This window comes from Desulfovibrio faecalis, assembly GCF_053570625.1.
Genome location: NZ_JBRBQR010000001.1, coordinates 2,210,287 through 2,267,957, shown reverse-complemented (window position 1 = coordinate 2,267,957; position 57,671 = coordinate 2,210,287). Strand labels below are relative to the sequence as shown.

Annotated in this window: 40 protein-coding genes and 2 tRNA genes (2 of these 42 only partly in view); 14 read left to right on the top strand and 28 right to left on the bottom strand. The window is 56.8% G+C overall.

Annotated elements, in window-relative coordinates:
* On the bottom strand, positions 1-117 hold the start of the coding sequence (locus tag ACUZ79_RS10035) for a methyl-accepting chemotaxis protein (RefSeq protein ID WP_240824273.1). Its footprint begins 1,428 nt before the window's first position; the window shows 117 of its 1,545 coding nt (coding positions 1-117); it begins with the start codon at positions 115-117; the stop codon falls past the left edge of the window.
* Between the two features lie 1,031 nt (positions 118-1,148).
* Here ACUZ79_RS10035 and ACUZ79_RS10030 point away from each other — a divergent pair.
* On the top strand, positions 1,149-2,750 hold the full coding sequence (locus ACUZ79_RS10030) for a sensor domain-containing diguanylate cyclase (RefSeq protein ID WP_449251498.1): 1,602 nt from the start codon (positions 1,149-1,151) through the stop codon (positions 2,748-2,750).
* A gap of 85 nt (positions 2,751-2,835) precedes the next feature.
* Here the strand turns inward: ACUZ79_RS10030 and ACUZ79_RS10025 are convergent, their stop codons facing one another.
* From ACUZ79_RS10025 to ACUZ79_RS10010, 4 genes are all read right to left on the bottom strand, one after another.
* Complete coding sequence (locus tag ACUZ79_RS10025) at positions 2,836-4,482, bottom strand: methyl-accepting chemotaxis protein (protein ID WP_449251497.1); 1,647 nt, start codon at positions 4,480-4,482, stop codon at positions 2,836-2,838.
* A 119-nt stretch (positions 4,483-4,601) separates the two neighbouring features.
* Positions 4,602-5,837, bottom strand: a complete 1,236-nt coding sequence (locus tag ACUZ79_RS10020) for an ISL3 family transposase (RefSeq protein WP_096152604.1) — start codon at positions 5,835-5,837, stop codon at positions 4,602-4,604.
* 58 nt (positions 5,838-5,895) lie between these two features.
* A complete protein-coding gene (locus ACUZ79_RS10015; protein ID WP_449251496.1) occupies positions 5,896-6,591 on the bottom strand; it encodes a hypothetical protein in 696 nt (231 codons plus the stop codon).
* Between the two features lie 597 nt (positions 6,592-7,188).
* Positions 7,189-7,551 (bottom strand): DUF488 domain-containing protein, encoded by a 363-nt coding sequence (locus tag ACUZ79_RS10010; protein WP_449251495.1) that lies wholly within the window; start codon positions 7,549-7,551, stop codon positions 7,189-7,191.
* 280 nt (positions 7,552-7,831) lie between these two features.
* Here ACUZ79_RS10010 and ACUZ79_RS10005 point away from each other — a divergent pair.
* The 3 genes from ACUZ79_RS10005 (at position 7,832) to ACUZ79_RS09995 (ending at position 10,589) form a co-directional block, all read left to right on the top strand.
* Positions 7,832-7,908: transfer RNA gene (locus ACUZ79_RS10005), tRNA-Pro, on the top strand.
* Between the two features lie 240 nt (positions 7,909-8,148).
* Entirely contained in the window at positions 8,149-8,829 is a 681-nt protein-coding gene (locus ACUZ79_RS10000; protein ID WP_449251494.1) for an outer membrane protein, read from the top strand.
* 422 nt (positions 8,830-9,251) lie between these two features.
* Positions 9,252-10,589 (top strand): hypothetical protein, encoded by a 1,338-nt coding sequence (locus tag ACUZ79_RS09995; protein ID WP_449251493.1) that lies wholly within the window; start codon positions 9,252-9,254, stop codon positions 10,587-10,589.
* Between the two features lie 64 nt (positions 10,590-10,653).
* Here the strand turns inward: ACUZ79_RS09995 and ACUZ79_RS09990 are convergent.
* The 19 genes from ACUZ79_RS09990 to ACUZ79_RS09900 all read right to left on the bottom strand — a co-directional run bounded on the left by ACUZ79_RS09990 (position 10,654) and on the right by ACUZ79_RS09900 (position 35,777).
* Positions 10,654-10,730, bottom strand: a tRNA-Pro gene (locus tag ACUZ79_RS09990).
* Between the two features lie 54 nt (positions 10,731-10,784).
* Positions 10,785-12,812 carry an alpha-amylase family glycosyl hydrolase gene (locus tag ACUZ79_RS09985; RefSeq protein ID WP_449251492.1) on the bottom strand — a complete coding sequence of 676 codons (2,028 nt, stop codon included), beginning with the start codon at positions 12,810-12,812 and terminating at the stop codon, positions 10,785-10,787.
* Positions 12,813-12,928: 116 nt separating this feature from the next.
* The gene (locus tag ACUZ79_RS09980; RefSeq protein ID WP_192111745.1) at positions 12,929-13,834 is read right to left on the bottom strand and encodes an NAD(P)-dependent oxidoreductase; all 906 of its coding nucleotides are present in this window, start codon (positions 13,832-13,834) and stop codon (positions 12,929-12,931) included.
* Positions 13,835-13,851: 17 nt separating this feature from the next.
* Entirely contained in the window at positions 13,852-15,567 is a 1,716-nt protein-coding gene (locus tag ACUZ79_RS09975) for an SUMF1/EgtB/PvdO family nonheme iron enzyme (protein ID WP_449251491.1), read from the bottom strand.
* A 17-nt stretch (positions 15,568-15,584) separates the two neighbouring features.
* Positions 15,585-15,749 carry a hypothetical protein gene (locus tag ACUZ79_RS09970; protein WP_449251490.1) on the bottom strand — a complete coding sequence of 55 codons (165 nt, stop codon included), beginning with the start codon at positions 15,747-15,749 and terminating at the stop codon, positions 15,585-15,587.
* Entirely contained in the window at positions 15,739-16,998 is a 1,260-nt protein-coding gene (locus tag ACUZ79_RS09965; RefSeq protein WP_449251489.1) for an ABC transporter permease, read from the bottom strand. The genes ACUZ79_RS09970 and ACUZ79_RS09965 overlap by 11 nt, the downstream gene beginning before the upstream one ends.
* Positions 16,999-17,000: 2 nt before the next feature.
* On the bottom strand, positions 17,001-17,816 hold the full coding sequence (locus ACUZ79_RS09960) for an ABC transporter ATP-binding protein (protein ID WP_449251488.1): 816 nt from the start codon (positions 17,814-17,816) through the stop codon (positions 17,001-17,003).
* Positions 17,817-17,999: 183 nt separating this feature from the next.
* Positions 18,000-19,979, bottom strand: coding sequence for a vWA domain-containing protein (locus ACUZ79_RS09955; RefSeq protein WP_449251487.1), 1,980 nt, complete (start codon positions 19,977-19,979; stop codon positions 18,000-18,002).
* A gap of 54 nt (positions 19,980-20,033) precedes the next feature.
* Positions 20,034-21,131: a sel1 repeat family protein gene (locus ACUZ79_RS09950; protein ID WP_449251486.1), complete on the bottom strand. Its 1,098-nt coding sequence runs from the start codon at positions 21,129-21,131 to the stop codon at positions 20,034-20,036.
* Between the two features lie 6 nt (positions 21,132-21,137).
* Complete coding sequence (locus ACUZ79_RS09945; protein ID WP_449251485.1) at positions 21,138-23,747, bottom strand: virulence factor SrfC family protein; 2,610 nt, start codon at positions 23,745-23,747, stop codon at positions 21,138-21,140.
* 27 nt (positions 23,748-23,774) lie between these two features.
* Entirely contained in the window at positions 23,775-26,921 is a 3,147-nt protein-coding gene (locus ACUZ79_RS09940) for a virulence factor SrfB (RefSeq protein WP_449251484.1), read from the bottom strand.
* Between the two features lie 2 nt (positions 26,922-26,923).
* Positions 26,924-28,285, bottom strand: a complete 1,362-nt coding sequence (locus ACUZ79_RS09935; protein ID WP_449251483.1) for an SrfA family protein — start codon at positions 28,283-28,285, stop codon at positions 26,924-26,926.
* The gene (locus tag ACUZ79_RS09930) at positions 28,282-29,418 is read right to left on the bottom strand and encodes a S1C family serine protease (protein WP_449251482.1); all 1,137 of its coding nucleotides are present in this window, start codon (positions 29,416-29,418) and stop codon (positions 28,282-28,284) included. Before ACUZ79_RS09930 ends, ACUZ79_RS09935 begins: the two co-directional genes overlap by 4 nt.
* A gap of 79 nt (positions 29,419-29,497) precedes the next feature.
* Positions 29,498-30,394, bottom strand: coding sequence for a hypothetical protein (locus ACUZ79_RS09925; protein WP_240824298.1), 897 nt, complete (start codon positions 30,392-30,394; stop codon positions 29,498-29,500).
* A 292-nt stretch (positions 30,395-30,686) separates the two neighbouring features.
* Positions 30,687-31,262 carry a TetR/AcrR family transcriptional regulator gene (locus ACUZ79_RS09920; RefSeq protein WP_233483897.1) on the bottom strand — a complete coding sequence of 192 codons (576 nt, stop codon included), beginning with the start codon at positions 31,260-31,262 and terminating at the stop codon, positions 30,687-30,689.
* Positions 31,263-31,530: 268 nt separating this feature from the next.
* Positions 31,531-33,963 (bottom strand): Lon protease family protein, encoded by a 2,433-nt coding sequence (locus tag ACUZ79_RS09915; protein WP_449251481.1) that lies wholly within the window; start codon positions 33,961-33,963, stop codon positions 31,531-31,533.
* 9 nt (positions 33,964-33,972) lie between these two features.
* On the bottom strand, positions 33,973-34,902 hold the full coding sequence (gene hemC, locus ACUZ79_RS09910; RefSeq protein WP_449251480.1) for a hydroxymethylbilane synthase: 930 nt from the start codon (positions 34,900-34,902) through the stop codon (positions 33,973-33,975).
* A gap of 9 nt (positions 34,903-34,911) precedes the next feature.
* Positions 34,912-35,145: an FmdB family zinc ribbon protein gene (locus ACUZ79_RS09905; RefSeq protein WP_227118335.1), complete on the bottom strand. Its 234-nt coding sequence runs from the start codon at positions 35,143-35,145 to the stop codon at positions 34,912-34,914.
* 2 nt (positions 35,146-35,147) lie between these two features.
* Complete coding sequence (locus ACUZ79_RS09900) at positions 35,148-35,777, bottom strand: SIS domain-containing protein (RefSeq protein ID WP_240824302.1); 630 nt, start codon at positions 35,775-35,777, stop codon at positions 35,148-35,150.
* A gap of 117 nt (positions 35,778-35,894) precedes the next feature.
* On the opposite strand from ACUZ79_RS09900, the gene ACUZ79_RS09895 reads away from it, so the two are divergent.
* The 3 genes from ACUZ79_RS09895 to gatB all read left to right on the top strand — a co-directional run bounded on the left by ACUZ79_RS09895 (position 35,895) and on the right by gatB (position 40,067).
* Positions 35,895-36,770 (top strand): NAD(+)/NADH kinase, encoded by an 876-nt coding sequence (locus ACUZ79_RS09895; protein ID WP_449251479.1) that lies wholly within the window; start codon positions 35,895-35,897, stop codon positions 36,768-36,770.
* Positions 36,767-38,509, top strand: a complete 1,743-nt coding sequence (locus ACUZ79_RS09890; RefSeq protein WP_449251478.1) for an ARMT1-like domain-containing protein — start codon at positions 36,767-36,769, stop codon at positions 38,507-38,509. Before ACUZ79_RS09895 ends, ACUZ79_RS09890 begins: the two co-directional genes overlap by 4 nt.
* Positions 38,510-38,633: 124 nt before the next feature.
* A complete protein-coding gene (gatB, locus tag ACUZ79_RS09885; RefSeq protein ID WP_240824305.1) occupies positions 38,634-40,067 on the top strand; it encodes an Asp-tRNA(Asn)/Glu-tRNA(Gln) amidotransferase subunit GatB in 1,434 nt (477 codons plus the stop codon).
* Between the two features lie 161 nt (positions 40,068-40,228).
* On the opposite strand, the gene ACUZ79_RS09880 is transcribed toward gatB, so the two are convergent.
* Entirely contained in the window at positions 40,229-41,182 is a 954-nt protein-coding gene (locus ACUZ79_RS09880; protein WP_449251477.1) for a hypothetical protein, read from the bottom strand.
* Positions 41,183-41,366: 184 nt separating this feature from the next.
* Here ACUZ79_RS09880 and ACUZ79_RS09875 point away from each other — a divergent pair, with 184 nt between their 5' ends.
* From ACUZ79_RS09875 to ybeY, 3 genes are read left to right on the top strand one after another with little or no spacing between them, the layout of a single operon-like run.
* Positions 41,367-42,365 carry a PhoH family protein gene (locus ACUZ79_RS09875; RefSeq protein WP_240824307.1) on the top strand — a complete coding sequence of 333 codons (999 nt, stop codon included), beginning with the start codon at positions 41,367-41,369 and terminating at the stop codon, positions 42,363-42,365.
* Positions 42,331-44,766 carry an HD family phosphohydrolase gene (locus ACUZ79_RS09870; protein WP_449251476.1) on the top strand — a complete coding sequence of 812 codons (2,436 nt, stop codon included), beginning with the start codon at positions 42,331-42,333 and terminating at the stop codon, positions 44,764-44,766. Before ACUZ79_RS09875 ends, ACUZ79_RS09870 begins: the two co-directional genes overlap by 35 nt.
* 5 nt (positions 44,767-44,771) lie before the next feature.
* On the top strand, positions 44,772-45,233 hold the full coding sequence (gene ybeY / locus ACUZ79_RS09865) for an rRNA maturation RNase YbeY (protein WP_240824309.1): 462 nt from the start codon (positions 44,772-44,774) through the stop codon (positions 45,231-45,233).
* Positions 45,234-45,268: 35 nt separating this feature from the next.
* On the opposite strand, the gene ACUZ79_RS09860 is transcribed toward ybeY, so the two are convergent.
* A complete protein-coding gene (locus tag ACUZ79_RS09860) occupies positions 45,269-46,357 on the bottom strand; it encodes a polynucleotide adenylyltransferase (protein WP_449251475.1) in 1,089 nt (362 codons plus the stop codon).
* A gap of 25 nt (positions 46,358-46,382) precedes the next feature.
* Between ACUZ79_RS09860 and ACUZ79_RS09855 the strand changes: the two genes are divergently transcribed.
* From ACUZ79_RS09855 to ACUZ79_RS09840, 4 genes are all read left to right on the top strand, one after another.
* Positions 46,383-47,201: a biotin--[acetyl-CoA-carboxylase] ligase gene (locus ACUZ79_RS09855; RefSeq protein WP_240824311.1), complete on the top strand. Its 819-nt coding sequence runs from the start codon at positions 46,383-46,385 to the stop codon at positions 47,199-47,201.
* A gap of 132 nt (positions 47,202-47,333) precedes the next feature.
* Positions 47,334-51,035, top strand: a complete 3,702-nt coding sequence (locus ACUZ79_RS09850; RefSeq protein ID WP_449251474.1) for a pyruvate carboxylase — start codon at positions 47,334-47,336, stop codon at positions 51,033-51,035.
* A gap of 97 nt (positions 51,036-51,132) precedes the next feature.
* On the top strand, positions 51,133-54,708 hold the full coding sequence (locus ACUZ79_RS09845) for a PEP/pyruvate-binding domain-containing protein (RefSeq protein WP_240824313.1): 3,576 nt from the start codon (positions 51,133-51,135) through the stop codon (positions 54,706-54,708).
* Positions 54,709-54,818: 110 nt separating this feature from the next.
* A complete protein-coding gene (locus ACUZ79_RS09840) occupies positions 54,819-55,193 on the top strand; it encodes a pyrimidine dimer DNA glycosylase/endonuclease V (protein WP_449251473.1) in 375 nt (124 codons plus the stop codon).
* 113 nt (positions 55,194-55,306) lie between these two features.
* Here the strand turns inward: ACUZ79_RS09840 and ACUZ79_RS09835 are convergent, their stop codons facing one another.
* Positions 55,307-56,461, bottom strand: coding sequence for an NAD(P)H-dependent flavin oxidoreductase (locus tag ACUZ79_RS09835; RefSeq protein ID WP_449251472.1), 1,155 nt, complete (start codon positions 56,459-56,461; stop codon positions 55,307-55,309).
* A gap of 142 nt (positions 56,462-56,603) precedes the next feature.
* On the bottom strand, positions 56,604-57,671 hold the end of the coding sequence (locus ACUZ79_RS09830) for a PD-(D/E)XK nuclease family protein (RefSeq protein WP_449251471.1). 1,920 nt of this gene lie beyond the right edge of the window; 1,068 of the gene's 2,988 nt are visible here — the last part of the coding sequence; its start codon lies off the right edge, out of view; its stop codon occupies positions 56,604-56,606.

Sequence of the window (57,671 nt, the reverse complement as noted above, 5' to 3'; positions counted from 1 at the left end):
CAAGGCTCTGGAGTTTGCAGGCAGCTTGAGGGAGGAGAGTGTGGCAAAGTGCTTTTTAACGGCAGCAATGGCTGTGTCTATTTGCTTGAGGTCTTTGTCAATATCGCTGCCAAGCATGATATTTCTGGTTAATCTGCTAAAATAATTTATATTTTTAGTTATTTCCAGGGCCATGATCCTGCCTGCGATGGCGGTATCGCGGGTGCTGGCGAATTTAATTTCAATATTGTTAATTGCCTGCAACGAAAAGCAAAATAGCCCGGCCATGGCAATGGCCCCGACTGAAATAGTGAGGATAAATTTTCCACGTAACGTATGCAGTATCTGACTGATCAAAATGACTCCTCCGGAGCAGTAGTGACATAGCAGGGCTGATCACAGCGCAATCTGTTGACAAGACACGGTTGCAACAAATGATTGATGTTTATCATTCAGTTACAGGTGATGGTATCAATAGTAGTGTTGCTGCAATTTTATTTTCGGAATTTATGTTACAATGTTTATATTTCATAAATATAAATATTTTTTTCACATGCAAAGACTCGTGCGAAAAACAAATGTTAAAAAATATAACATTCGATAATTTTTGCTTTAAAAATATTGTTATGCTTACTATGGTAATGTGAAGGTATTGTTCGGACAGGAGTGTGTGATATTATTAAAAGTGAACTATCTTGTTTTTGAACTGATTGTTGAAATATTGATTGAGTGTATAGGATATGGTGCTTTAAAAACTGCAAATAAAATCATAATTCATTTTTTATAATATTTTATTGCGCAGATATCACGTAGCAATTTTTTTAATTTTTCTTTGTTTTCAAATGTACAACTCTGTATAAATATGAAAAAAATTTATCATATAAGTAAATATCCTTAATATTATCCAGCTTGATAGGCATATATTCTATTTCAGGATAATTTCTATAGTTTTATTTCACATAAAGACTGTTGCTTTTAGCTGTATTTGTATTATTAAAAATTCGTTTTTATTTGTTTGTTGGTGACAGTATTTGCAGAATATATGATTTATTGCAGATGGTTGTGCATAAAGTTAAAAAGTGTTGGAACAGATATTGCTAATGATCCCAGGCAGGCAAAAAAAGTAAAATCTGGCAGTTAACGAGATGGCCATGAACGCACATAGGCTTATGAGTATTTTTCGGTTTGACACGATCAGGGGACGCATTCGCGCCTATACCATTGCCATTGTCTGCATTCCAATTATCATTGCGGCTCTTTTTTTTATTTTTTTTCAGCAAGAACGCCTTATCGAGCATGAAAAAAATCAACTTTCTGAAATTCTCAGTCAAAATAAAAATACAATTGAAGCGTATGTGGACGTGTGCTTTCAGGATGTTTTATTTTTGACAAAAATTATTAAAGCGCACAGATCAGATATGGAGACTGCTGCAAAAGAATTTAGCGATTACGATGAAAGCCACACAGGCATTGCGGCAGCCGTATTTGTCAATGCACAGGGGATTTCAGAAATTGACTCCATGGGCAAACCCGGTTTGTACGGCGGTGACAGGTATTACTTTAAACAAGCAATGATGGGCCGCCGTGCAATTACAACAGGAATCAAGGGGCGTGTTTCCGGCAAGGCCGTGTGCATGTTTTCAATGCCAGTGACTAATCAGGCTGGAGAATTTGACGGGGTCGTATTTTTGTCCATTCTCGTTGGCGAGCTGGACGCTTGGCTGCACGGATCTTTTGTTCCAGATAAACAAGGGCTGATACTGTGCGATGCCCAGGGAAACATACTTGCACCCCACACTGTGGTTGCAAGCAACGCAGACGATGCTGCAAAACAGGTTCCCTTGCAGCTCATGCAGCTTGGCGAAACTGTTCAGATTTTTGTGAATGATCAGGGCGTGCGCATGCTCGGCGCTTCCGTTACTGTAGGGAGCGGTGGCTGGCGGCTGGTGTATTTTCGATCAGTAGAGGAAATTATTGCAGGATACAAATGGCTTACGATTTTTGTTGGTCTTGGATCGCTCTGCGCCATATTGTTCATGATGCCATTGATGCTGCGTTTTAGCCGCAGCATTGAAGCTCCTCTTGAGGAGCTAACAGCCTATGCGCTTGAGCTTCGTAAAAATAATTACGAGGCAACAGGGCAATTGTGTGACCAGAAAAATATGCCCAGCGAGCTCAGAATCCTGTTTGACGCATTTACTGTAATGAGTTTCAGGGTCGCCAGGCAGATTAAAAAGGCCGAGGCCGTGAGCCTGAAAGATGCGCTCACAGGCCTGCACAACCGCCGTTTTTTGCAGGAAATGGGCACAGAATTTCTTAAAAAAACGCATTCAGCAGGCCAGCAGTGCGCTTGCCTGATGCTTGATATCGACCACTTTAAAAGTATCAATGACACCTTTGGGCACAATGTGGGCGATCTGGTTTTGCAGCACACAGCGCGGATAATCAATGCCGGCGTACGCAGTGCAGACCTCCTTGTGCGCTATGGAGGCGAGGAGTTTGTGGTTCTTGTTGCCTGTACGGATGCCCGGCAAGGTGAAGAACTTGCCCATCGCATACGGCATGCAGTGGCAGCGAACCCCTTGTCGCACGAAGGCAACAAGCACACGTTAACAATAAGTATTGGTGTGGCGGTATGCGCAGATATGGCAGACACGGTGGAATCGCCAAAATCCGCCGAGGCGGCGCTGGCAGTCATGCTGATCCGGGCGGATAAAGCCCTGTACGCTGCCAAGGAAGCTGGGCGTGATGCCGTGGTGGTTTCAGGCTAAGACGGCAACCATAAGATATGCGTTGGGAACGCTGCGCGAATCAGGCCAGCCCTTTTGTTAATCAGCATCCTGCGTTTTATACAGATCAAGCGCCGGATGGCAGGCAGGTTTTGCCGCTGATTTTTTGAATAAGCTTGTTGAGCGCGCCCGCCTGTAATGCGAGCTGTTCCACAGCTGTTACAGACCGTTCCATTCCGCTGGTTGTTTGATCTGCCACACCGCTGACTTCATTCAATACCTGATGGACTTCTTCACTGGTTGCCGACTGTTCTTCAACTGCGGTCGCAATGGAGCGCACCTGATCAGTGGTTAATCCAGCCAGTTCCAAAATTTCATACAATGCTATGCCGGATTGATCCGCTAGTTGCGTTGCTTCTTGCACGGCTAGAGCGGCATCTCCCATGCCTTCAGCGGTCTTGCCAGCGCCAGATTGAATGGCGGTTATGGCAGAGCTTACTTCCGCAGTTGCTCGCATCGTTTTTTCTGCAAGCTTTCTGACCTCATCGGCAACCACAGCAAATCCACGTCCGGCTTCACCAGCACGGGCTGCCTCGATAGCGGCGTTCAAAGCCAGAAGGTTGGTCTGATCGGCAATATCTGTGATGACATCCATGATCTGCCCGATGTCGGCGACCTGATCGCCCAGGCCGCTGATATCTTTCTTTAAAATGTCTGTTTGTCCTTTCACGCGGCTAATTGCAGCAACCGACTGCTGCACCGTGGCGGCACCTTTCTTGGCCTGCTGCATGGTTTTGTCTGCCTGCTGGCTTGCGTCGGAGGCATTTTGGGCAATCTCCACAGCTGTGGCGTTCATCTGGCTGATGGCCACAGCGGCCTCAGCCGTACGGACGTGCAAGGTGTTCATGCCCTTGCTCGTTTGCTCTACAACCGTTGAAAGTTCTGCTGCTGCCGTTGAAACCTCCCCGGCAATGGATCCGGCCTGTTCAGCTGTCTCGCAAATAATCCTGTTTGAGGTAAGCAGTTTTTCCTCCTGCTCCCGGAGTTCCGTGAGGACCGTGAACTGGACAAAACAACCAATAAAAGTTGCTGCCGGATCATATATGGGGGTGGCATCAAGTTTTATAAAAAATGCTTTGCCTTTTGTATCGTGACCTTCAAGTGTGCGGCCAGGGTTTGCCTGTTTTTCTTTGAGCGCTGTAAGTATGTCGCCTGATATTTCTGGATTGTGGAGGAAAAAATTTGTTACATGAGTTCCAAAGTGCGTGTCGGCCCTTTGTTCCATAGCCAGAAAATCACACAAGAGCTGATTCAGATATGTGATGCGGCCTTCCTGATTAACCACCAGGCAGGGAGTAGCAACGCCGCCGAGTATCCCCTGCACAAATCCAAGTTTTTCCTTGAGAGCCGTAACCATTGCTTCGAGGTCTTGTTTCAGTTGATTAAGTTCGGCTGTACTGCCGTCAGCCTTAAGAATTGCATGGAGATTGCCCGCCGCTACCGCGTTGCTATACAGCACCATGCCCCTGATGGTGCGCGTAATGCCGCGACCCACCAGATATGCCAGCAGCGAGGCCAGTACCAGCGCAACGCCCGTTGCCAACAGCATGGTTGCGCGTTTTGCTTTATAATCACCGATGCGCACAGCAAGTAACACATCCAACTCAGCGGCGCACACCTCCCAGTAGCGAAATGCTGCATTAAATGCCTTTTCGCCTGCGGCCATAAATTCATTCTGAGGTATTGCTGCCCCAGCCGAAATGCTGTTGAGCATGGTAATAAAAGGTTCTGTGGCCGCCTTGTAGCTTTCAAGCGCCGTTTTAAGCTTGGGCGCAAGCGAAGGACTGACCCCATAAAAATTGGTTCTTCCGGGTTTTCCGTGGGTAACCCCTGTCAGGAACTGGCCGGGTAGAGGTTTAGACCGCCACAGAAGAAGTAGATGGCTGTCTTGAAATGCTCCCGGTTCCTATAACCGCAAGCCTTCCTCTTGATGGCCATGATCTTGCTGTTGAGGCCCTCGGCCACGCCGTTGGTGATCCTGTGGCGGCAGAAGGTCAGGATGTTCTCAAGATGTCTCTGAATCAGTCCGCCCACTTTGCGCATTGGGGCAAGATCTGACCTGTTCACCCAGACCAGCCATCGCTTCACAAAACGTCTGGCCCATCCCGTGCTCAGGTACTTCCAGACGTCGTTCAGGCTTTCCTTCATGGCCCAGGCCTTGGCCACCTTGAGGTTCGCTGTCTTCAAGGCCTCCAGGGCTGGCCGGTGTTTGTCCGGCAGATTCTCCTCCCGGTATAGCCAGAGGAATTTCGTGCCCTTGAGTCGATGGTCATCCTGACTTGTGAGTTCGCGGTGCTCTTGCTTGCGTACCCGGTCCACAGCCTCGCCTACGTGTTTCATGACGTGGAACCGATCGTGAACGATTTTCCCCGCCGCGTCCGGCACATGTTTGAGCGTAGCTTTAAAATAGGGCTCCCACATGTCCATGGCCACGGCCTTGATCCGCTCCAACTGCGCCTTGGTGAACTGAAGGTAGTACCCCTCAAGGCTTTCGGCCTTACGCTCGTCGGCCACATACTCCACCGTGCTGCCGATCAGATCACAAACCACGGTCACATAGTCGTGCCCCTTGCGGAATGCCTTCTCGTCAACGCCAAGATACCGCGAGGGATTCGATTGCTTGCGCTCCCGGCCCCGGCGCACCGCCCTTTCCATGACACCCCATGCTTCGTCCCAGGTGATGCGCAGGATGCGCCGCGCTCCTGTTACGGTGGCGCACTCGGTCAGCACGTCGATGATCAATCGCTCCATCAATATGGTGAAACGTGCCTTGGACTCGGCCCAAGGCACGTTGACCTGAAGGACGCCATGCTCGGGGCAGTCCACTCGGGGAATCCGAGCATGCAGGAACGTCTTGAACTGGCACGTGTCCAGATGGCGCCAGACACGAGGCTCGGCATGGTCGCGGCAAGCCAGCTCTCGACCACAAGTAGGGCAAAACCAGCGAACACCAGGACCATGCTCCACGCGGATGTCTACCCGACCTTCCGCCGTGTCCAGTTCAACAGCCTCAACAAACCAGGGCTCGGTCAGCCCGAGAATCCGAAAATATAGGTCCGTATCCTTCATTGGTGCCCTCCGGGAAGGACATTAGCAGATCAGCTACCCACGGAAAACCCGGAAGAGCCTAAAAATTGGGGTCTTCGTTCAGGGCCGTCTGAGTGTCAGCCAGAATGCGGGAATAGTCGGACTCCTGAAGCATTGCAGCCATCGTGTGGAACTGGCGCCGTTCGTTTTCTCCAAGTTGGGATCCGAGCAGGGTCGCGTTGCCAAAATCAAGGATTGACGCGATTCTGCGCTGGGTCTGAGGCAGCGTGAGCAGGGTCATATCCATTGTGTAGTAGCTGTCCAGGTCCGGATCAAGAATCAGATTTGAGGTGTCGCCGCAGTGAGTAATCATGCCCGAAACATCTTCCATCAACTGGGCAAGCCCCTCTTTGAACGCGGCGGCATCATTCTTCCTGCTTTTCAGCTGCGCCCACCGATCTGCAACGTCGCCTGGAAAAAGGTGGGAGCGACCACGAATTTTCAGGCCATCAGCGGTGAATTGCAGGTCAGATCCATGCAGCCTGTTTGCCGCCTCAAGTTCGGCAAATGCCTGATCAACCTTGCGCTGGCCATCTGGCTGTGTTGTTTTTGGCAGATACTCCAGCAGATTTTCCAGTGGTCGTTGAAAAGAGTTACCCTGGGTTTCCAGACTGCTGAAAGAGATTTGCGAATTGATGTTGGATACAGAGATGTAAAGCAAAACGCCCAGAGGCAATACAAAGGCTATTCCAATAGACGTCAACTTCCCGGAAAGTTTGATGTTTCTTAAGGCCATGATAACGGTGCTCCAGAGTAAAGTAACCACACCATTCTGCCTGTGGATAAGCACTGGCAGAACAGTTGGGCATCAAGTTCAAAAAACGCGGAACAGGCAGAATCGTACATTGAGCACGTACGTATCTTGTTGCGCAGCATTTTTTGAAATGTTCTTTAATCTGCCCTGAAAGGGGGGAGGAGCAGAGAACGACTTATTGGCACAAACGCTCTGGCGCACTGTAACACGTATAATTGTGCACACCGCCGCATCAGGTCCAATAAAGTTCACCCAACTCCGGGGGGAGGAGCTCTGGAGTGGCAAATCGTATATAAACTTGCTGAATTCTTTTATCCCAAGTTGTATATGTTCTGCAAGTACTAGTGCCCTGGCGTGCGTGGCGGAATCGGATTCAGAAAATGAGGGCAGTACTAATGGTACTGAACGCAAATGATTTCTATAAAACTAGTGTGTCTTTAGTAGATAGCTAGTGTACTCTCTATTTTTATAGAAATTACCCTGAAATGATGGCGTTCAGATGGTGGAGATGCGCCAACAAAAGTGTCCTTGTTGGCGGTAAACAGAGCGCCATACTCTTGGGAGCAAAGCCCAAAAGGGTTAATTCTCTCTTGCCTTCTCCTCAAAATAATCTTTTAGCGCCACAGCATTATTTATTTCTGTAGCTTTGGCGGCGTAGAGCAGTATCACGGTCGGATTCTGGCGGAGAATGGTCAGCATCTGCGCAACAGCAGATGAGGCAGCATCAAGCTCGGCGAAATAGCGCTTCTTGAATTCTGGCCATTTGGCTTCATCGTGGGCAAACCACTTCCGCAGGTTGTCTGATGGGGCGATATCTTTAAGCCACACATCCCACAGGGCGGCGCTTTTGGAAATCCCCCGGGGCCATAGCCTGTCCACAAGACCCCGTATTCCTGCTGGCTCGGCATCGTGTGCGTATACGCGGCGCAAAATAATATTCATGGCATCAACTCTGTCTGGGTGTGGCGACATTGCTAAGATTGCGCAGCGCAGGGGGCAATGCAAGTCAAAAAGTTTGTGATTTACTCGGTAGAATCCTTCGCCTGCAATCAGCTGGATGAAAAGAGCTTTGAGCCGTGTGGCCCACGGTGCGACATGGTTGTGAGATTATACCGGTGTGATGTGAATTTGCGGCGCTCTGCGCCGCGCTCAAAGGAAAATTCCTGGAATGATTATATAAGTTGACAGACCCGGCGGTTCAGCGTAGATACACCTTTCGCGTCGGGATGTAGCGCAGCCTGGGAGCGCACTTGAATGGGGTTCAAGGGGTCGAAGGTTCAAATCCTTTCATCCCGACCAGAGATTTAAAGGGAATTCATGGAAACATGAATTCCCTTTTCTCGTTTCTAACGGCTGTTTTTCCGCTTTCTATCGGCAAAAAACCAGATTCCCCTGCCTGTAAGTATAAAAAATCCGTCTTTTTTACTTCATCAGGCATAATTTGTGCCAAAAACAGTTACCTGACTGTTGTCGTCAAGAAAAAAAAGGAATATGCAGAAAACAAACCTGTTTTTTTTGGCAAAACCAAGGAGGGTCATCATGTTTAAGCGTCTCATGCTTGCATTGGTTCTGTCCCTGGCACTCGCGGCTCCTGCGGCTGCGGAAAACACCGGCGTTTATGGCGGCTTAAAATTTATTGATTCCATTCAAAGCACTGGCCCGTTCTCTTTGAGCGGGGATGTGAAGGGGCTTGGCGTTGGTCAGTATTCGCAAAACACCGTTGGGGGCGGTATTTTTGTGGGGTACGACTTTTATCCGCAGTTTCAGGTGCCCATGCGCACAGAACTGGAATATGCCATACGAAGCAATATGACCAAGACCTGGGATCAGCGGATTAATGGCGGCACGGCTTCGTTTAAGGGCGAGTGGGGCGTGCAGACGCTGTTTGCCAACGCATATTGGGACTTCCACAACTCCACGGCCTTTACCCCCTACCTTGGCGGCGGCCTCGGCATGGGATTCATCAAGACCAAGTACACTGCGGATGTTGACGGCGATGGGGATTCCGGCAGCCTGACGCAGTATGATACCGTTTTTGCATGGAATCTCGGCGCGGGCTGTTCCTATGCCTTTACGGAAAACATCTCGGCAGATCTGGCCTACCGCTTTGTGGGGCTGGGCTATACCGACATCAGCAAGCGCGTTGACGACAACAAGGTTTCCATCGGCAATACTCCGTATGCTAATGAATTCAGCCTTGGCCTGCGCTTTACGTTCTAGGCATAGGGAATAGCAAACTGTCAGCTAGATTAGTGGGCCGGGGATTTCTCCGGCCCTTTTTTGGGACGAAAATTCTCTACCAATGAGGCTGTTCAGTGGTAGCCCTGATAAGATAATCCGCTGCGACTATGTTACCGTAGTCAAGTATGGGTAAGTATATTCACATCTTATCAAAATATAAGTATTTATTACATTGCAAATATATGAATCACTGGAAATTTTTCAAACAATGGAAATGTAATTATACTTAACAAGTATTTAGTGCTTCTACACCGTTCCTAGTGGCAGAGGGCTTTAGCATTTATGAATTCGTATTATCCTTGTTTTTTAGGCAAAAATTTGATATATTATAAGTAGTGAATCTCGATGCACTGCTAATTCTGATTTTTTTCTTCTATCGGAGTGTATAAGAGGGCATTGTTATGGATAAAAAATTACCATCTATCATTCAAGCAGAGCAGGCTTTATCAGAAGAATTCGCACTAAAACAATTTTTGCAACTAGGAGAGAAGACACCAGAACTTGCTGATATAATAGGTGTTCTTGAAAATAGGGAGCTCAAATTTAAAGAAATATTTGAAATTCCAAAGATCTTTGATAAATTTGACTCTTTTTTTAATCCATTAGGTTGGCATGCACATGACTCTGTAGACTTAGAAATTATTAAGAAAGCTATTTTATTAGCACAACAAGATGATTTTTCAAGTGCAGAGAGAATGCTTGAAGAATACTATGTTGAAAACTTGAATATGTTTTGCACGCTGCTTCATGGACTCCCTACATATTTTGAACGAGAGCATATAATTGAAAAAGCAAAGGAACGTTTCTTTGCTGAAGATTATATATCTTGCGTTCCTCTTATTCTCATGATGGCTGATGGATTTAGTAGTGATATGCTAAATAAAGGTGTTTTTACTGAAGGAGCTCAACTAGATGCTTTTGATTGCTTAGCATCAAATGATGATGCATTTAAAGAATTCATTAGTTATATAGCAAAAACACGCCGCAAGCTTTCTACAGATCAACTTTCAATGCCATACCGTAATGGGATCATGCATGGGCTTGATGTCGGCTACAACAACAAATTAACAGCTGTTAAGGCTTGGGCACTTCTCTTTACTCTTCGAGAAGTATTGATTCGAAAAAAAAATGAACGATCAGATAAATCAAAATTTGAAGCACAGCAGCAAAAGAAAACTGATGAATTCTATGCATATATAAAGAACCCAAGAGAATATATTACTAACAATATCAAAATGGTAGATTCTTTTTATAATTGGTCACCGCAAAGGACTAAGGAGGAATGGGCATCTATTCTACAAAGCGGAGATGTGTCTAATTGTACCCCTGAAACACCTGACGGTTGTCTGACTTCCTTTCTACGCGCATGGCAAGCAGGTAAATACGGAATAATGGCACAATTGATTCATCTACCGATAAATACTTCAGTAAGGAAAGTTGCAGGCGATTTACGAAATGCTTTATCCAACAGACAGCTTGCAAATTTTACAATTAAATTTATTAAAGAAACGCGTGGAGGGATAATTTTCGAATCTAAACTTTACATAGAAGAGGAAGGGAAAGGGAACTGGGAAAGAGAGATTGGGTTTGTAGCGTGCAATTACTTGGAGAATCAAAAAAATTTCTTATCCAATAAGCAAGGGGTTTGGAGACTTGACGATATAACTATTTCAATCCTTTGTTATCTTCGCAGACCGGATGAGTTAACTACTATTGTCGCTGATAAGGTCAAATCCTAATAACGCATTACATATTTTAACGAAAAAAGGGAATCCATGTTTCCATGAATTCCCTTTAAATCTCTGGTCGGGATGAAAGGATTTGAACCTTCGACCCCTTGAACCCCATTCAAGTGCGCTCCCAGGCTGCGCTACATCCCGACGCGAAAAGAGTAACTACGCGGAACAGCCCGGCCTGTCAACATTTTTGCAACATTATTTTGCATTTTTTAAGACTAATCCCACAAGCGGTGGAAGATACAGGGTGATATCCCCCTCATACCGACCCGGCAGGGGAGCAGTAAAATGCTCTGTTGGCGGGCTTTTTACCGCCAGATTGCCATGCCCGGCAAAGCGGATTTCGTCAGACGAAAGCAGCTCCCCATACTTGCCGGGGCTTACTGCAAAGCGCAGGCCCTTTTGCGCCTCAAGCTCATGAAAGTTGAAGGCAAAGAGCAGTTGCCCGCGCTCAAAGGCCAGCAGGCGCTTTTCTTCATGTATAAAGCGGAACATGGGCGGCTGTGCAAAGTCCTCAAGGTGGCTTTGCACAAGGGCGAGCATCTGCCTGTCCCATGAGGCCAGGGAGTGATATTTCAGTCCCGGGTCGTCCGCCAGCCGCCATTGACGGTGCGCTTTTTTTTCCGCATCCAGCCATTCGGGATGCCCGAATTCACAACCCATAAAGTTCAGGTAGCCCGCATCTGCCGTTGCCAGCGTTATAAGCCGCATGAGCCGATAAAAGGCCAGCCCGCGCGATATGTTCCAGCTCTCGGCCTTGTTGCCCATATGACCGTACATGGCATCGCCCAGCAACCGCCAGATCATGGCATCGCTGCCGTTGATATGCTGGTCGTGGCATTCCACATAGCTGATGGTGCGGTCGTAGGGCCGATGGTTGGTCATTTCATACCACAGGCTGCCCATGTCGCGCGGCTCTTCAATGCACTTTGCCCAGTAATCAGGAATACCCATGGCGAAGCGGTAATCAAAACCAAGGCCGCCTTGCTCCGGCGGGCAGGTCAGCCCCGGCATGCCGGAAAATTCTTCGGCAATGGTCATAGCTGATGTAGTAAGCTCATGCGTGAGGGCATTGGCAAGGTTGAGATACAGTTCCCCGTTCACATCTGCGCGGGGCAGGCCGTTTTTGCCGTAAAAGCAGCGCCCCACATGAGAAAAATCGTCATCTTCGCCAAAATCCGCATAAAGCATGTTGCCCACGGCATCAAAGCGGAAGCCGTCCACGCGGAATTCTTCCAGCCAGTAGCGGCAGTTGGAGAGCAGAAAACGCCGCGTTGCCTCCTGGCTGAAATCAAAGGATGGCGTTCCCCACTGGTTTTGCTGCTCGGTAAAAAAATATCTGCTGCCATCGTACTGCGCCAGCCCTTGCTCCGTATTGGCGCTGGCGTGGCCGTGGGGCACATCAAGTATAACCGCCAGCCCCAGGCCGTGCGCGGTGTCCACAAGCTCCTTGAAGCCGTCCGGTGTGCCATAACGCGAGGACGGCGCAAAATAGCTGCTCACCTGATAGCCGAATGATTTGTACAGCGGGTGCTCCAGTATGCCCATGAGCTGCACCGCCGTATAGCCATCGGCCTTGATGCGGGGCAGAATGTCGCGGCAAAAATCCGCATAGCTGCCCACGCTGTCGCCCATGTGCGCCTGCGCGGATTGCGCCATGCCCACATGGGCCTCGTAAATACGGGGAAAGGCTTGCCGGGCAGGGCGGCGATGTTTGAAGCGGTAAGGTTCATCCGGCAGCCACAGGCGGGCGCACCATTGCTCCGGCACTGTCGCGTTCTGTTCCACCCAGTTGGCAAAGGCTGGTATGCGCTTGAGGGCCTTGCCGGGGTGCTGCGCGTCCTGCGCTTGCGCGGGAACCAGCCGCAACTCCACGTAGGTGCCGTGTTGCAGGGCATCGCCGGGCAGTTCCAGTTCAAAAATGCCGTCTGCACAGCGCTCAAAACGGTATTTGGCGTGGCGCTGAAAGTTCAGTTTGTCAGTGGTGAGCCACAGGCTTTCGGCATTGGGCATGTATTCGCGCCAGCGCCATATGCTGCCTGCGGGTGTTGTGAGGCGGTGAGCGCCAAAGGTGAGGTGCTCACCAGCGTAGGCGCGCAACGAGCCGTGATGGGTGCGTATGCGCTCAATTTCTGCCATATAGGCATGGGTGCGGCGTTGAATGAAGGGGCGGTACTGCTCCAGGGCTGGGTCATCCAACGGACTGCCGGGAGAAGCGGAAGGCATGGCGGATCTCCTGTTTATGGTTGCCCGAAAGCGGCGGGCGCAGGCTCGTCATGCATTGCCCGTCCGACCCGAGAGCCGGACGGGCACAAGGGCCATTGCTGGCCCGGAAGCGTCAGTTATTTGCAGCAGGCGCGCCAATCCTTGGCCGAAAGTTCGGCAAGGCATTCCACCAGAGCCTGAGTGCCCTTGCTGCCCTGGCCCTTGGCCTGCATGATGCGGTAAAGCTGGTCAGCCAGGGTGATGCCGGGCAGCACAAGCTTCATGCGGCGGCATTCGTCAAGGCAGAGGCCCAGATCCTTGATGAAGTGGTCGATGAAGAAGCCGGGGGCAAAGTCGCCCTTGAGCATGCGGCGGCCAAGGGTGTTCATGGCAAAGCTGCCGCCGGAACCCGCAACCACAAGCTCCATCCACTTGGCAACATCAAGGCCTGCTTCCTGCGCAAAGAGGAAGGATTCGCAGGTGCTGATCATCACGCCAGCAATGGCGGCCTGATTGGCAAGCTTGCCCTTCTGACCAAAGCCCGCGCCGCCGCAGTGCAGAATGTTGGTGCCCATCTTGTTGAAGCAGGGCAGTACACGCTCGTAAGCCGCGTTGTCGCCGCCCACAAAGATGGAGAGCTTGGCATCGCGCGCGCCCACGTCGCCGCCGGTAACAGGGGCGTCCAGCGATTCGCAGCCCTGCTTTTTGGCAGCAGCGGCAATGCGTTCAGCCAGCACGGGGCTGGAGGTGCTCATGTCGCACACAATGCCGCCAGCGGCCAGGCCGCGCAGCACGCCGTTTTCGCCCAGCGTCACTTCTTCCACATCGTGGGGATAGCCCACAATGGTAAAGACCACGTCAGAGGCTTCGGCCACGGCGCGGGGGGTGTCGGCCCACTTGGCGCCCTTGGCGAGCAGAGGTTCGGTCTTGGCCTTGGTGCGGTTATATACGGTCAGCGGCCAGCCGGCTGCCTGAAGGTGCCCAGCCATCGAAAGGCCCATCACACCCGTGCCAATCCAGCCAATACGCATTTTGTCAGCCATTGATTCTCTCCTTTTGTCTACTGAAAACGGCGTTCAAGGATTGCTTTCTGCATGGCCTCGCGCGAAACGGTTTTGTTTTTGCGCACCGCGTCCACGTGGAGCCGATACAGTTCAAGGTTTCGATGCATGTTCTCATTGAAGGGGTCATTGCCGCTGAAATCCTTTGCAAGGGATGCATCTGCGGCAGCAAGAACTTCGGGAGCAAGCAACGCGCTTTCTTCTACCTTGCTGCGGTAGAAGGTGAGGGACTTTTCAATGCTCGTATCAAGCATCACAAGACCCCTGTTCGCAGTATCCAATATCTGCTTGAGCTTTTCAAGGGCCGCACCCTTGGCGGAAGCCTTTTCACGCTCCATACTTTCGATTTGCGTTTTCAAACTGTTACGTCTGCTGGAGTAATTTCTTAGGGTTTCGATCATATATACGCCGGTACGCAGCAGCGATTGCGCTTCAAGCTGCTTCTGGCGTTCCAGCATGATATTGTTTTCCTTGATGGTATTGCGCAGATCCTGAAGATTCTTGCGGGAGGCCTCATCCGGCGCGGCAGCCAGCAGGCGGTCGAGTTCATCAAGGGGATTACGGGCGGTTTGACCGTCCTGCGCCAGCGGGGCCAGTTTCTCGCCAGCCTTGTTCCATTCGGCGGTCAGTTCCTGCGGACGCCCGCCGCCGGGAGTATTGATACCCGATATTACGGGGCGAAAGCCCAGATCGCGGGCGTGTGCGGGGCCGTCTGTGAGAAAGAAGGGCATTTCTTCCCTGCGGCCCGGCAGAATCTCCGCATCGCCAGAGAGGAAGGAGCCGCCCTTGCGCACAAAGCCGCCAGCAGAGCCGTGCAAACGGCCAGCCATTGAAAAGCGAAAGGCATCCAGCACCATTTCCGCAGCATTGCCAGCGGTGTCATAAATACCAAGCGGATTGGGCTTGCGCGAGCCAATGTTTGCCATGCCCTCGGCCCGTGCACCCTGTTCCGGTCTGTAAACGGCGTAGTCGGCCTTGCTCTCCCCAGTGGGCAGGGCAAAAAAATCCTCCTGCAACAGCAGCTGGCTGCCAGCAGTCTGCCCGCCGCGCGCGGCGTATTCCCATTCCGTTTCTGTGGGCAGGCGCACAAAGCCCACGTTGCGCTGGTCGCCAGCAAATCGCGGCAACGAATCGGGCGCGTTCTGCAAAAGCCATGTGGTGTAACGGCGGGTAAAGTCCACGGCATCATACCAGCTCATATCCGTAGCGGGACGGGCCGCGTCTGCGCCAGGATTTGCCGTATCCGGGCAGGCATTGTCCATCACGGCATGCCATTGCAGGTTGCTCACTTCGTATTTTGCCACAAGATAAAAGTAGTTCTGCCCCTGCGGAGCTTGTTTGCGCCAGGCGGTGGGCAGGTCTTCAAGCGTAAAAGCGCCGGAAAGCGCAGTGTTGTATCGCCGGTCATAAAAAGCCCTGTCCTGATGTGCGCTGTCGTCCACACCGGGGCGCATGGGCATATCCCACAGCAGGCCCTTGGCGGGCACTGCCACCAGCTTGAAAACCATGCTCAGACCGCAGGGCATGGGCAGGATGATGTCGTTATCCGCCGGTTTAGGATTATAGGCGTCAGCCGTGCTCACATCGGCCTTGCGGGCCAGAGCCGCCAGAGCGGATTGCGAGGCGCAGGGGGCAAAAAGCAGGGCGCAGCACAGAGCGGCGGCAAAGCTCCATTGCAAGGGCGCGAGATTGCGGATGCGCAGATCAGATTTCACGGATAACCTCCGAGGGTTCAACGCGGGCAGCTCTCAAGGCTGGGGCAAGGGCGGCCAGCAGGGCAAGCCCGGAAACTAGCGGATTGCGAGGCGCAGGGGGCAAAAAGCAGGGCGCAGCACAGAGCGGCGGCAAAGCTCCATTGCAAGGGCGCGAGATTGCGGATGCGCAGATCAGATTTCACGGATAACCTCCGAGGGTTCAACGCGGGCAGCTCTCAAGGCTGGGGCAAGGGCGGCCAGCAGGGCAAGCCCGGAAACTGCGGCAAAGGCCAGCGCAAAATGCTCCGGCAGCAGGAGACATACCTGCTCCATGCCGGTAACGCTGGCGCTGAAAAGCTTGTTGATGGCAAAGGCCGCCACCCCGTACACCCCGGAGGCCAGAGCCGTACCCGCAAGGGCTGTAAGCAGGGACTGCGCCAGAGGAAAGACCATCAGCTTGCCAGTGGTAAAGCCATGAAGCCGCAGCAGGCCGAGGATGCGCTCCTTACGTTTGATGCCAGCCAGTACGCTGCTGGCGGTGGAGGCCAGAAAGCCAATGGCCGTTGCCGCGCAGATGAGGGCAAATATCAGATTGAGGGCGCGGGCAAGCGCCGTAACCTGCTCGATTTCTTCCGCATGGGTGTACACATCAAGCTTTTGGGCGGCAAAGGCTTCCCGCAGTTGCATCACATGGTCCAGGCTGCGGGCGTACAGGCGGAATCCGGGGTAAACGCGCTCGCCCTGCGGGCGGGGTTCGCCTGTCCAGCCGTTCTGCGCGCCCAGTTCGGGCACAGCGCGGCCATCACGGTAGTCTTCCGTAGCTTCCATGAGAGGCAGCGGCACGTAGGCCACATCCTTCTGCTGAGCCGCCAGAGGCAGCACTGCCGCCACGCGCAGGGCCACGCGGGCAGTCTGCACCTTGCCCTGCAAGCGCCGTTCAACCTTTCCATTAAGGGTGTCGCCCTGTTTGAGGTGCAGCTTTTCCGCCGCTGAGGAAGACAGGGTTACGCCAACGGCTTCTGTATCTGGCATTTGCGGCATGGTCGGCACCGCAGCGCCAAAGCGCAGCAACAGGGGGTCGCCCTCTGCGGTCGGCTCCAGCGAGGCCACCAACACAGAGCGAGCATCGCCATTGCCCGCGCTCAGATCCATGGTGGCGGCAATGGAGCGAGTGCGTGGCAGCACAAAGGCCACATCTGGATGGGCTGCCAGTTTGGCAAGATATTCAGGCGTGTATCTGCCGCTTATGACAGGCGAAATCTCAAGATTGCGGGGATCGTTACGCAAGCGCTCGGTGAGGGTTTGCACCACTCCGAATTTTACGCCGTAGAGCACCAGCAGGGGAGTAAGCACTGCTGCCAGCCCAAGCACGGCGCAGGCCGAGAGCAAAAATTCGTGCCAGTAGTCCTTGCAGGCCAGCCGCAGCATGGTTGTCCAGGTATTCGCCGCCATGGTCAGGCCGCCCTCCCTGTCCAGTTAAGGATGGACGCGCTACCGCCCTTGTCCTGCTCCACCCGTACCGGCGCGAGCACAAATCCGGCCTGACGCGCCTGCTCAAGGTTGTGCGTGACCATGACCACAGTGATGCTTAACTGGCGCGCCAACTCAGCAAAAAGCCGCAGCACGTTGGCCGCATGGCCGGGATCAAGTGCGGCAGTGGGTTCGTCCGCCAGCACGACAGATGGCCCGTGCGCCAGCGCCGAGGCTATGGCGACCCGCTGGCGTTCACCTACGGAGAGCGTTGCCGGGTAATGCCCCAGCAAGTGCCCGATGCCAAGCCGATCAACAATGGTAGTGATGGCCTCCTGACGCTTGGCAAGGGTGCCAAGGCTCTTGCAGCGAAGCACAATATTTTCCCGCGCGCTTAAAAATGGCAGCAGGCCGCCTGTTTGCAGCACATAGCCAAGATGGTGCAGGCGCAGCAGGGCCAGAGCGTCGGTGCCGCCACTACGCCACGCAGCCAGAATATCCGTGGAGGCCCCGGCCTGCGGGCTGAACGCAAAACTGGCGGCGGCACTGGCGGGATGGGGCAGGTTGCCTTGCTTCGCCTCGGTCGGCTTATGTGGCAGGGCAAAACCCTCGGGTGTCATATCCGGGCTGAGGGCGCAGGCCAGCATATCCAGCGCGGTGCTTTTGCCGCAACCGCTGGGGCCAACAAGAGCCAGCAGACTGCCACGCGGGACGTCAAGCTGCTCTATGCGCAGGCGAAAGCCTTCGTCTCCGGGCCGGGTTTTGCCAATATTGCGCAGGCTGAAAACCATGTCGGACATTAAAACTCCAAGCATTGCGGCGGGCCGCAGACTTTTGCTGTTGCCCGTCTGCGGCCCCATTGCGTGCCCGTTTGGGCCAAGACCATGAAAAATTCTGTTTCCTGCCTGGGGAAGGGAGCCTCTTATCAAGGGCGTTCAACCTGAATAAAAAGGCTATCTGGCGCAGGCAGGGGACACAAAGCCCTAGGGCAGCATGCTCAGCGGCACACGGTAAACCCAGTCGCCGGGGTTGGCCTGACCGAAGCTTTCCCAGTTGGCGCGGTCGCGGTCATATTCCTCATAGCGGGCAAGCCGGGATTTGAGGCGGTTGATAAAGGCCGTCTGCTCGCCCACGCTCATGCGGTACCAGTCTTCCTCGCGCAGCAGCATGACGTCGCTCTTGTAGGGCAGACCGTCCAGAAATTCGGAAAGCACGCCAAGTTCGGCCAGATTCTTGCCCTGCGTGGGCATGTTGGGATCGCGGGCCATACGGGTGGAGGCAGAAAGCACACCCTGGAAAAAGTCGCGCGCGTCAGTCTTTTTGGTGCGCTCGGCATTGTCGATGATGGCCTTGAGCTGGGCGCTCAGGTCGTTGAGCTGGTTCTTGGTCAGCAGCACGGCAACGTCAACGCAAGGGGTCTGCCTGCTCTTGGCAAGCTGGTTCAGATCCATGTCTGCAATCCAGGAATTTACCACGGAAGGCGCGGCATTTTCACGCGCCTTGCCGAGGTATTCAAGCTGCATGGCATAGCCGAGGGTCGCGGCCAGATTGGCGGCCTGATCCTCCGCTGAAGCCGTCTGCGGCTTCTCGTCCTTGGGCTTGGTCATGATCTTGCCTTCGGCGGTGTTCTTGACCATATCGAGCATGCCGGTGGCGAGGGTCTTGGTGATGGCGGCAAACTGCTCCGCACCCTTGGCGGGCGTAGGCGCGGACACAACCAGATAGTTGGAGCGGTTGCCCGAAAGCTTGCTCAGTGCGCGGTAGCTCTGCTCCGCATAGGCGTGGTTGGCGTTGCCGCCGGGGCTTTTGAGATGCAGGGCGGTAATCCAGATGCCCTTTTGGCGGGCAAAGTCGTTGACTTCGCTCGGGCCCATGGCAATAGAGGCGAACTTGTCGCCGCTTTTGAGCGGGCCAGCATCAGTGATCAGCAGGATAAGGCGCGAGGAATAGTCGCCCCAGTTCAGGCCTTCCACGGCCTTGTACACGCCAGCCAGCGAATCCTCGTTGAAGTCATGGCTGGAAACCTTGGCTTCCTGCACTTTTGAAAGCTTGTCTTCAAGGCTTTTGCGGTCTTTTGCCGTGGCAAAATCGCTCACAACCTCGGTGGTGTATTCCAGACCGGGCGTAGCCTTGGTGCTGCTGCGAAAGGCCACAACGGCAAAGCCCACGTTGTCGGTCATGTGATCTTTTTCAATCTTGTCGTATATCTGCCGAACCACATTCAGGCTCTGGTCGATATAGGGCTTCATGGAAATGGTGGTGTCGATGACAAGGGCAATACCGGTCTTGGGCGGGCCGTTCTTGCCGTCTTTGTTCTTGCCGTTGCCGGGGTCAATGGAGGCCACCCGCAGAAACTTGACGCCGTCAAAGGGGTCTTTCATGTCCAGTATGGGCATGAGATAAAAGCGCTTTTCAGACACCGCGCCCTGCGCGTCCGCAGGTTCGCTGGCAAGGATGGGCATGGTTTCCGGCGCGGGCTGGTTGCTCTGCCGCAGGCTTGCTGCCTGCGCTTCAAGGGCATCGAGCCTTTTTTCCATGTCTGGAGCGGAACACAGCTCGTTCAGGCCTGTTTCCGTCTTGAAAAACAGCACAGGATCGCGCCCGGTGCGCGGCGTAAACAGCAGGGTGAGCGACTGGTTCCAGTCCGTAGCCTTGGCGGCTTCCATCCAGCCCTCGGGCTGCGCGGTGGAAGCACCAACCTGAATGTACGCGTCCTTGCGGTCATAGACGTACATAACCGTAAAGGGCACCACACTTTTGCGCACCACGGCGCCATCGGCCTTTGGCTCGGCCAGCAGGGCCGCGCCGGGATGGCTGACCACCCGCTGGAACAGCGTTTTTTTGCCCTGCTGCAACAGGGGCGCGGCAGAAGCGGTGGAAACAGTGCCAGCAAGGCAGACGCCAAGGCCCAGCACCAGCAGGGCTACAAGGCAGCAACGGCGAAACAGGGGCATGCAATGCATAGTGAACTCCTCGCGGAATACAGCAATTCCAGGTCAAATTGCTCGGGGCCGCGTTTATTGCCAGTTTTGCAGCAGGGAGCGCGCCTCGGCATCACCCTTGGCCTCAAGGGCGCGGGCGTGTTCTTTCAGCGTGTCCAGTGCCGCCTTGGCCTGAGGCTGGCCCTTTTGCAGGGCCTGATCGTACCAGCGCTTGGCCTGCGTGAGGTCGGCGGGGATGCTGCCGCGCGGCAGGGTGCTGGCCGGGTCGTAAAACTGACCCACGAGGAACATGGCTTCGGCGTCGCCTTTCTGCGCCGCGTCTTCCAGCAGCAAAAATGCGGCGTCGCTTTCCTCGGGCTTGGCATCGGCCTTGCGCAAGGGCTTTGCCATGGCAAGGCTTACGTCGGGCAATGCCTGCCCGCGCAACTGTTCGCGCGCCGAGGCCAGGGGAGAAAGCGGCTGCTTGGCGGCATCCGTACCTTGCGGTCCGGCGTCTGCGGGCTTGGGCTGGGCCTGATCAGCGCTTTGGGGCTTGTTCGCATTCTGCGTCTGCTCAGGAGGCGTAGGCAGGGGGGCTTTTTCCGGCTCGCGCAGCAGGAACCACCACGCGGCAACGCCTGCGGCAATGGCTGCAAGCACCAGCAGGACCAAAAGGCCGGCCTTGCTGCCGGATTTGCCTTCTTCCTTGCTTGCCATTTCAAGTGGGGCTTCCTGCTGCTGGGGCGCTTGCGGCTCCTCAAAAGCCAGAGGCGGCTCCGGCGATTCCAGCACTGGTTCCGGCTCCGGTTCGGGAGCGGGCGGCGCGACAGGCGGGGGAGTTTGCGGAGCGCCAGCGCCCATGCCATGCCCGCCCGCAATGTTGGAATATACGAGCGATTTTACGGCAAGGGCGCAGCTGCCCACGCCGCGCAGGCTGATACGGTAGGCATCGAGGTTGTCCACCTCGTCCACCACCGCAGGGCCAACGGCCAGCCGCAGGCTGCCTCCGTCATTATCCCAGGCATCGGGGGTGAGCAGGGTTTCGCTCTCCTGCCAGCCACGGGGGCCAAGGCATTTGCCGTCAGATGCCCGCAGCAGTGTAAAGCCGGGTTCGCTCACATCGCCTGCGTCAAATATCTCGATGATTCCGTTGCCGGGGCCGCGCCCGGTATCGGCTGAAATGCTGGCGCGCATGGTTTATTATCCTTTGAAGGCCTGCAAAAGTTCGCGCAGGCGGTTGTTCTGTTCAGGGTTGACGCTCTGCTGACCGTCAAAATCCACATTGGCCATAACGCTGTAGGCCATGGCGCGCAGCCAGTCGGTATACCACAGGCGGTCATAGGGCGATTCTTCCTCGCCGATGCGGGGTTCGCCCCTGATTTCCTGCGGCGGATTAAAGAGAGGTACGCTTTTGCCGCCAAAAACAACGGTGCGCCGCGTCTGATCCTTGAAGCGTGGGTCAAAGCCCCACCAGTCCACAAAGGCGTTGATGGCATCCGCAGCAAGGCTCACCTGCTTCCACATGAGTCGTTCGCGGGCCATGTTGCTGAATGCCGAAGAACGGCGCAGCTCAGCCTCCAGATTTTCGCGCAGCTTGCAGCGCGCTGCGGCCTGCACAAGCTCATGGCAGAACTGGTCAAGTTCCTTGGCGGGCAGGCCAAGCTGGCCCCTGACTTCCACATCGTTGCAGAGGTCGCGCAGCCGACCTGTCCAGTGATCCATGACCATTCCGGCAAAAACCTGGGCGCTGTCCTTTGCTTCCGCATCGGCGGCGTCTGCCGCTGGCGCGGACACGGGAGCGTCGTCGCCAAAGATGTCGCCAAGAATGTCGTTGGCGGAAACACGCGCTCCCACAACCTGGGCAGGCGCTGCTGTCTGGCCTTCATCCGGGCTTTGGCGGGCGTTGAGGCATATTTCGTAGAGGTCAAAATCGCGCACCTGAAGGCGGCGCAAAAATTCGCCGAAGAGCTGCTTTTCCGCAACCTTGGCCATCTGCGAAACCAGCAGGCGCGAGAGCTGCTCCTTTTGCCTGCGCAGTTCTTCCCTGTCGTCCGTGCGGTAGAAGGGCGCAAGCCCGGTGCGCAGACGCTCGCATTTTTCGGCAAGGCTGCCGCTGATCTGCTGCCGCTTGAGTTCGGGATTGCACAGGGGCCGCAGGCTCTGGCGCAGCAGGCCAACGCCGCCGTCGTTGAGCGTCATGGCAGCCTGCCAGGCCCGTTCCGGGTCAGCCACATGCTTTTGCACCAGTGGCGATTGCATAAAGGACTGACGCACTTCTTCCACAAAGGCCTGTTGTTCCTGCCGGATGCCGGTTTCACGCCTGTCGGCGTAATCGAAAATGGCTTCGCACAAGAAGTTGGGATTGCGCAGCAAAAAGACATTATTGAAGGGGTGCGTGCCGTCCCAGTTTTGCGGCCAGTCGTGCACCTGGCCGAAAAAGTTCACCAGCGAGGATTCCAGCCGGGTTGTCCAGCGGGTTTCCACAGAGGGCGATCCGGCCTTTTTTTCAAACTCCATGTCCATCTTGGTGAGCACAAAAAAGAGCGCTGGCGCTTTGCTGGCGCGCATTTCCGGCGTTTCGCCGTGGGTGGAGCATATCCATTCATACACGGCCTGCGGCAGATCCTGCACTTCCTGGGTGCTGGGTCCGATGCAGAGCAGCATGCTGGTGAGCTCTTTTTCTTCGCGGTAGCGCTCAAAAAGATAGGCCACCTTGCCGCGCAAAAAGAGTTCCTTGAGCATGTCCTTACGGCTGTCCAGCGCAGCGCGCAGATCGCTGAACTTGTAGCGCGCGCGGTATCCGGGAAAGTCCAGCAGGTCGGTGTGGTCAAAGAAATCGTCCGGCTTTTCACGCATGTAGATGGTGATTTCGGCCGTGAGGGCCGTCACCAGGGCGCGCGGCAGGTCAGCCTTGCGGCCCTCAGCGCCCACAAGGGTCAGCATGTCTGTGGGCGGTTCGTTGAGGCCCTGCAACCGCGCCACGTCAATAATGCTGTTGCTGCGGGGTATGAGCGCGTCAATGGCGCAGCATGCCTCGGCAGCGTTGCCGAGCTGGCGCAAGGCCGCGCCAAGCTGAATATACACTGCCTGAAATTCCGGCACGCTGTCCCAGATCAGGCCCACAAGGCGGGCGCGGTCTTCCAGCTCCAGACGGGGGGCCAGTTCCATGGCCCGCACCCAGTAACCGTTCTGGAGCATCTGCACTCTGGGGCGCGAAATGAAGTTTTTATTCACATAATCGCGCAGCTCTTCCACATCGTCCAAACTCATGCCGCCGGGCACGGGCGCAGACTGGGCGCGGCCTTGCAGGCTCTCCAGCTCCTTGGCGAGAGCCTCGGCATTGGGTGCGTCCTTGTGGTCGCAGTCCGCATAGTACGTATTGGCGAGCACACGGGCCACGTCAGTTTCCGAAAGCAGACGCAGGCGGATGGGGTAGGCCTCGGTAACGCCCTCGGGCGGCGTGGTGGTAAAACGCGTAACCAGCCCCGTGGATTCCTTGCCGCCCTCTGGGTTGATATCCTTGATGAAGTTGAAGGTCTGACCGCAAAAATCGGCCAGAAGCACCTTGTCCGCATCGCTGGCAAGGGCCGAGATAAGGTAGGACTTGCCCGATTGGCTGGGGCCAAACACACCAACGCACATCTTGCGGCGGGCCGCCTGCTCGCACTTGCCGAAAAAGCGGGCCGCATGGCGCAGATCCTTTTGCAGGGCCGCACGCTCGTTGCCCACAAGCTCGGCATTGGCCTGAAGCCATGCCCCTGCGGAACGGGAAGTTTCCGCCAGTTCGCGGCAGTGCCGCGCTAAATCCATATCCTGCTGCTGCATAACCATCCTCAATTATCCGGCGTCGGTGACAATGCCCGTATCCAGCCAGTAGCCTTCGTCCAGTTTCAGGGTTTGCAGGCGGATTTCAAGATCGCGGCGGTCAACGCTACGCTCCTGGCAATCCACGATGGAATCAATGCGGAACTCGCCCTCGCTGCGGCGATCCTTGTCCGTCTCGCTGCGGATATCTTCCTCATCCAGGGCATCGGCAACGCTCAGGCTGACCTCAACCCGGTAGGGCAGTCGGCCCGAAGCACGGGAGCGGGCTTCCTCCGTGGCAAAGGTCAGCAGATGGTAGCGGGTGGTGGGCCAGCGTTCGGCATCCAGCTGTCTGTAGCCGATGGAAAGCGGCCCGCTGAAGGCCACGGCCCGGGTTTTGTCCGTACCGTCCTTGCTGTCCACATCCACGGTAAACCAGACCTTGGGGCGCTTGAGCTGGCTGTTTATGTCCATCTCGCCGATATAGCGCGCGGTGGACGTAAGCTTGAGCGCGCCGGAATCAAAGGAAAAGCCTTCCAGATGCCCATCGGCCAGCGCACAGAGGATGGCCCCCACCACAACCGTGGTTTTGGGGTCGGTGATGCGGCCCTGCGCATCGGCAAAGGGATACCACGAGCCTGCGTGATAGCGCCGCATGGGAATGATCCTGTCTGGCGGCACGGGCAGCTTGGCAAGCACTGTGGCGATAACGCCGTTCCACGAACTGGGCCGCCCGGTGAGCAGCAGCACATCGCAATCGTACATGTGCACCACTTCGCACAGGGCGGAAAGCGTCGAACCAAGCGTGCTGCGGATGGTTTCTTCCACAGCGGCCTGATTGACGCTGATGGGCACATCAAGAACGTTAAAGTTCTGGATGAAGGATGCGGAGCGCCGCACCATTGCCTTAACATCCCGCAGTGTTGCAGGCTGAGGCCGTGGCGCAAGTGCTGCCGGGCTGAAGCGGGGCGAATCCGCTGCGGGCTTTGCCGCAGATGGTGCGGCGTCCGCCGCCGTATCTGCAGCATCAGCCGTTTCTTCACTGCCCACAGGGTCAGGCTCAAAAAAGTCGCCCAGCGTACAGTTAAAGATACTACCGCGCAGATCGGGATTTTCGCAGGTTGCCAGCAGCCCGAGGGCAACGGGCACGGCAATCTGCCGCACCAGCCGCACACGGGTATTGCGGTCTTCCTGTGACATGCCGATGGAATCGCGCCCAAAAAGCTGCCCCAGAAGCGACCTCGGCTCTGCAAGCCCTTCGCGCGCCAGCGCCTGACCAATGGCCGGGATCACATGGTTGGCCACCACCTCGCGCAGCACTTCATCGCCCGCGATATTAAAGCCGTCCCTGAATTCCGTATGCGGCTTGATGCGCGCGGTGTCGCCCTCGCCGCTGGCAAGCTCAAAGGTGGTGATGGAAAGGTCGGTTGTGCCGCCGCCAATATCAATGGAAGCCATACGGATGCACGGATGGTTGCCGCAGGCCTCGCGCGGTTTGCCCATGAGGCGGAACAGATGGTGCGCGTCGCCGTGCTGTTTGACGGCAAGCTCGTTGTAGAGCAGCACAAGCTGCGAGCAACTGGCTTCGTCCCAGTCGCAGCGCACCTGCGGGCTTTGGCGGTAATCGCCCGTGAGGCTACGGGTTTGCAGGCGGGGCGCATACCACTGGCTCCAGCCAAGGGCGTCCCACACCACGCGCACGGCCCACGTGACCCAGCGGCGAAAAATGCGCTTCTCCGCAACGGGCATGGCCGTAGGCACCGTAAAGATGAGCCTTCTGAGCCTGCGGGGCAGGTTGGGCAGTTCACGGCGTGCGCGCGTGGCTGGCGAATTGATGGTCACAAGGGCTTGGGTCAGAATTTCGCCCAGCATGAAGAGCATGAGCGACGAGCGCGTAAACAGCGATTCAAAAATCGGCTCAGGCTGCTGTTTTTGCAGGGCAGGGCTCTTTTTGAACATGGGGTCGTCAAAGCACGAAAGCGGCGTGCCCTGCGGGTTCAACTGGCGCGGAAACAGCCCACGGCTGACCATGGGTTCAGACTTGCCGCCAGTGTTGTAGCGCCAGCTCTGCTGCCAGGGGCGCTCGTCCCAGAGGTAACGCTTGGGGCTGGACATGCCTGTCGTGCCCTCGGCGCACACGGCCTGCGTGGCAAGGCGGGCGGCTTCCGGCCCGATGCGCACGGCAGAAGGCCAGGCAAAGGCCGGAGTCTGGCGGCCCGAGCGGCGCGAAAGCGCATCGTTGCCAAAGGCCGCATCCACAAATTCCACACGCGTTTCAAAGGGGTCGGAATAGATGTGTTCCGGCTGGCTCAGGTCGCGCAGTTCAAGCAGGTAGCTGTCGTTGAGGTTGGTGATGCGCTGGGGCAGGGTTTCCACCAAGATGCCCGTGGTGCGTGAATTGCCGATATCCAGCACCAGATCAACATCCACAGGTGTGTCGCGGTCGGGATTGATGACCTGAGCCGCCAGATCGTTGAGCGCAAGGCGCACAACGTCAAGCCATGTGAGGTAGGAGGCCAGATGCTCCAGCACGTAGGGGTAACCATCGTGCCATGCGCCACGCCCCCGGTGTTGCGACTGCTTCCACGCATCGTAGAGGCCGTGGAGCCATTCATCCACCCAGGCCGCGTTGAGAAACCACGAATTGTCGCGCACAAGGTGAGCCAGCATAAAATGCCCGTGGGCCGTCACATCCTGCGGAGAAAGCGCATGGTACTGCTCGCCCTGAGCGGGGCGGTCTTCCACATTTGTGTCAAACATGAGCACCACGCGGAGCTGGCCGGGGTGCCTTTCTGACCGCATGACCCGCGCCCGCGCCCAGTTGGAGGGGCCACATTCAAAGCGCTTGCCGCCGTCCGGCCAGGGCTGGTCGAGCGTGCGCAAAAAGGGAATGGGCAGCCAGTGCCCTTCCCAGGCATCCAGCGCGCGCCGGGCTTCGATGCTGTAGTCTTCATCGCAGGGCAGCCCGCTCAACTGGTCGATAAAGCCGTTTTCCGTTTCTGTCAGGCAGCGCAAATAGTGGGTGTAGCGCGTCTGCTCGTCGGATTCTTTCTTTTTTTCTTCGCGAAAATACCGCCGCAGTCGTTTGACGGCATCTTCGGGCATGGAGAAATCAAGAAACTGCGGGCAGCCGCCGGGAATAATGCTGACCGGCGAAAGGTAACGGGGTATGACATCCATCATTATTTCCTTTTGAAACGGGCGTCCCACTTGAGATTGGCCCCGCCAAGCTCTTTGCCCTTGCACTGGGTGGTGTTTTCCTGTCCGGTACATTCAACCTTTTGCGGAACATAGGTGCCGCCACGCGGGCAACGGGCCTGACTGGAATCAAACTGCAACTGGTTGCCCTGAAAGCGCGCCGAAGCCGAACCGCTGCACACCTGACCGTTTCGCTCGCGCACAAGACGGCGGCCCTTGCCGCTCTTGTCAAAGCAGTATTCTGCAATGATCGGCTCGTTGGAGGGGTGCGAATACAGGCCGGTTTCGCTTGTCCAGCAGCCCTCAAGGAAGCTCAGGTCGTTCTTTTTGGCCGCGTCTTCGGGAATGGCAAGGTTGTCATTCTTTTTGGGCGCGGGCTTGGGCGGCTCCTGCGATTTGGGTTCTTCCTTGGGCAGGGGCTTGGGTTCCTGTTTGGGTTCAGGCTTTGGCTTGGGCTTGGGAGCTTCCGCCACCTTGGGCGGCTCCACGGGCGTTTCGCCAAGGAAGGGCTCCACCACTTCCGGGTCGGCCTTGGGTTCTTCCTTCTTTTCCTCAACCTTGGGGGGCGTTGGCGTTACCGGAGGCGCAACAGGCTTGCACAGGGCCGCACGCTCCTGCAACTGACGCCACAGGAGGGCAAGCTGATCTTCGTTGGCGGCGGCCTTTTGCTTTTCGGCCTCCAGAGCGCTGCGGTCAACAGGCATGCAGCCCGAAGGCAGGGGAGAAGGCAAAAGCCCCAGCGCCGCGCCCAAAAGCCAGAGCAGGAGCAGCAAGAGCAGGAGAGGCAGCAGCCACGACAGGCACCCGCTGCGGGGAGGCACTGCCACGGGGACAGCAGCCACAGGCGCAGGCGGCGGGGGAGGCGGTAGCGCACCGCCAAGCCGGGTGAGGTCCTGTGGTTGCGCGCCAACACTGCCGGGGGCAAAACCCCAGTTAATGAGAACGGGGCGGCCATCCACAGACCAGATATCTTTGTCCTCCGGGTGTTGCAGGGCAAGCCGCAGCAACTGGCCTGAAAGGGCCTGCCGCGCCTGCGCGTCTGCTGTGAGATCGCTGGACAATCCGGCAATATCAGAGGCCAACGTGCCCGCACGGGCGCGCAGGGCCTGCGCATCCTGCTCCGAAAGTTCCGCAAGGGGAACCGCCGGGCCATTGCCTTCGGCATACCAGTCAACGCTGTTGCCCTCGGCATTGTGCTGTGGCTCGGCGAGCAGGGCGGCATGATCCGGCCCGAGCTTTTGCAGCAGGATAGATTTCAACTGTTCATAGCAGTCGGTGGCAAAGATGCCCTGACTGGCAAGCGCACGCATCTGACCGCGCAAACTGACCGCAATGCGGGTACTCATGGCTTGCCTCCGGCGGATTCACTGCTCTGGGCCATGGTGACGGGAACGCCCGCCGAGCGCAAAAACGCTGCCAGGCTTGTGCTGACAATGGCGAGGCTGGATTGCCTGTAGGAAGCATCGTCCAATTTGATAAAGGTGTTGATGCCCACCACATCACCCTTGTCGTTGACAAGCGGCCCGCCGCTGTTGCCCTGCGAAACTGTGGCCGTGTGCACAATAAGCGGTGGCTTGCGCTCAAGAATAACGCTCACAACGCCCTCGGTATACACCACTTCGGGCGCAGCGGCTTCATCGCCCTTGAGCAGGGCCGCAAATTTGGGATCGTCAGTGGTGACGGCGCCGGGGAAGCCCCACGCGCTCACGCGTTCGGTCCGGCTCACGCCCGGCGCGAACTTGAGCGGCACAACACCCGATGCGCCGTTAACGCCAAGCACGGCAAAATCCTGTCCGTTGTCGTGGGTTACCTGACGTACGCTTGCCTCAAAGGGTCTGCCCAGGGCTTTGTTCACAACGACCGCCTGAGTGGCATTACCCACCACATGGGCATTGGTAACCACGTAGCCCGGGGCCACAAAAAAGCCGGACCCCATGGAAAGGCCCTCTTCCCGCATGGCAAGCACAAGCACTGTGCCCTGTTCCATCAGCTCGGAAACATTCTTGGGCGTCTGCTGTTGCATGGGCGCGGGCGGCACCTGCGTTTTGGCGTCTGCCGTGGGCGGCAGGGTGGCTGCATCCGCGCGGGCAGAGTCTGGATTCGCAGCGCCAGAGCCTGAACCCAAAGGAGGCCACATGACACCCGCAGGCGGGGTGATGAGTCCAAGCCCCTGCTTAACTTCGCAAGGCTCCTTGGCAAGCAGGGCGCGCAATTGCTGCATGAATGTTTCAAGCGCCGCGTTGTGCTCGCGCCACTGCTCCGTTTGAGCGGCAACGGCAGCCTTGGAAGCCTCGGCCTGCTGCCATTCTTTCCAGAACAGCCATGCGGCCAGCAGCAAAAGCCCCAGAAACAACAGCACACCCCAGAAAAGAGGGCGGCGATACCAGGGCAGGACAACCGCAGCAGCAGGCGCGGTACCTTCGGCAGGCGCGGCGCTTGACGGTGTTTCAGGCGGTACGGGGTGTTGGCTTTCGTTCATCTATGGCTCCGCGCGGTATATGCGGCGCAGTAAAAAGCCGCGCAACCGCCATAAAAATAGCGGCTGCGCGGCAACAGAGTTATCCCAGCAGGTTATTGACGGTTTCTTCGTAGCTGGACATCCGCGCGTTCACATCGCGGCGCGTGGTTTCAAGATCTTCGCGCGAAGATTTCCACTCAGCTGCCTGTGCGGCAACATTGTTCTGCTCCGGCGTGCGCGAGGCGCTGGCCGCAGGTGTGCTCTTGGGCTGCGCAGCTGCACCCTTTTTGAACTTGGTAGCGCCAGAACTGGACGACGAAGTCGCAGCAGTGGTGGGCTGCGCCGAAGTGTAAGGTTCGGCCAGAGCCTGCTGATACTCGCCGTCCTTCTTGGCCATGGTGGTGGCGGTATCATTCAGGATAAACGAGGTTTCCTCAAGGCCGCTGCGGATTTCATTATACCTGTCCTGAAATTCCATGCGGGTGATCTGCCCGGCCTTGAACTGCCCGGCGGCAAGCTTGAACTGTTCGTCATAGCACTTGGCCGCAACCTTGGCTGCTGCGGTGGAGCGGTTCATGCTGGCAGCCTCGCTGCCAAGCTGCTGGCTGTACTGGTGCAGATATGCGGCGTCGCGATCCTGAGCTTTGGACTTGCCGTAGACGTTGCCCGCCACAGCGCCCGCAGCGCCGCCCGCCACAGCGCCCGCAACAGCGCCGCTGGCCTTGCCTGTGGCAAGACCGCCAATAAGCGCGCCAAGCAGAGCGCCGCCAACAGCGCCAGCGGCAGTGCTTTTACCCGTGCTGTTTTCGTCCTGCCGCAACTGGTTAACAGGCTGATAGCACTGCGGATAATAATTGACCTTGGTTTTCTGGTCGCCATATTTGCTGGTGCAGCCCGAGATCAACAATCCTGCAGCAAGAAAAAGGCACAAGGGTATGCTGGCAAGCCTTTGCATAAAAACCGTCTCCTCAATAAGGGTTGAGTCTACGAGCGCCACGGCATGTCTGCCCAGAGCTCCCGGCAATCCGCACAGAATACTGGAGCGGATAGAACTGTTCACTCGCGATAATGTACCCTGAACATTTTGAATTTACTTCAAAGCGCTGTGACTCGGCAAGCCCTATTGCCCAGCCGGAGCATCAAGCATGCACAAGATTGTCATGCCAATGCGGATCAGGGGGCAGAACGTTTATGTTTTTCATTGCTGCGCGCGCCAGCCATGCAACAAAAGATGCAAAAAAGCCGCCGATCTTTCGACCGACGGCCCGACTGTGTGCTGCAAACAAGTTCTATGCCTTGATGGAGCGGGAAATGAACTCAAGAACATCTTCGTACAGCGTGGGCATCGCATAGGGGGTCAGCACCCGTGTACGGTTGGAACCGACCATGAGGGAAATGATCACCTGGGCGGTGCTTTTGCTGTCGACCTTCACAATGCTGCCGTCTTCCACGCCCTTGGCAATAACGCGCTCAAGTTCGCTGTGCACCTGCGAAAACATGGAATCCATAATATCGCGGTCGGTCTTGGTTTTCATGTCGCTGTAAGGCGAGCAGCGCACAAGTACCAGCCAGTTGGAATCCTTGTCGATTGAAAAATCAAGGTACGCCCTGCAAAAACGCATGACGCCATCGTAACCACAGGTGGCTTCGGCGGTGGCTGCGCGCAGCCTTACGAGAAAGCGTTCCAGAACATCAAGCCCCGAGGCAAGAAACAGCTTTTCCTTGTTGCCATAGTGGTGGGTCAGCAACCCGAGGGCAACACCAGCTTTATCGGATATTTTTTTGAATGTGGTTTCCACATACCCGCATTCGCCAAAAAGTTCTTTGGCGGCCTGAAGCAACGCTTCTTTCTTGTTTTTGTTCATCACGGCTTTTGCTGGGTTAGAGTGAGGCATAAGGTTTTTCCTTGCGTTGACCCCATTACACATAAAACCCGTAAAGTCAAGGTATGCGTGGGGTTATTGCTTGTTCTCGTGAGCAAAAAGGCAGTAAACTGTTTGCCTGCCCAACGCGGATTTTTATAAAAACCCGCACCCCAAAACGCCTTTACGGCAAGTTTGTACCGCCCTAAGGCAAACATTTTAATGTGAAAATACTCAGAGGGTATTATGTCGCTGCCACGGGCAGCGCCCATTATCCCTCTTTGGATTTTCTGGTGCGTCTAAAGGCATTCTGCGCGTAATCGCCCAGACGCTCTAACCTGCGGTCAACCATGTCGTACAGGCTGTTTTTCGTAAATCCGCCCTGTTTCAGTCTGCGACCGATTGAAAGACCAGTCAAGAGGGCGAGGGCTTCTTCGATGCGCCGCACAGGATAAATAGAGAACTGGCCTTTCTCAACCGCTTCAATAACATTGGGCGCGAGCATGAGGTGATCCACGTTGTCAAAGGGCATGATGACCCCTTGCGTGCCCGTAAGCCCCTGGCTGGCGCAAACATTATAAAAGCCCTCGATCTTGCGGGTAACGCCGCCCACAGCCATGATCTGCCCCGTCTGGCTCACCGCTCCGGTAAAGGCCAGATCAAGGCGCACCGGCACATCGGCAAGGGCCGAGAGCAGGGCGGCAAGTTCCGCGCCAGAAGCGCTGTCACCCTCGATTCCTGCGTAGCTCTGCTCAAAATAGAGCGAGCCGGAGAGCACCAGGGGCTTTTTGCGCGCAAAAAGATCCGTGAGGTAGCTCTTCAGGATCATCATGGCCTTGGTGTGGATGGGGCCACCCAGCTCGGCCTCGCGTTCAAGGTCGATGATGCCCTCATGCCCCACGCCCACGGTACATGAAATCCTGTGCGGCAGACCAAATTCAAAATCGCCGTGCCACGTGACGGAAAGACCGTTAACCTGACCAATGGCCTGACCCGAGGTCTGCACCTTGATCATGTTGCGGTCGTATTCTTCCATATAGATCTCTTCCACCAGGTTGGCCCGGTAGAGGCGCGCCGCGTGAGCTTCTTCCAGCACGGGCGCAGTGACCACATCCTGCTTGCGCATGCGGGCCAAGGCCGAGGCCTCGATCATCAGCTCGCGCAGTTCGGGGAAGCGTAGCGAAAGGCGGCGCTGGTCTTCGCAGATGTGCGACCCGAGGTCGATGAGCCATGCCAAGGCCGTGCGGTCAAAACAGGGGAGTTCTGTTTCCTTGATGATGGTGGCAATGTGCCCGAGGTAGGCGCGCACATTGGCGGCATTGCGCTCTGTGGTGTCGGCCATGTGGGCCTTGATGCGGAAGAGCTTTGAGAACCTGTCGTCATTGACAAGCAGACCTTCATACAATTCTTCATCACCGATCAGCACAACCTTGAGGTTCAGGGGCAGCGGCTCGGGATTGATGCCCTTGGTGCGGATGGGCGTATCCGGGCCTTCGCCGGAATCTTCAATGCGAACCATGTTGGAGCGCAGGGCGCGCAACAGGCCTTCCCAGGCATTGGGATGTTGCAGAAGATCCTCAATGTGCAACACCAGAAAACCACCGTTGGCCTTGTGGATGCTGCCCGCGCGGATAAGGGTGAAATCCGTGACCAGCGCGCCCATTTCAGATTCGCGCTCCACGCAGCCGAGCAGGTTCACAGCGGTGGGGTGATCTTCCACAATGATGGGGGCGCCATCAAGCTCGCTGTTGTCCACCAGCAGGTTGACCTCGTAGCGGTAGAGCACAGCCTCCACCGGCGCGCCGTGCGGGTCGCCCAGTGCCCCGCCGTCCCTTTGCAGAAAGGCATCGGTGTTTTTAAGGATGTCTTCGCGCAGGGCCGTAAAGTAGCCATCAAGCCCCTTGACCGGGCAGGCCTTGAGCATGCGCTGTTCAATGGGGTTGAAGAAGGTGGTCAGCACCTGAGTCATGGCTTCGCGTTCCAGGCCGCGCTCGTCGTCCTGGAAGCTTTCTTCCGCCTTGTTCAGCTGCCGCATATAGCCCGACATGGCCTGCACGAGGTTGTCGCCCCGGCTTTTAAGGCTGAGACGCAGGGTTGTGTCGAGCCTGTCGAACTCTTCCTCGCTCAGGCGCTTGCCTTCCACCAGCGGATACAGGGTCAGGCCGCCGCTCTCGTCCATATCAAGGTTGAATCCCTTGTCTACGGCAACGGAATTCATCTTGCGCAGCAGGCCCATGCGGGCGTTCTGGAAGTTGTCCACAATCTTGGCGCGGCGCTTTACGTAGGTGCTGGCCTCAAAACGGCGGGGCAGCTCCTCACGTATATGCTCGATCAATTCCTTAAGGTTCTGCTTTAGCTTTTTCCCCATGCCTGTGGGCAGGGCAAAAAGGCAGGGCCGGTCAGGATCGGAAAAATTATGCACGTATACCAGATCGTCAGGTGTCTGAGCCTTTTTGGCCTGAGGCCCAAGGTAGCTCAGCAACATGTGGCTGCGGCCAAGATCGGCCTCGCCTGACAGGTAGATGTTGTAGCCCTGATTCTTGATTTGCAGGGCAAGGTCCAGCGCCTGCATGGCACGGGGCTGGAATGGATTCTGGCGTCCGTTGCGCGGCAGCGGGATATCCTTGCTCGTTTCCCAGGGAATACGGGCGGGATCTAACGTGGCGTGCAGGCGTGACGCGGGCAGGGGAGCGATGGTTGGCATAGGAAATCGTTATTGTTGGTAAAGTTTTTCCAGAATGGCGCGGCCGCCTCTGGCAAGAAGTGTTTCTGCAAGTTCAAGCCCCACCTGACGGGCCTTGGAGGTGTGGCCCCGCTGCGCCTCGCGCAGAATCAGGCTGCCATCGACCTCTGCCACCAAGCCTTCGAGTACGAAGGTCTCGTCATTTTCAAGGCGGGCATGCCCGGCAATGGGCACCTGACACCCACCCTCAAGCCCGGCAAGGAAGCCTCGTTCGGCTTCAACGCATACACGGGTGGGGGTGTCTTCGATCTCAGCAAGCAGGGCAAACAGATCGTAATCGTCTTCACGACATTCAATGCCGATGGCGCCCTGGCCCACGGCGGGCAGAAATGTCTGCGGATCAAGGGCGTGCATGCAGGGCGCGCTCAAGCCAAGGCGGTTCATACCTGCGGATGCAAGAATAATGGCGTCATACACGCCTTCACGCAGTTTGCGCAGGCGCGTATCCACATTGCCGCGCAGGCTTTCAATGCGCAGGTCAGGGCGCAGGGCCAGCAACTGGGCCTGACGCCGCAGGCTGCTGGTGCCAACGCATGCGCCCTGGGGCAGGGCCGCAAGGTCGGCATACTTGCACGAAAGCATGCAGTCTGTAGGCGCTTCGCGCTTGGGGATGCACCCCAATATGAGCCCGTCGGGCAGCTCCATGGGCACGTCCTTGATGCTGTGCACGGCAAGGTCGGCCCGGTTATCAAGCAGGGCTTCTTCAATTTCTTTTACAAAAAGGCCCTTGCCGCCCACTTGGGCCAGGGGAACATCCTGAATGATGTCTCCCTTGGTCTTGATGATGACAAGGTCAACGGCCAGTTCCGGGTCAAGCGACTGCAAACGGCTTTTAACGTGTTCTGCCTGCCAGAGGGCCAACTGACTGCCACGGGTAGCGATAACTAGGGATTTACGCATGCCTGCCGCCTAATGTCCGCAGCTTGCGCAGTTGCCGCCAGAACATCCGGCGCAGCCGCCGCCACCGCCGGTCGAAGCCGCGTAATCGCCGCCTTCTGCGCCATTTTTGCGCCGGGCGCAGCAGGACATGAGCTTCTGGGTATCGTTGGAGCCGCAATACGGGCAAGTGGGCGGGGTTTCGTCAAACACCAGTTCTTCAAAATCCCGACCGCATTTCTGGCAAGAATACTCGTAGATGGGCATGGTCAAACCTCGGTTGTGTGTCGCCCTTGCAAATAGGGGGTCAGTGCGACAGCATTTTCAAAAAGATAATAATCCGTCAGCCGGCAAAACAGGTGCCCGGCTGCAAGGTGCAGTTCCTGAACCAGCGCGGGTTCAGCCTGCGGTGCTTCAAGCACCATGTCGCTGTACAGGGCCATTTCGCTGCCGTGCCCGCACAGGCACACGGCAAACTGCCCGCCGCGACGTGCCGCCTCAAGGGCGGCGATAATATTGGCGCTGCTGCCAGTGGAAAAAATCGCCACCAGCATGTCGCCTGGCCGCCCCAGGGCTTCAATCTGGCGCGAAAATACCTGGCTGAAATCAAGGTCGCTGCCAATGGCCGTCAACGAAGTCGCATCGGCAGACAGCGCCAGAGCGGGCAGGGCGGGCCTGTCCATAAAAAATCTGTTCACAAACTCGGCTGCCATGTGCTGGGCCAGTGCAGCGCTGCCGCCATTGCCGCAGAGCAGTATTTTGCCGCCGCCCGCAAGGCACCTGGCCGCGCGCAAGGCCGCCTGACGAAGAAAATCCGCCTGCGAGCGAAAAAAATCTTCGCGCAGGCGCGCGCCTTCGCTGGCATGCTGTTCAATAATATCAAGGGCTGTATCGTGCATGGCGCTCACAATTGCCGAAACGTGACATGGAAGCCTTCTTATTTAAGGCAAAGCCCTGCAACTGACAAGCGCCCACAGGCTTGCGGTAACAGACTTGATAACGTAACTTGCGCAGGTATGCAAAACGCAACAAGCCGACACATACTTCTGGTTTACAAGGCCCGGCACGAAAAGGCTGCGGCTCTTGCCCAAGAAGCCGCCCAGTGGCTGCGCCAAAAGGGGCATGACGTTACGGGTGTGATCTGTGCAGGCACGGACACCCCGGCCTACGCAGCGACGCCCCTTGACTTTGTGGTTGTTTTTGGCGGCGACGGCACCATGCTCGGCGTGGCCCGCCGCCTTGTGGGGCGCAACGTGCCTGTGCTGGGCATCAATTTTGGCCGGATCGGTTTTTTAACCGATGCCCAGCCGGAGCAGTGGCGCGAAAAACTCGAAGAATCCCTCACCGACATGGAGCCCGTGCGCTCCTGTATGGCCTTGCAGTGGACGCTCACCCGCAAGGGCCAGCAGATTGCCAGCGGCTGCGCGGTCAACGATGTTGTTCTGAGCCGGGGGTCTTTGTCGCGGCTTGTATTGTTTGATGTCTATATTGCCGGCGAGCGCCTTGGCTCGCTGCGCGGCGATGGGATGATCATTGCCACGCCCGTGGGCAGCTCGGGCTACAGCGTTTCCGCTGGCGGCTCGCTGCTGCATCCTTCTATGGAAGCCGTGGCCATCACGCCCATCTGTCCATTCCTCAATACTATTTCGCCCATGGTGTTCCCCGGTGATACCGAGTGCCGGTTCCAGATTTTGCAGGGTTCCACAGATTGCTACCTTACTGTCGATGGGCAGGAAGGGCAACAGCTGGAGCTGGGCGACACCGTGACCGTCAACGGTCTGCCCGATGCCGTGCATTTTCTTGGCAAGGGAACAACTTTCTTTGAGCGTTTGCGTTCGCGCGGCTTTGCCCTGCAAGGCACTGAATGCATCAGGTGCGGGGAAAACGCATGAGCAACGCGATTTCTGTTAATTCGGTTCGCGAGTTTCATTTTGGGGAGAGTGTCCGCTTTGACGCATGGCTTTACAGCATGCTGATGGACAACAACATCGCCTATGGCATGAACCCCGACATTGTGGCCAGCCAGGAACAGATGGCCTTTATGGTCAGCCTTGCGCGCGACCAGGTGTATTTGCCCTGTTCTGACGACACGTTCAAACTGTTGTGCCAGCAGACCGCTCCCGAAGAACTTCGCCGCCAGTATAACCGCTCCTGGCGTATCATCATGCGGCTCGTGCGCTCCTTTACGCCCGAAGGCCAGAAACGCAGGCGTATTTTGCAGTTTTGCCGCTTCCGCTTCAATCAGTATGTTGCCCAGCATACCCTGATTCCTTCGCGGCTGGTCAAGCGCATGACCGATCTTGTGCTCGCCCAGGGCAACCAGCTGGACGACCCCTGGCGGCAATTGCGCAGAATTTCCACCAAACGCCAGCTTGAAATGCTGGATGAAGCCCCGGTGCGCGACAATCTTGCCGCAGTGCCTGCTGATGCCGTGGCGGCCAATTCCATCGCCTCTGTCAGGCGCATGCTCAACTACGTGGAACTTTCGCGCCTGCTGTGCCTTTCGGCCATGTCCCGCCCGTGGGTGGACACGCCGCCAGATGCCGAAACAGTGCGTAAGGCCATGGATACCGCGCGCGAAACCTGCGCCCACTTGCGGCACTATTTTGAGGCCAGCGCGGTCAGATCCGGCACGGTGCTCTTTTTGTGCGACGCTGACGGCGGCGTTGTGTTTGACCTGGCTGTTGCCAACAGCCTTATTCGCATGGGGCATAAGGTCATATTTGCGGTCAAATCAGGCTTTTTCTTTTATTCGCCCACATTGGAAGACATGGAGATTGACCCCTCCATCCGGCAGATGATCGGCGGCGGCACTGTGCAACACGAGCCGCGCATGAGCAAGAACGAGCTGTTGCGCCACCTGCGCGAATACCGCCTCATGGTTATTGGTGATGGAACGCGGGAACGGCTCAATCTATACAGGGTCTCGGTGACGTTCTCCCGCGCGTGGAAGGAGGCCGACCTTATTCTGGGCAAGGGCTGGCGCGTGGCCGATGTGCTCATGGGCAGCAGCCACCAGTATACCCGGGATGTAGTCTGCTACTGGCAGGATGATCAGGGCTTTCACATCAAACTGCGCCAGCATGCCGAGAGAGCCCATAAATTCAGCGAGAACGACATTGCCGCCCAGTCGGCAAGCATCATCGCAGGCATGCGCGAGGCCCGCATGCAGGGCCGTACGGTCATGTTTTACAGTTGCGTGATCGGCAGCATCCCCGGCGAGACTGGTACCGCTACCGAGATCGTGCGCGCCTTTGTAGACAATCTGCGTAAAAAAATGGATAATATCCTGATAATTAATCCTGCCGAGCATTTTATTGAAGGCATGGACGGCGACGACCTCATGTATATGTGGGAGCAGGTGCAGCGCAGCGGCTTTATTGATGTGTGGCGGTTTCAGACCGTTGAGGACATTGAGGAAAGCTTTGCCCTGCTTGGTCGCAAGGTGCCGCCGCAATGGTCGGGCAAGGATTCCACCTTTTCCACCGGCTGCACCAAGGAAATGCGTATCGCGCTGGACGTGCAGGCCAAAAACAGGGAAATGCAGATCATCGGCCCCGACCCGCAGCGGTTTTTCCGCAGGGGAGAGTACGGTGTGGGCAAATATTTCGACGCCAGCATCCCCCATTGATGCTTTTGCGTCAAAATGGGCGGCGCAAGCCGCCGGATGCCAGGTTTAGCGGGCGCTTATGCGCAAAGCGGCGCTTTTGCCGCGCAACTACGGGGTGAACCCCGTTGAGGGAGTAATCTGATCTATGGCCGCCTATGAAGCCGTGATTGGCCTTGAAGTGCATGTGCAACTTGCCACGGCCTCCAAACTGTTCTGTTCCTGCCCCACGACCTTTGGGCAGCCCGCCAACGCCAATGTTTGCGAGGTGTGCTCCGGCATGCCCGGCGCTTTGCCCGTGCCCAACCGCCAGGCTGTCCACTTTGCGGCTCTGGTCGGCCTCGCCACCAATTGCGCCATAAATACGCGTTCCATTTTTGCCCGCAAAAACTATTTCTATCCTGATCTGCCCTCCGGGTATCAGATTTCGCAGTTCGAGCTCCCCATCTGCGAACACGGGCATCTTGAAGTGGACGTGGACGGGCGGCGCAAGCGCGTGGGTATTACGCGTATCCACATGGAAAACGATGCTGGCAAAAACATTCATGCGCAGGGAGAAAACCTGAGCTATGTGGACCTCAACCGCGCGGGCACGCCTCTGGTTGAAATAGTTTCCGAGCCGGATATGCGTTCCGCCGCCGAGGCTGTGGCCTATCTCAAGGCTCTGTACAACATCGTGACCTATCTTGGCGTGTGCGATGGCAACATGGAAGAGGGCAGCTTCAGGTGCGATGCCAACGTCTCGTTGCGCCCTGTGGGAACCGAACCCTTCGGCACCCGCACCGAGCTGAAAAACCTCAACTCCTTCCGCAATGTGCAGCGCGCCATTGAGTACGAAATTGCCCGCCAGCAGGATGTGCTGGACGATGGCGACAAGGTCGTGCAGGAAACCCGCCTGTATGATGCCGTCAAGAACACCACTGCCTCCATGCGGAGCAAGGAAGAAGCGCACGATTACCGGTACTTCCCCGACCCGGACATTCTGCCCATAGATATTACGGAAGAAGAAATGACCCGCTGGCGCGCCGAAATGCCGGAGCTGCCCCAGGTTCGTGTGGCCCGTTTTGTGGCTATGGCGGGACTGCCCGAATCCGAGGCAGAAGTGCTGGTGCAGAGCAAGGGGCTGGCCGACTTTTTTGAAGCTGCCGCCGCCAAGGCCGACCCCAAGAAGGTTGCCAACTTTGTGCTTGGGCCGCTGCTGCGTGAATGCAACGCCCGTGGGCTTTCTGCCGCTGACCCCTCCGCCTGGGCCATGAAGCCCGAGGCTCTGGCCGAACTGGTACGCCTGGTTGACGGCGGCACCATCAGCGCCAAGATCGCCAATGATATTTTTGGCGACATCTTTGAGCAGGGCGTCATGCCTGAAGCCTACGTGAAGGAAAAAGGCCTTGTGCAGATTTCCGACACTTCGGCGCTCGAAGCCGCTGTGGATGAAGTCATTGCGGCCAATCCCGCTGAGGTGGAGGCCTATCGCGGCGGCAAAACCAAGTTGATCAGCTTCTTTGTGGGGCAGATCATGCGCGCCACCAAGGGCAAGGCCAATCCTGCTCTGGTAAACGAACTGCTTGCCAAAAAGCTGTAAACTCTCGTCAGTAAATAAACGCCCAAGCGGGGATTTCGGTCATGCCGGAGTCCCCGCTTTTTGTACTGTTCAAGACAGGTTGCATTTTGGATTTTAAACGCATAATGGGCCTCGCGGCCCCTTTATGCGCTGACAGCATCAGCACAGCATATGCGTAAAAACTAGACGCTCAGGTTCAGGCCCGAAAGCATGGAAAGGCTGCTGTTGGAATAGCTGCCGAAAGAACTTGTGGCATTGCCAGAGCCGGACCACCATGCGGCCATGGATTCCACCTCTATGCGCTTGCGCAGGTCAGAGGGCGAAACCTGCAATGACTTGCGCGCATCATCAAGGCCGGAGAGAGCCTGAATCTGGCCGAACTTTTTGACCAGTGCGGGATTGTTGTCAAAGAACTTCTGCACAGCTGCCTTGGTGGCGGCATCGCTGCTTTCAACCACAATGCTGCCATCGGACTTTGTTTGCAGGGTAAATTTTGCATCGCTGCTCACAGCAAGGCTGCTCATGCCGCTGTTCAGCGTCTGACCGAGTTTGGAATTGTCCAGCACTGCCTGAATGGCGGCCTTATTGGCACTGTCCGTACTGCTGGCAGCGGTCAGCTTGCCGCTGCTGTCAACGGTCATTGCCACGGAAGTGCTGGAGCTGACGCCTGCAGCGGTTAGGGCCGTGCGCAGATCCTTGCCAATAGTCGTATTGCTCTTAAGCCAGTTCTGCACATTGGTCTGGTCTGTGGCATTGGCGCTGGTTGCAGTGAGGGAGCCGTCCGCACCTAAAGTGAATGTGACACTTGAAGGGTCAGTGACCCCAAGCTTGGACAGGCCATCCTTGACGGCGGTGTTGAACTCATTATTCAACTGCTCGCGATACTTGGTAATCTGGCTAAATGTAACGCGGCTGCCGCTTTCAAGGCCCATGGCGTCCATGGCGTACTTTGTAAGCTCCACCATGCTGGAAAGCTGGCTGGTTATGCTGTTGCCGCTGAGCATCTGGCTCAACGAACTTGAAGAACTTTTGGAACCCGAAGACGATGAGCTGCCGGAAGTGGAGGTACTCAGCTTCTGGTTCTGCCACTGGTACAGCCCGCTTGTATAGCTGTTTACGCCCGATACGTTGCTCATGATCACTCCTCGGCAGTTTTTGCCCGATCTTGGGGCTTGGGGGTGCCGTATTGTTCACATATGCATATTCCAGGCCAGCTCTATTTTACAGGTGAGGTCAGGCTGGGTCGGCCCGCCCATTAAAAATATACAGGTTCCGAATCCAGTAATGGACAGGCTAACTGAAATAGGCTAGAGAGCGGCTATGGCAGTACATTCCTCCATGCTTGAGACCGTCGAATTCGACGATCCCGCCTTAGCCAATCAGCTATTTGGCCCTCACAATGCGCATCTTGAGCTGTTGGCCGCAGCCAGCGGAGCCTCCATAGGCAGCCGTGGCGCCAGCATTCTTATTGAAAGCCCAGACATGAACACCCGGCAGGTGCTGTGCAATGTTTTTGTGCAGTTGTACGAGCTGCTGCGCGGCGGATTGTCGCTGAGCCAGCAGGATATCGCCCGCAGTTACGAGATGCTGCGCGCGGATCCCGGCCTGAATCTGGAAAAGATTTTCAAGGATGCCGTTTTCGTCAACACCCCGCGCAAAACGGTCACTGCCCGCAATGTTGCCCAGCGCACCTACCTTGATCTGCTGCGGCGCAATGAGCTTGTTTTTGCGGTTGGCCCGGCAGGTACGGGCAAAACCTATCTTGCTGTCGCCATGGCGCTTTCCATGTTTCAGCAGCACAAGGTCAAGCGCATTGTGCTGACGCGCCCAGCGGTGGAGGCGGGTGAACGCCTTGGCTTTTTGCCCGGCGATCTGGCCGACAAGGTCAATCCCTATCTTCGCCCGCTCTATGACGCCCTGCACGACATGATGCCCCAGCCCAAGGTGGCGTCCATGCTTGAAGTGGGTTCCATTGAAGTTGCGCCCCTGGCCTTCATGCGCGGGCGCACCCTTAACGATGCCTTTATTATTCTTGACGAAGCGCAGAACACCACGCAGGAACAGATGAAGATGTTCCTTACCCGCATGGGCTTTGGCTCGCGCATGGTTGTAACGGGCGACACCACCCAGATCGACCTGCCCTTGCAGCCCGGCGGTCAGCGTCCGCGCTCGGGCCTTATCCACGCGCTGAATATTCTTGCCAAAGTTCCAACCATCGCAGTGCATCACTTCACCAAGGCCGACGTAGTGCGGCATCCCTTGGTGGGAGCAATCGTAAACGCCTATGATAATGCAGAAAAAAGCGGCACGTCCAGCTAGCATCCTCGCACTCTTTCGCATGTTGCGGGCCCGCCACCATTGTGGCCTGGGGCTTTCGGTACTTGTGCTCACCCTGCTTTTCATCAGCCTGCTTGCAGGGGCCAATTTTGAAGCCGTGCCCCGCGTGTACGTTGCCGGGCAAGTGGCGGATTCTGATGTCATTGCCGACCGCGACATCCTTGTTGAAGACGTGCAGGCCACCAAGGCCCGGCGCAAGCAGGTGCAGCTTCTGCAACCGCCTGTCTATGATCTGAGTCTTGAGCCCTTTACGGCCTTTCAGAACCGTATTGTGGAGATCATGCGCAGCCTGAACAACGGCATTGATTATCATGTTGGGGTCGAAGGCCCGCTGCACAGGCTGGTGGAAGAACTGACACCCACAGTTGCAGACGAAATTTTGCCGGAACTCGCCCAGCCCGAGGCGCAGACGTATCTGCTCAAGGTGCTGCTGCCCCAGATTCGCGACCATATGGCAGAAGGCCTTGTGGGCGACATACGCTCGGCAAGGGTTGACCGCTCTGGCGTTATTGTGCGCAATCTGGATACGAATACAGAAATACTGCGCCCGGACGTGGTCAATCTGCCCGATGTGCAATCGTATCTGGCGGAAATTTCTGCCCAGATACGGCAGGTTTCCACGTTGAACCCGCAGTCGCGGCGCGCCATCAATATCCTGCTTTCCGCAACCATGCCTTCCTCGTTGACGCTGAACCGGGAATCGACCCAAAAGCGCAGCTCTGCCGTCATGTCCATGGTTGAACCCGTGTATTATCAGATACAGAAGGGCGAAATCGTGTTGCGCAAGGGCGAGAGGGTCAGCCGCGAGCAGCAGATCAAGCTGCAAACGCTTTATAAATCCGCTTCTGACCCCATGCACTGGGACATAGCCGCTGGCGCTTTTTTGTGCTCGCTGGTGCTTTCCATCGGCTTTTTTGTTGCCCCCAGCGGCAAACCCGGCACCCCCCTTCGCTGCAAAGACATGCTGCTCATTTCCTTGCTTCTGCTGCTTTTCAGCGCCGGGGCAAAGGCTGTGTATGTGCTTGGCATGCGCATCGACAGCCATTCGTTCATCAATACGCTGGCCGTGGGCTACCCTGTGGCAGGCGCAGTGGGGCTGGTCGCCATGGTTTTTGCGGCCCGGCGCTACTGCACCATGGCCCTGTTGATCTCGTTTTTTACCATGCTCATGTTTCAGGCGCAGTTTTCGCTGTTCCTGCTCCATTTCCTTGGCGGCATGCTGGCCACATGGCTTGTGACCAACGCCCAGAGCCGACAGGATGTGGTGTGGAGCATTGTGCCGCTGACCATCGGTCAGTCCATCATCTGGTTTGGCGCAACCCTGCTGGCCCAAAGCGCCCCAGGCGTCATGCCCACGCAGTTGCTGGCTGTGTTTATCAACAGCGTGCTCTCGCTCATTCTGCTCTTTGCCGTGAGCCCCGTGCTTGAAATCAGCTTTGGCTACAGCACGCGCTTCCGCCTCATGGAACTTATGAGCCTTGAGCAACCCCTCATGCAGGAGCTTATGGTAACTGTGCCCGGCACCTACCATCACTCCCTTGTGGTCGCCAACATGGTTGAAGCCGGGGCCAAGGCCATCGGTGCCAACAGCCTGCTGTGCAAGGTGGCGGCCCTGTATCATGACGTGGGCAAGCTCTCGTATCCCGAATATTTCATCGAAAACCAGTTTGGCGGGCCCAACAAGCACGACAAGCTGGCCCCGTCCATGAGTGCGCTCATCCTGCTTTCGCATGTCAAAAAAGGCACGGAACTGGCCGAGCGGTACAAGCTCGGGCAGGATATTGCCGACATTATCAGTCAGCACCACGGCACACGACTCATACGCTTTTTCTACCAGAAGGCCCTGAACCAGGGCGAAAAGCCGCGTGAATCCGATTTCAGCTATGTGGGGCCGCGCCCGCAAACCAAGGAAGCCGCCATCCTCATGCTGGCAGACTCCGTTGAGGCATCCAGCCGCACGCTCAACGATCCTACGCCCGCGCGCATCAAGTCGCACATTGACACCATCATCAAGGGCATTTTCTCGGAAGGGCAGTTGGACGAATCGGAGCTGACCTTTAAGGATCTGCACTTCCTGAGCGAAAACTTCCAGCGCATTCTGACGGGTATTTTCCATCAGCGCATTGCCTATCCTGACGCCAGAATCAATGACGCCGCCCGTGCTGAAAACAAGCCCAACGGCAAAAACGGCTCTGCCCCCTCAACACATGGCGCAACGGCCCTTACCCCCACGGGGCATGGCAAACCGTGCGGCGACAAGCCTTGCAACGGAGACAAACCCGTTGCGGCGCAATCGCCTGAAGTGAAAGCTCTGACGAGTCAGCCTGAGAGCGCCAAACAGGCTGGCATACCTGCCATCCCTGAAGAAAAGGGGCAGGCATAGGTATCATGGGCGCAGTCAGGGGGAAGCAGCCACAGGCAACCGTGCGCATTTTCTGCCGCTATCCGGCCACAGCATGGATTCTGCCGTTTGACCGCAGGCAGCAGCGCGCTGCCCTTGCGGCCATGCTTGCCGCCGCAGAGCAGGCCAATGTGCCTGTTGTGCCCCCGGCTGTGGAACTGCATCTGATTGATGACGCAGCCATGAGCGCAGCCAACAGGCGCTGCATGGGCTGCCAGGGCCCTACCAACGTGCTTTCCTTCCCCGGTGGCTGCGACAGCCCCGGCACTCTTCTGTTTTCACTGGATACGCTGCGCAGGGAATGCCTGCTGTACGGGCAGGAACCGGGCGAGCACGCGCTACGCCTGCTGGCCCACGGAATGGCCCACCTGTGCGGGCTTGACCACAGCGCGCAGATGGATGCGGTGAGCGACTATTTTATGCTCGTCGCCGCCGAAGCAGTGGCTTGATTCGCAGAATTCGCGGTCTGATTGTACAAAATTGGCTAGGCCGCCCACTTTCTGTTCAGTGCCGCCAGGGCCATGCACTGCAATTCGCGCAGCTTGCGGGCTGATTCTTCGCCCCGGTTGTGCCACTCTTCGGGCAGACGCACGGCGTTTATAGCCTTCAGGCTCGGATAGGCCAAACTGCTGATAGGTGAATTGCTGTCGGCATCCGCCAGCTTCCAGAAAGGGCGCGAAAGCCCAAGCTGGTTAACACGCCACAGCAGGTCGCGGCGTGTGCCGGTGCGCAGGGTGGCAAACATGCCTGCCTTCATGTGTTCTTCCGCAGCAAGCGCCCCAGCCCTGGCGTAGACTGACGGCAGCCGCAACCTTTTGGCAAGTGTCAGTGCGAGCGGCACACCGCGCGCCTCATGCCCATAATGATGGGGCAGCAGGGCAGGGTCAGTGCTAATTTTTCCGAGGTCATGGCACAAGGCCATCCACACGGCCATGGCATCGCCTGCGAGTTCGTCCATCAGCCGCAGGCTGTGGCCCAACACGCTGTTGGCATGCCACTTCACGGGGCCTGCGGGAATGTAGCGTGCGCGCTCGTGTTCTTCAAACCAGGGGGACAAACAATCCCCTTGCGCCAGAACGCGAAAGAATCGCGCCGGGCGCGGCAAGGCCAGAGCCTTGAGCATTTCCTTGGCCACACGTTCCGCAGGAATGCCCGCCAGCAAAGCCTTGGGTGTGGCGCGCATCTGTTCAAAAGCCTCGCGGGCTATGCGCCAGTCAGGCCAGCGGGAGGCAAAGCGCGCCAGACGAAAAATTCTGGTGGGATCATCCACAAAGGCCGTGGGCGAAGCCGGACGCATCATTCTGTTGCGCAGGTCGTCAACCGCCTTGGGGTGCATGTACAGCCGCCCCGCGCTGTCGAGCGCAAGGGCATTGACGGTGAGATCCCGCGCTGCAAGATCAGACGCCAGGGTGCCGCCCCTGAGGGGCATGCATTCGCGCCCGCGCCACAGGCAGACATTGACGCTTTTACCCACGCAGACCGCGTCGGGATGCGCGGCCAAAAAGTCGTCCATGCTTCCTGAAAAGGAAAAATCCAGCTCTGTGGGCATACGCCCAAGCAAAAGGTCGCGCATTGCGCCGCCGACGAGGTAGAGTTCCATGACCCCAGTATGTCACAGCCAACCGTTTGAGGGAAGCTCCCCAACTGGCGCTGACAAAAATTTTATTCCGCGTATCTGGCGCTTTGGCGAGGTCGGCTCTTGCCTCGATACCGCTGCAAACCTTGCGGCGCGCGGCTGGCTTGATCCGTGGGACAGTGTTCAGGTTGTCAGCCAGACAGCGGGGCGCGGGCAGTTGCGGCGTCAGTGGCACTCGCCTGCAGGCAACGTGTATGCGGCCCTGCGTCTGCCGCTTGTGCCCCCTTTTGACGGCACGGCGGCGGCCCCGGCAGTGGGTGCCCTGCTGGCGGAGGCGCTGGCAATGGACGGGTGGCAGGTGCGCCTGAAATGGCCCAATGACCTTGTGCTGTGCGCGTCGGAAGCCGAACCCAGAAAACTGGCAGGCATTCTGCTGGAGGAGCGGGGCGGGGTGCTGCTGGCGGGCATTGGTATAAATGTGTGCTGGTCTCCCCCAGTGGAACAGATGCGGGAGGACGCCGCTCTGGAGGCAACAAACCTTGCCGCCCAGCATAAATCCACCATTTTTACGCCTCCAGTGGCCGAAGCCTTGTGGCAAACCCTTGTAAAGCGCATGTTTTCAGCTTATATTAACTGCCACTCTTTTCCCGAGGGGTGGAGAGCCCGTGCGGAGTCTCTTTTGCTCTGGCGCGGCGAGAACGTGGAGCTGCGTGACGATGACCGCATCGTACGCGGCTGGCTGGCGGGCCTAGGAACGTCAGGCGGCCTGTGTCTTAACATCAACGGACGGCTTGAGGAATTCATTTGCGGTAGTCTCCGGCTGAGCCCTGCGGGGGAATGACGCGGGATTATGGTCATTCCGGCATGGTTGGGCCTGGGGGCATCGCCGCCCAATGCGAAGCACTAAGCGTGTTTTCGCCGTCTAACGCCGGTGCGTGGGCAGAAATGCGCCGGTAGAAAAGGGCTGAAAGGCATGGCCAACAAGACATTCTCGGAAGTTCAGGATTTTTTGAAGGGCAAGGTAATACTGGTTGCTAACCGGGGTATTCCGGCCCGTCGCATTTGTCGTTCCATCCGCGAACGTTTTGACGCGGTAGCGGCAATGACTGCGACTGATGTGGACAAAACGGCCCCTGCGGCCTCAACGGCGCAGGAACTGATGCTGCTCGGGACAGACCCCCGCGCGTATCTGGATATTGACCGCATTATCGACAAAGCCAAACAACGTGGCGTAGTCGGCATTCACCCCGGCTGGGGGTTTGCTTCCGAGGACACGCGCTTTCCGCAGCGCTGCAAAGAGGCGGGCATCACCTTTATCGGCGCGACAGCCGAGGCCATGAACCTGTTGGGCAACAAGGTTCAGGCTCGAGAAGTGGCCCGCAAATTGGGCATTCCTGTTGTGCCCGGCTCTGAAGGAGCCGTGGATATTCCTACCGCCCGCCAGCTTATCAACGAGATCGGGCTGCCCATCATGCTCAAGGCAGAAGGGGGCGGCGGTGGACGCGGTATTTTTGCCATCCATAACGAGGCTGACCTGGAAGACGCCTTTTTCAAGGCTTCCACCATGGCTCAGGCTTCGTTTGGCAATCCGCGCCTGTTTGTGGAAAAGTTCCTTGCCGATGTGCGCCACATTGAAATTCAGGTCATTGCCGACATGTACGGCAACGTGTTCGCCTTTGACGAACGCGATTGCACCGTGCAACGCAACCACCAGAAACTCATTGAAATTACGCCTTCGCCCTGGCCGGGCATGACCAAGAACCTGCGCGACAGGCTCAAGGATTATTCCCGCCGCCTGGTGCGCGCCGTGGGCTACCATTCGCTTGCCACGGTCGAATTCCTCGTTACGCCTGACGGTACGCCGTACCTTATTGAAGTTAACACCCGTTTGCAGGTTGAGCACGGCATCACCGAATGCCGCTACGGCATTGACCTTGTGGAAGAGCAGATCGCCGTGGCCTTTGGCGCGGAACTGCGCTACCGCGAAGAAAGCCAGCGTCCTTCGTACTGGGCCATGCAGGTGCGCATCAACTGCGAAAACCCGCAGGACAACTTCGCCCCCAATTCCGGCCTCATTTCGCGATATGTGTCACCCGGCGGCCCCGGCGTGCGCCTTGATTCCAATATCAGCGCAGGCTACGAGTTCCCCGCCAACTACGACTCTGCGGGCGCGCTGCTCATATCTTACGCCACTGACTGGGAAAAGGTGCTTGGCATCACGGAACGCGCCCTGAGCGAATATGTGATCGGCGGCATCAAGACCACCATTCCTTTCTTCCGTCAGGTCATCAAGCACCCCCTGTTCAAGCAGGGCAGCATCAATACCAACTTCATCGCCACGCATCCCGAGCTCATGGTCTACACCGACCTTGCGCCCGAAGGCGAGCGCCTTGCCAAGCTGGTGGCCGAAATTTCGGCCAAGGGCTTCAACCCCTACGTGCAACTTGGCGAATACCGTTCAAGCTCCACGCCCTGTCTTGGACCCTTTGAACCTGTGCTGCCGCCCATAAGCACGGCTGCGCGGCGTCAGCCTTCGCCCTATCCGCAGGGCGACCGCATGGCCACACTGGATTACATCCGTGATTCCGGGCTGGTGCACTTTACCGACACCACAACCCGCGACCTCACGCAGTCCAATTCCGGCAACCGCCTGCGCCTTGCCGAAGATAGGCTCATGGGCCCCTATCTTGACAATGCGGGATTTTTCTCGCTTGAAAACGGCGGCGGGGCGCACTTCCATGTAGCCATGCTGGCAAACATGACCTACCCCTTCACCGAAGCCAAGGAATGGAACCGCTTTGCGCCCAAAACCCTCAAGCAGTTGCTGGTGCGTTCCACCAACGTGCTTGGGTATACGCCGCAGCCGCGCAACCTCATGCTCAAAACGGGCGAAATGATTTGCGACCACTATCAGGTCGTGCGTTGCTTCGACTTTTTGAACCATGTGGAAAACATGCGCCCCATTGCCGAGGTGGTCATGGACCGCAAGGACGTGATCTTCCAGCCTGCCATTTCCATGTCGTGGGCCAAGGGTTTTGACGTCAAGCACTATCTGGGCGTTACCGAAGCCATGTTGCGCATGGTGGGCGACATCATCGGCGCAAGCCCCAAGGAAGCCTCGCGACACATCATTCTGGGCCTCAAGGACATGGCTGGCGTTTGCCCGCCGCGCTTCATGGACGAGCTGGTCAAAGCCCTGCGCAAAGCCTGGCCCGAACTTGTGCTGCACTACCACAGGCACTATACAGATGGCCTGTTCGTGCCCTCGTGCGGCGCTGCGGCCAAGGCTGGCGCGCACATCATCGACGTGGGCCTCGGTTCATCGGTACGTTCTTATGGTCAGGGCGATGTGCTTGCCACCATGGCCTATATTGAAGATGAACTGGGCCTCAAGTGCAACCTTGATAAAAACGCCATCCGCGATGCCAACTTCGTCTGCAAGCAGATCATGCCCTATTACGACCGCTACTGCGCGCCGTACTTCCAGGGCATTGACTATGACGTAACGCGCCACGGCATGCCCGGCGGGGCCACTTCATCCTCGCAGGAAGGCGCCATGAAGCAGGGGTACATTCACCTGCTGCCCTACATGCTCAAGTTCCTTGAAGGCACCCGCCAGATCGTGCGCTATCACGATGTGACGCCCGGCTCGCAGATCACCTGGAACACGGCGTTTCTGGCCGTTACAGGCGCATGGAAGCGGGGCGGCGAAGATGAAGTGCGCTACCTGCTGGAAGTGCTGGGTCAGGTCACCCGCACCCCCGAAAAAGAGCTTACGGACGAAATGCGCCGCGCGCGCCTGAACATCTATCAGGACTGCAACGACGCCTTCCGTAACCTGCTTCAGGGCAAGTTCGGCAAACTGCCGCTCGGCTTCCCGGCTGACTGGGTCTACCAGAGCGCTTTCGGCTCTGACTGGAAGAGCGCCATGGCGGCCCGCACTGAAACTTCGCCCCTTGAATCGCTGGCAGAAGTGAACCTTGCAGCCGAAGAAAAGGCCTGCGCCGAAATTCTGAAGCGCAAGCCCAATGATGAAGAGTTCGTGCTGTACCTTAACCATCCGGCGGACGCGCTCAAGACCATTCAGTTCAAGTCCAAGTTCGGCGACCCCAACAACCTGCCTTTGCATGTATGGTTCGAGGGCCTGAAAGTCGGTCAGGATCTGTACTTCAACGACAGCAGCGGCAAGCCCCATCATCTCTTGCTGCTCAGCATCTCCACCCCCAACGATGCGGGCATCTCCATCTGCCGTTATGTGCTCGACTCCGAATTCATGAGCTGCGAAGTTCAGGTTCGGCAGCCTTCGGGCAACGGCGCAAAGAGCACGCTCATGGCCGATACGGCCAACAAGTATCATGTGGCCGCGCCGAGCAACGGCGATTTGTGGGTCATGTATGTGCATCCCGGTGATGTGGTCAAAGCGGGCGAAGAGCTCTTTAACGTCTCCATCATGAAGCAGGAAAAGGCCGTTCTGGCCCCCATTGACGGCATGGTGAAGCGTGTGCTCAAAACCGCCGACTTTAAAGAAAACAAGCAAATGGTTTCGGTCAGAGAAGGTGAGCTAATTGTGGAGCTGGGGCCTGTGCCGCGCATATGCGGCAATGAGGCCTGCGGTCAGCCCATTCCTATGGATAACATCGCATTCTGCCCCTATTGCGGTGTGCGCGTAAGTTAATTACTACGCTCACTACTGGAATTTGTGGACAGTTCCTTAATGGCGATATACAATTTCCAAGGTTGTAAAGCTTCTGTTTCCCAAACCGGAGGAAGACATGGCTAAGATTCCCGCCGCCAAACCTGCGCAGAACAAACCCAAGGGCGCCGCGCCCGAGGCAGTTCAGAAAAAACTGGTGCTTGATGGCGCCGAAATTGTGCAGATTGGTCCCGAAGCGGAGTTGCTTGTTGGTGGTAAGAACTACAACACTGCCCTGATCAGTCAGATCCAGGGCATTCAGGCGCCCCATTTTCGCGCCATCTCATCCATTGCCTTTCATCATCTGCTTGATGAAACAAAGGTTAATGGGCGTGTGGTACGTAGCGTGGTGGACCGTGAATACGGGCGCATTGACTGGAACGACCCCGAAATCAACCAGGATCCGGACTTCTTGCAGAAGTTCGTGCGCCAGCTCGGCAAGCAGATTCATCAGGCCGCGCTGGCGGAAGGCGAGCAGACCAATACCAAGCTGCGCACCTTTATCAATAATATAGTCGAAGGGTTTGCCACCTCCCCCGAGGGCATTGACCAGTTGCGCAAGCGCTCGGTCATGGTGCAGGCGGCCATTTTGTCTGTTGAAGTGCCACACGATGTTGCGGAAGCCGTGCGCGGCGCATACCGCGACATCTGCCGCGAAAACGAAGACGACATGACCCCCGTGGCCGTGCGTTCTTCTGCTGCGGGCGAAGACTCGCGCAAAAAGGCCTTTGCCGGTCTGCAGGATACCTACCTGAACATGGTGGGTGAAGACAAAGTAGTGGAAGCCTACCATTGGGACTGCTCCTCTGCCTACAATCTGCGTTCCATGACCTACCGCCGCGAGGCCATCCTTGACGCTCTTGCCAAGGCCGAAGAAACCGGCGACGAGAGCATTGCTGAAAACGCCAAGCTTGAGTGGGCCATTGAGCACACCTCGCTTTCTGTCTGCATGATGCAGATGATCAATCCCGTGATTTCCGGTACGGCCTTTTCGGCTGATACCGCCACGGGCTGCCGGGGCACCGACCGCCGCGAACTGGTCAGCATCGACGCCAGTTACGGCCTCGGCGAGGCTGTGGTGGGCGGCAAGGTGACGCCTGACAAACTTTATGTCTTCCAGCGCGACGACGGTGGCGAAGTAGTCATCCGTCAGATGGGCTGCAAAGACATGAAGATCGTCTATGATGAACGCGGCGGTACCCGCGAAGTGGAAGTGTCCGAGCTTGAGGCTCTGCGCTGGGCGCTTTCGCTCAGCCAGGCCGAACGCGTTGCCCAGGGCGTGCGCGCCGTCAGCAAGGCTTACGGCGGCATCATCATGGACACGGAATTCTGCATTGACGCCAACGACAAGCTCTGGTTCGTCCAGGCGCGGCCCGAAACCCGCTGGAACGATGATCTTGAGCTGCACCCCCATACCATCTTCATGCGCCGCCGCGAGGTGGACGCCAAAGCCGCCGCCGAAGCCGAAGTGCTGGTGGAAGGCAACGGCGCTTCACGCGGTGCAGGTCAGGGCACGGTGCGCTTTTTGCGCTCCGCCCTTGAACTGAACAAGATCGCCAAGGGCGATGTGCTTGCAGCCGAACGCACCGACCCGGACATGGTGCCGGGCATGCGCGTGGCCTCGGCCATCATGGCCGATGTGGGCGGCGACACGAGCCACGCGGCCATTACCTCGCGCGAGCTTGGCATTGCCGCTGTTATCGGCATCCAGCGTCTCGACATCCTGCGCGCGCTTGACGGCGCGGAAGTGACCGTTGACGGCACACGCGGCAAGGTCTACCGAGGCCTTTTGCCCCTGCACCTTGTGGGCGGCGAAATGGATCTCTCCAAACTGCCCCCTACCAAGACCAAGGTCGGCCTTGTGCTGGCCGACGTGGGGCAGGCGCTGTTCCTCTCCCGTCTGCGCAACTTCCCCCAGTTTGAAGTGGGCCTGTTGCGCGCGGAATTCATGCTTGGCAACATCAGCATCCATCCGCAGGCATTGGAAGCCTTTGACAACGGCGAGCTTGAAAATGTGGTGCACAGCAAGCTGAAAGAGCTTGAAAACCGCCTTTCCAAGGTGCTGCGCGAGCAGATGGCAGCCGGGCTGATTGTATTCAACTTCAACCTGCGCGAATACGTGGGCGAAGTGACCGGCCTTGCCGCAGAGGTGGAAGCCTTTGCCGAAGCGAGCAAGAGCCTGAATGCGGAAGAAGTGCTGATGCAGCACCGCAAAATGCGCGAGCTGGATCACAAGGTTGACCAGCACCTCGAAATGGCCTCGCGCCGTATTGAAGTGCTCAAGACCTCCAATGATCTGGCCGACCATGTGCGCATCATCATGGGTTACGATGACGCTCTGGCCCTGCTGAATCCGGCTGACCCCGAATCTGCCAAGCGCGTTGCTGAAATCGAAGCCACTGTTGAAGAACATGTGCGCCGGATCAAGGATATGCCCGCAGTCACCAAGCTGATGGACAACATCAACCATCTGCGTGAAGAAGTGAGCCTGCGTTCCGGCCTGAAAAAGGAAATGGACGACCTGCGCAACCTGACGGACAAAATTCGCGGCATCATCAAGGCTCGCGGATTCCGTACCGGCAAGGAGCACTACGTTCAGACCCTGGCCCAGAATCTGGCCCTCTTTGCCATGGCCTTCTACGGCAAGCCCATCACGTACCGCACTACAGACTTCAAGAGCAACGAATACCGCAACCTGCTGGGCGGCAGCCTCTTTGAACATAACGAAGACAACCCCATGCTTGGCTATCGCGGCGTTTCGCGCAATATCCATGACTGGGAAATTGAAGCCTTCAAGCTGGCACGCGGCGTATACGGCGGCTCCAACCTGCGCATGATGCTGCCCTTTGTGCGTACATTGGAAGAAGCCCGCTCCATGCGCAGCTACCTTGAGCAGGTTCACAAGCTCAAGAGCGGCCAGGACGGCCTGAAGATCATTCTCATGTCCGAGCTGCCTTCCAACGCCATTCTTGCCAAGCAGTTCATCACTGAGTTTGACGGCTTCTCCATCGGCTCCAACGACATGACCCAGATGGTGCTGGCGACAGACCGCGACAATTCGCGCCTGTCCCACATCTATGACGAGGAAGATCCGGCTGTTGTCTGGGCCATCCTTGTCAGCATCTTCACCGGCCAGAAGTACGCCAAGAAGGTGGGCTTCTGCGGTCAGGGCGTGTCCAACAGTATCATCCTGCGCGGCCTGGTTGCCATCGCGGGCATCACCTCTGCCTCTGTGGTGCCGGATACCTACTACCAGACCGTGTTTGATATCGCCTCTGTGGAAGGGGAAAACCATTCTGCCGCCGACCTTGGCAAATGGCTTGCCGCCCAACACCACAAGCGCCTTGCCGACCTGATGGAAAAGACCGGCTACGGTCATATCCTCAAGAAGTACAAGGAACCGCAGGATATTCAGGAATGGTACGAGGGCGAGTTGCAGCGTCGGCACGAACAGTTCCGCGATCACCTCGACACGCCCAAGGAAGCCTTCTACCGGGCCGAGTTGCAGAGCTTCCGTTCCACCTTCCACAAGCCCGTGATCTACGCCACCTGGAACTGGGACGAAACGGTTGAGGATGCCCTGCATCACTCCGGCTTCCAGAACTTCGAGGAGCAGGCCAAGGCTCTGGAATACTCCCGCACGGTCAACGACTAGCGCAAGCCAGTCACTGCAAGCTGATACACAAGGCCCGAATCTCAGGATTCGGGCCTTTTCGTATACGGCGGTCTATCTGCGAAAACTTTTTCTGTTTGTAGGAAACTCGTATGCGCATGTGGATGTTGCCCCCTAAGGGGTTGTGCCGCAAACATTTGTTGGGCGAACATGTGGAACTGCATATGCTCCTTGGCAGCATGCGGCGTGGCAAAAATATAGATGGCTTTCTTTTCGGTGGATTGGTTGACCCGCAGCAACTTTTTGCGCGGCATGAGGAACTTGTAACAGAGATGGCCCAGCGTGGATTCAAACACACATCGCCCATCGATGCGAATGAATGTGCTTCCTTGGCTGCCCGTTATACTGGCAGCAGCTCCCTAGACATTGTCGCCAATACTGCTGAATTACAGCGCAGGTGCCCAGACTGCGCCCAGTTGATGCAAGTGAGCGCCACAGCACAGTCAAACGCTGCAAATTCAAACTGACGTTAATGCGAAAATAACGCACGCAGCATCAACATAATATTTGACTATGACGCACGAAAAAGCCGGGCCTGGAAATCCAGACCCGGCTTTGCATTTTCAGGCAGGGTAGAGCGTTAGCTCTTGATGCTGAAGTTGAGCTTGCTCTGCATGTTCTGCACGCTCTTGCTCAGGGTGCTCATGGCATCGTCAAATTCCTTTTGCAGGCTGTCCATGAGTTCATGCACCGAGATGATCTTGTTCACGCGGGCAACATTGGCGCCGCAAAAGGCAAAGCCGCGTTCAAGATTGCCCTTCATGGCGTTGATGAGCGCCTGGGCGATGCAGTAGGGCGTTTTTTCCTGTTCGCAGGTGTGTACACAGTGGAACACGCACTTGAAAGGCTTTTTCTTGCCCTCGCGCGAGGCCGTGATGAATTCATTGCCAAGTGCGCGACCAGGCATGCCCACCGGGCTTTTGATAATGGTGATGTCTTCATCGCGCGCGGAAAGGTAGCTCTGCTTGAAGCGGTCATCGGCATCGCATTCGTGGGTAGCCACAAAGCGGGTGCCCATCTGCACGCCGGAAGCGCCAAGATCGAGGAACTTCATGATGTCCGCGCCGGAGTACACGCCGCCAGCGGCAATAACAGGCACGGCGCGGCCGCACTTGTCTTCCATGGCCTTGGCGGCATCCACCACCTGCGGCACCAGGACTTCAAGCGAGTGGCCGGGGTCCTGCAACTCTTCAGCCTTGAAGCCGAGATGGCCGCCGGCCTTGGGGCCTTCAACCACAAAGGCGTCAGGCGTATAACTAAAGCGCGAGGCCCATTTTTTGGCGATTACCGTGGCAGCTCGGGCCGAGGAAACAATGGGAACCAGCTTTGTCTTGAATTCTTCCTTCTTTTCCTCGCACACCTGCAACAGGTGATGCGGCATGTCGAGGGGAAGGCCAGCGCCAGAAAAAATGATGTCCACCTTGTTTTCAACGGCGGTGCGCACCATCTGGCTGAATGTGGTAAGCGCCACCATCAGGTTGACGCCGATGATGCCGTTGCTGAGTTCGCGTGCTTTCAATATTTCATTGCGCAGGGCGCGCAGATTGGCTGTAAGAGGATCTTTGGCCACATCGGGTTCTTTCATGCCGATCATGGCCCCGGCGATGACGCCGATACCACCCTGATTGGCAACAGCCGACGCCAGCCCGGAAAGCGAAATGCCCACGCCCATGCCACCCTGAACTACAGGGATTTTAGCCGTGAGATCACCTATCTTGAGTGCGGGAAAAGACATTGCAAGACCTCCGTCCTGTCCGTAAGCAGCATGCCACTTTGCATCGTTTCGATTTCAAACGACATACCTATGTTTGCCGGGAAGCATAGCTGGTAATTTCACAAGACGCAACAATCATCTTTAATATATGTATTCCGGGCCGTTATTCCGCACACAGTGACGCATAGGGGCACCAGTCGCAATGGCGGTCTGGACGCGCCGTAAAGCACGGCGCATGTCGCATGTGCAGCAATACAAGAGAAAGCGCCGCGTGGCAGTACCCAATGGCTTCCGCCAGGTCTTCATCCACCAGCCCACCAAAAAGCGGATACTCCCTGCCAGCATTGCGCAGTTCAACCAGCGCAGCGTCTCCAACCGGGCCAAGGCCGCTGCCCTCAGCCATGCTCACATAGCAGGGCAATTGCAGGCTCGGCAGCCGGGGCCGCAGCTCTTCAAAGAGGGTATCCATATCTTCAAGCATCTGAGTGTCCGGCTCATATTGGCCTCCCGCCTGCGTCTGGCGCAGGGCCTCAAAAAGGTTCTCAATACGCCTGAAATAAAGAATGTCGCCCCACAAGCTCCCATCATGTAATTTAAGGCTGCCGGTCTTGTAGTCAAGGATGTGCAGCAGGTCATCCCGCCGGTCAATGCGGTCCATTATGCCCCTGAAAGAATATTCGCCGCCAGCCAGCGACAGCGTGGCCTTGAGTTCTTCCTCCAGCGCCACAATAATGGTGCTGTCGGGCTGATTGTCCAGAAAACGCTGCAAACGCACAGGGGCGGCTTCTTCCAGCATGAGGCAGCTGTCCGGCGGTAAGATGCGGCGCAGGTCGGCCTTTTCAAGCTCCTCATGAAACCGCGCAAGCATGGTCTCGCGGCTTATATCGCCCCGGCGCACCTCTTTATTGAGATACGGTTCATACAGTGCGTGCAGCGTATCGTGAATGCAGGTGCCCACGGCTGCGGGGTCGTCGCCTTCGTTGACCTCCTGCGGCGGTTGCAGCCTGCAGAGGTATTGCCAGGCAAAACGCAGAGGGCATTGCTGGTAAACATCCAGCCTTGTGGGCGAAAGCGGTTTTTGAAGCAGGGCCAGCATGGCCTCGTGCAAGGCCTCTGTGCGGGGCAGGCTTTTGGGCGCGGCAGGGGTGCTGCGCACCACGCAACGGGCCATGTCCAGCGGCCCCTGACCGGGTACAAGCAGCTCGCCACGGCGCTGTTCTTCTTCCCACAG

What these genes read in the sequence shown, in the direction of transcription:
- ACUZ79_RS10030 (WP_449251498.1), top strand. Translation starts at nt 1,149, where the DNA reads ATGAGTATTTTTCGGTTTGACACGATCAGGGGACGCATTCGCGCCTAT.
- ACUZ79_RS10025 (WP_449251497.1), bottom strand. Translation starts at nt 4,482, where the DNA reads ATGCTCAACAGCATTTCGGCTGGGGCAGCAATACCTCAGAATGAATTT.
- ACUZ79_RS10020 (WP_096152604.1), bottom strand. Translation starts at nt 5,837, where the DNA reads ATGAAGGATACGGACCTATATTTTCGGATTCTCGGGCTGACCGAGCCC.
- ACUZ79_RS10015 (WP_449251496.1), bottom strand. Translation starts at nt 6,591, where the DNA reads ATGGCCTTAAGAAACATCAAACTTTCCGGGAAGTTGACGTCTATTGGA.
- ACUZ79_RS10010 (WP_449251495.1), bottom strand. Translation starts at nt 7,551, where the DNA reads ATGAATATTATTTTGCGCCGCGTATACGCACACGATGCCGAGCCAGCA.
- ACUZ79_RS10000 (WP_449251494.1), top strand. Translation starts at nt 8,149, where the DNA reads ATGTTTAAGCGTCTCATGCTTGCATTGGTTCTGTCCCTGGCACTCGCG.
- ACUZ79_RS09995 (WP_449251493.1), top strand. Translation starts at nt 9,252, where the DNA reads ATGGATAAAAAATTACCATCTATCATTCAAGCAGAGCAGGCTTTATCA.
- ACUZ79_RS09985 (WP_449251492.1), bottom strand. Translation starts at nt 12,812, where the DNA reads ATGCCTTCCGCTTCTCCCGGCAGTCCGTTGGATGACCCAGCCCTGGAG.
- ACUZ79_RS09980 (WP_192111745.1), bottom strand. Translation starts at nt 13,834, where the DNA reads ATGGCTGACAAAATGCGTATTGGCTGGATTGGCACGGGTGTGATGGGC.
- ACUZ79_RS09965 (WP_449251489.1), bottom strand. Translation starts at nt 16,998, where the DNA reads ATGGCGGCGAATACCTGGACAACCATGCTGCGGCTGGCCTGCAAGGAC.
- ACUZ79_RS09960 (WP_449251488.1), bottom strand. Translation starts at nt 17,816, where the DNA reads ATGTCCGACATGGTTTTCAGCCTGCGCAATATTGGCAAAACCCGGCCC.
- ACUZ79_RS09955 (WP_449251487.1), bottom strand. Translation starts at nt 19,979, where the DNA reads ATGCATTGCATGCCCCTGTTTCGCCGTTGCTGCCTTGTAGCCCTGCTG.
- ACUZ79_RS09950 (WP_449251486.1), bottom strand. Translation starts at nt 21,131, where the DNA reads ATGCGCGCCAGCATTTCAGCCGATACCGGGCGCGGCCCCGGCAACGGA.
- ACUZ79_RS09945 (WP_449251485.1), bottom strand. Translation starts at nt 23,747, where the DNA reads ATGGATTTAGCGCGGCACTGCCGCGAACTGGCGGAAACTTCCCGTTCC.
- ACUZ79_RS09940 (WP_449251484.1), bottom strand. Translation starts at nt 26,921, where the DNA reads ATGGATGTCATACCCCGTTACCTTTCGCCGGTCAGCATTATTCCCGGC.
- ACUZ79_RS09935 (WP_449251483.1), bottom strand. Translation starts at nt 28,285, where the DNA reads ATGAGTACCCGCATTGCGGTCAGTTTGCGCGGTCAGATGCGTGCGCTT.
- ACUZ79_RS09930 (WP_449251482.1), bottom strand. Translation starts at nt 29,418, where the DNA reads ATGAACGAAAGCCAACACCCCGTACCGCCTGAAACACCGTCAAGCGCC.
- ACUZ79_RS09920 (WP_233483897.1), bottom strand. Translation starts at nt 31,262, where the DNA reads ATGAACAAAAACAAGAAAGAAGCGTTGCTTCAGGCCGCCAAAGAACTT.
- ACUZ79_RS09915 (WP_449251481.1), bottom strand. Translation starts at nt 33,963, where the DNA reads ATGCCAACCATCGCTCCCCTGCCCGCGTCACGCCTGCACGCCACGTTA.
- hemC (WP_449251480.1), bottom strand. Translation starts at nt 34,902, where the DNA reads ATGCGTAAATCCCTAGTTATCGCTACCCGTGGCAGTCAGTTGGCCCTC.
- ACUZ79_RS09905 (WP_227118335.1), bottom strand. Translation starts at nt 35,145, where the DNA reads ATGCCCATCTACGAGTATTCTTGCCAGAAATGCGGTCGGGATTTTGAA.
- ACUZ79_RS09900 (WP_240824302.1), bottom strand. Translation starts at nt 35,777, where the DNA reads ATGCACGATACAGCCCTTGATATTATTGAACAGCATGCCAGCGAAGGC.
- ACUZ79_RS09895 (WP_449251479.1), top strand. Translation starts at nt 35,895, where the DNA reads ATGCAAAACGCAACAAGCCGACACATACTTCTGGTTTACAAGGCCCGG.
- ACUZ79_RS09890 (WP_449251478.1), top strand. Translation starts at nt 36,767, where the DNA reads ATGAGCAACGCGATTTCTGTTAATTCGGTTCGCGAGTTTCATTTTGGG.
- gatB (WP_240824305.1), top strand. Translation starts at nt 38,634, where the DNA reads ATGGCCGCCTATGAAGCCGTGATTGGCCTTGAAGTGCATGTGCAACTT.
- ACUZ79_RS09880 (WP_449251477.1), bottom strand. Translation starts at nt 41,182, where the DNA reads ATGAGCAACGTATCGGGCGTAAACAGCTATACAAGCGGGCTGTACCAG.
- ACUZ79_RS09875 (WP_240824307.1), top strand. Translation starts at nt 41,367, where the DNA reads ATGGCAGTACATTCCTCCATGCTTGAGACCGTCGAATTCGACGATCCC.
- ACUZ79_RS09870 (WP_449251476.1), top strand. Translation starts at nt 42,331, where the DNA reads ATGATAATGCAGAAAAAAGCGGCACGTCCAGCTAGCATCCTCGCACTC.
- ybeY (WP_240824309.1), top strand. Translation starts at nt 44,772, where the DNA reads ATGGGCGCAGTCAGGGGGAAGCAGCCACAGGCAACCGTGCGCATTTTC.
- ACUZ79_RS09860 (WP_449251475.1), bottom strand. Translation starts at nt 46,357, where the DNA reads ATGCGCGACCTTTTGCTTGGGCGTATGCCCACAGAGCTGGATTTTTCC.
- ACUZ79_RS09855 (WP_240824311.1), top strand. Translation starts at nt 46,383, where the DNA reads ATGACCCCAGTATGTCACAGCCAACCGTTTGAGGGAAGCTCCCCAACT.
- ACUZ79_RS09850 (WP_449251474.1), top strand. Translation starts at nt 47,334, where the DNA reads ATGGCCAACAAGACATTCTCGGAAGTTCAGGATTTTTTGAAGGGCAAG.
- ACUZ79_RS09845 (WP_240824313.1), top strand. Translation starts at nt 51,133, where the DNA reads ATGGCTAAGATTCCCGCCGCCAAACCTGCGCAGAACAAACCCAAGGGC.
- ACUZ79_RS09840 (WP_449251473.1), top strand. Translation starts at nt 54,819, where the DNA reads ATGCGCATGTGGATGTTGCCCCCTAAGGGGTTGTGCCGCAAACATTTG.
- ACUZ79_RS09835 (WP_449251472.1), bottom strand. Translation starts at nt 56,461, where the DNA reads ATGTCTTTTCCCGCACTCAAGATAGGTGATCTCACGGCTAAAATCCCT.